50 protein-coding genes (2 of these 50 only partly in view) are annotated in these 57,671 nt (G+C 66.0%); 31 read left to right on the top strand and 19 right to left on the bottom strand.

The features are described 5' to 3' along the window. From E7811_RS08715 to hmgA, 5 genes are all read right to left on the bottom strand, one after another. A protein-coding gene (locus E7811_RS08715) for an FAD-dependent oxidoreductase (RefSeq protein ID WP_136394125.1) crosses the window boundary here: on the bottom strand, positions 1-529 show its beginning. Its footprint begins 1,025 nt before the window's first position; the window shows 529 of its 1,554 coding nt (coding positions 1-529); the start codon lies at positions 527-529; its stop codon lies off the left edge, out of view. A gap of 3 nt (positions 530-532) precedes the next feature. Beyond that, a complete protein-coding gene (locus E7811_RS08710) occupies positions 533-751 on the bottom strand; it encodes a hypothetical protein (protein WP_136394124.1) in 219 nt (72 codons plus the stop codon). Continuing rightward, positions 748-1,698, bottom strand: coding sequence for an MBL fold metallo-hydrolase (locus tag E7811_RS08705; protein WP_136394123.1), 951 nt, complete (start codon positions 1,696-1,698; stop codon positions 748-750). The genes E7811_RS08710 and E7811_RS08705 overlap by 4 nt, the downstream gene beginning before the upstream one ends. A gap of 4 nt (positions 1,699-1,702) precedes the next feature. Then, positions 1,703-2,962 (bottom strand): fumarylacetoacetase, encoded by a 1,260-nt coding sequence (fahA, locus tag E7811_RS08700; protein ID WP_136394122.1) that lies wholly within the window; start codon positions 2,960-2,962, stop codon positions 1,703-1,705. A gap of 68 nt (positions 2,963-3,030) precedes the next feature. Further along, complete coding sequence (gene hmgA / locus E7811_RS08695; protein WP_136394121.1) at positions 3,031-4,392, bottom strand: homogentisate 1,2-dioxygenase; 1,362 nt, start codon at positions 4,390-4,392, stop codon at positions 3,031-3,033. Positions 4,393-4,559: 167 nt separating this feature from the next. Here hmgA and E7811_RS08690 point away from each other — a divergent pair, with 167 nt between their 5' ends. The 3 genes from E7811_RS08690 to bktB are packed head-to-tail and all read left to right on the top strand — an operon-like array spanning position 4,560 to position 6,806. Continuing rightward, positions 4,560-4,997: a MarR family winged helix-turn-helix transcriptional regulator gene (locus E7811_RS08690; protein WP_342773345.1), complete on the top strand. Its 438-nt coding sequence runs from the start codon at positions 4,560-4,562 to the stop codon at positions 4,995-4,997. Further along, the gene (gene maiA / locus E7811_RS08685) at positions 4,994-5,626 is read left to right on the top strand and encodes a maleylacetoacetate isomerase (protein ID WP_136394119.1); all 633 of its coding nucleotides are present in this window, start codon (positions 4,994-4,996) and stop codon (positions 5,624-5,626) included. Before E7811_RS08690 ends, maiA begins: the two co-directional genes overlap by 4 nt. Positions 5,627-5,630: 4 nt before the next feature. Continuing rightward, positions 5,631-6,806 (top strand): beta-ketothiolase BktB, encoded by a 1,176-nt coding sequence (bktB, locus tag E7811_RS08680; RefSeq protein WP_136394118.1) that lies wholly within the window; start codon positions 5,631-5,633, stop codon positions 6,804-6,806. Here bktB and pbpC read toward each other — a convergent pair whose 3' ends face one another. Then, positions 6,807-8,852: a penicillin-binding protein 1C gene (pbpC, locus tag E7811_RS08675; protein WP_136394117.1), complete on the bottom strand. Its 2,046-nt coding sequence runs from the start codon at positions 8,850-8,852 to the stop codon at positions 6,807-6,809. Positions 8,853-8,868: 16 nt separating this feature from the next. Further along, entirely contained in the window at positions 8,869-14,310 is a 5,442-nt protein-coding gene (locus tag E7811_RS08670; RefSeq protein ID WP_136394116.1) for an alpha-2-macroglobulin family protein, read from the bottom strand. A 161-nt stretch (positions 14,311-14,471) separates the two neighbouring features. Between E7811_RS08670 and E7811_RS08665 the strand changes: the two genes are divergently transcribed. Continuing rightward, entirely contained in the window at positions 14,472-17,072 is a 2,601-nt protein-coding gene (locus E7811_RS08665) for a hybrid sensor histidine kinase/response regulator (RefSeq protein ID WP_136394115.1), read from the top strand. A gap of 92 nt (positions 17,073-17,164) precedes the next feature. Further along, complete coding sequence (locus tag E7811_RS08660) at positions 17,165-17,608, top strand: TspO/MBR family protein (RefSeq protein WP_136394114.1); 444 nt, start codon at positions 17,165-17,167, stop codon at positions 17,606-17,608. Here E7811_RS08660 and yaaA read toward each other — a convergent pair. Genes yaaA through E7811_RS08645 form a run of 3 tightly spaced genes read right to left on the bottom strand, consistent with a single transcriptional unit; the run spans position 17,605 to position 20,744 of the window. Further along, positions 17,605-18,396 (bottom strand): peroxide stress protein YaaA, encoded by a 792-nt coding sequence (gene yaaA / locus E7811_RS08655; protein WP_136394113.1) that lies wholly within the window; start codon positions 18,394-18,396, stop codon positions 17,605-17,607. The two genes, E7811_RS08660 and yaaA, sit on opposite strands and share 4 nt — an antisense overlap. A gap of 4 nt (positions 18,397-18,400) precedes the next feature. Next, positions 18,401-20,443, bottom strand: a complete 2,043-nt coding sequence (recQ, locus tag E7811_RS08650; protein ID WP_136394112.1) for a DNA helicase RecQ — start codon at positions 20,441-20,443, stop codon at positions 18,401-18,403. Between the two features lie 16 nt (positions 20,444-20,459). Next, positions 20,460-20,744, bottom strand: a complete 285-nt coding sequence (locus tag E7811_RS08645; RefSeq protein ID WP_136394111.1) for a YggT family protein — start codon at positions 20,742-20,744, stop codon at positions 20,460-20,462. Between the two features lie 171 nt (positions 20,745-20,915). Between E7811_RS08645 and E7811_RS08640 the strand changes: the two genes are divergently transcribed. The 8 genes from E7811_RS08640 to E7811_RS08605 all read left to right on the top strand — a co-directional run bounded on the left by E7811_RS08640 (position 20,916) and on the right by E7811_RS08605 (position 28,584). Beyond that, positions 20,916-21,446, top strand: a complete 531-nt coding sequence (locus E7811_RS08640; protein WP_136394110.1) for an acyl-CoA thioesterase — start codon at positions 20,916-20,918, stop codon at positions 21,444-21,446. Positions 21,447-21,540: 94 nt separating this feature from the next. Next, positions 21,541-22,878: an MFS transporter gene (locus tag E7811_RS08635; protein ID WP_136394109.1), complete on the top strand. Its 1,338-nt coding sequence runs from the start codon at positions 21,541-21,543 to the stop codon at positions 22,876-22,878. Beyond that, positions 22,875-23,771, top strand: coding sequence for a penicillin-insensitive murein endopeptidase (gene mepA / locus E7811_RS08630; RefSeq protein WP_136394108.1), 897 nt, complete (start codon positions 22,875-22,877; stop codon positions 23,769-23,771). The genes E7811_RS08635 and mepA overlap by 4 nt, the downstream gene beginning before the upstream one ends. Beyond that, the gene (locus tag E7811_RS08625; protein ID WP_136394107.1) at positions 23,744-24,643 is read left to right on the top strand and encodes an esterase-like activity of phytase family protein; all 900 of its coding nucleotides are present in this window, start codon (positions 23,744-23,746) and stop codon (positions 24,641-24,643) included. The genes mepA and E7811_RS08625 overlap by 28 nt, the downstream gene beginning before the upstream one ends. Positions 24,644-24,730: 87 nt before the next feature. Further along, on the top strand, positions 24,731-25,354 hold the full coding sequence (locus E7811_RS08620) for a queuosine precursor transporter (protein ID WP_136394106.1): 624 nt from the start codon (positions 24,731-24,733) through the stop codon (positions 25,352-25,354). Positions 25,355-25,631: 277 nt separating this feature from the next. Further along, on the top strand, positions 25,632-26,054 hold the full coding sequence (gene arfB / locus E7811_RS08615; protein WP_136394105.1) for an alternative ribosome rescue aminoacyl-tRNA hydrolase ArfB: 423 nt from the start codon (positions 25,632-25,634) through the stop codon (positions 26,052-26,054). Next, positions 26,051-27,019, top strand: a complete 969-nt coding sequence (locus E7811_RS08610; protein WP_136394104.1) for a phosphotransferase enzyme family protein — start codon at positions 26,051-26,053, stop codon at positions 27,017-27,019. The genes arfB and E7811_RS08610 overlap by 4 nt, the downstream gene beginning before the upstream one ends. A gap of 86 nt (positions 27,020-27,105) precedes the next feature. After that, a complete protein-coding gene (locus tag E7811_RS08605; RefSeq protein WP_136394103.1) occupies positions 27,106-28,584 on the top strand; it encodes an inorganic phosphate transporter in 1,479 nt (492 codons plus the stop codon). Between the two features lie 2 nt (positions 28,585-28,586). Here the strand turns inward: E7811_RS08605 and pncB are convergent, their stop codons facing one another. Beyond that, positions 28,587-29,876 carry a nicotinate phosphoribosyltransferase gene (gene pncB, locus E7811_RS08600; protein ID WP_136394102.1) on the bottom strand — a complete coding sequence of 430 codons (1,290 nt, stop codon included), beginning with the start codon at positions 29,874-29,876 and terminating at the stop codon, positions 28,587-28,589. A gap of 71 nt (positions 29,877-29,947) precedes the next feature. Continuing rightward, positions 29,948-30,553: a bifunctional nicotinamidase/pyrazinamidase gene (pncA, locus tag E7811_RS08595; protein WP_136394101.1), complete on the bottom strand. Its 606-nt coding sequence runs from the start codon at positions 30,551-30,553 to the stop codon at positions 29,948-29,950. A 98-nt stretch (positions 30,554-30,651) separates the two neighbouring features. Here pncA and trhO point away from each other — a divergent pair, with 98 nt between their 5' ends. Continuing rightward, entirely contained in the window at positions 30,652-31,596 is a 945-nt protein-coding gene (trhO, locus tag E7811_RS08590) for an oxygen-dependent tRNA uridine(34) hydroxylase TrhO (RefSeq protein ID WP_136394100.1), read from the top strand. 12 nt (positions 31,597-31,608) lie between these two features. On the opposite strand, the gene E7811_RS08585 is transcribed toward trhO, so the two are convergent. Together E7811_RS08585 and E7811_RS08580 are read right to left on the bottom strand one after the other, a co-directional pair. Beyond that, positions 31,609-32,670, bottom strand: a complete 1,062-nt coding sequence (locus E7811_RS08585; RefSeq protein WP_136394099.1) for an ABC transporter ATP-binding protein — start codon at positions 32,668-32,670, stop codon at positions 31,609-31,611. Between the two features lie 24 nt (positions 32,671-32,694). Next, a complete protein-coding gene (locus E7811_RS08580) occupies positions 32,695-33,486 on the bottom strand; it encodes an IclR family transcriptional regulator (RefSeq protein WP_136394098.1) in 792 nt (263 codons plus the stop codon). Between the two features lie 103 nt (positions 33,487-33,589). Here E7811_RS08580 and E7811_RS08575 point away from each other — a divergent pair, with 103 nt between their 5' ends. From E7811_RS08575 to E7811_RS08535, 9 genes are all read left to right on the top strand, one after another. Further along, the gene (locus E7811_RS08575) at positions 33,590-34,837 is read left to right on the top strand and encodes an ABC transporter substrate-binding protein (protein ID WP_136394097.1); all 1,248 of its coding nucleotides are present in this window, start codon (positions 33,590-33,592) and stop codon (positions 34,835-34,837) included. A 68-nt stretch (positions 34,838-34,905) separates the two neighbouring features. Next, positions 34,906-35,793, top strand: a complete 888-nt coding sequence (locus E7811_RS08570; RefSeq protein ID WP_136394096.1) for a carbohydrate ABC transporter permease — start codon at positions 34,906-34,908, stop codon at positions 35,791-35,793. Positions 35,794-35,797: 4 nt separating this feature from the next. Continuing rightward, complete coding sequence (locus E7811_RS08565) at positions 35,798-36,643, top strand: carbohydrate ABC transporter permease (protein ID WP_136394095.1); 846 nt, start codon at positions 35,798-35,800, stop codon at positions 36,641-36,643. Next, positions 36,643-38,709, top strand: coding sequence for an alpha-galactosidase (locus tag E7811_RS08560; protein ID WP_136394094.1), 2,067 nt, complete (start codon positions 36,643-36,645; stop codon positions 38,707-38,709). Before E7811_RS08565 ends, E7811_RS08560 begins: the two co-directional genes overlap by 1 nt. An 11-nt stretch (positions 38,710-38,720) precedes the next feature. Next, positions 38,721-39,491, top strand: coding sequence for an SDR family NAD(P)-dependent oxidoreductase (locus E7811_RS08555; protein WP_136394289.1), 771 nt, complete (start codon positions 38,721-38,723; stop codon positions 39,489-39,491). Further along, complete coding sequence (locus E7811_RS08550) at positions 39,488-40,387, top strand: 2-dehydro-3-deoxygalactonokinase (protein ID WP_136394093.1); 900 nt, start codon at positions 39,488-39,490, stop codon at positions 40,385-40,387. The genes E7811_RS08555 and E7811_RS08550 overlap by 4 nt, the downstream gene beginning before the upstream one ends. Further along, entirely contained in the window at positions 40,384-41,001 is a 618-nt protein-coding gene (locus E7811_RS08545) for a 2-dehydro-3-deoxy-6-phosphogalactonate aldolase (RefSeq protein WP_136394092.1), read from the top strand. Before E7811_RS08550 ends, E7811_RS08545 begins: the two co-directional genes overlap by 4 nt. After that, positions 40,998-41,843 (top strand): SMP-30/gluconolactonase/LRE family protein, encoded by an 846-nt coding sequence (locus E7811_RS08540; protein WP_136394091.1) that lies wholly within the window; start codon positions 40,998-41,000, stop codon positions 41,841-41,843. The genes E7811_RS08545 and E7811_RS08540 overlap by 4 nt, the downstream gene beginning before the upstream one ends. Positions 41,844-41,845: 2 nt before the next feature. Beyond that, positions 41,846-43,750 carry a beta-galactosidase gene (locus E7811_RS08535; protein WP_136394288.1) on the top strand — a complete coding sequence of 635 codons (1,905 nt, stop codon included), beginning with the start codon at positions 41,846-41,848 and terminating at the stop codon, positions 43,748-43,750. On the opposite strand, the gene E7811_RS08530 is transcribed toward E7811_RS08535, so the two are convergent. Continuing rightward, positions 43,751-45,355: an alpha-amylase family glycosyl hydrolase gene (locus tag E7811_RS08530; RefSeq protein WP_136394090.1), complete on the bottom strand. Its 1,605-nt coding sequence runs from the start codon at positions 45,353-45,355 to the stop codon at positions 43,751-43,753. A gap of 185 nt (positions 45,356-45,540) precedes the next feature. On the opposite strand from E7811_RS08530, the gene E7811_RS08525 reads away from it, so the two are divergent. After that, positions 45,541-46,791 carry an MFS transporter gene (locus E7811_RS08525; RefSeq protein WP_136394089.1) on the top strand — a complete coding sequence of 417 codons (1,251 nt, stop codon included), beginning with the start codon at positions 45,541-45,543 and terminating at the stop codon, positions 46,789-46,791. A gap of 5 nt (positions 46,792-46,796) precedes the next feature. Here E7811_RS08525 and E7811_RS08520 read toward each other — a convergent pair whose 3' ends face one another. Continuing rightward, on the bottom strand, positions 46,797-47,846 hold the full coding sequence (locus E7811_RS08520) for a DUF4424 family protein (RefSeq protein ID WP_136394088.1): 1,050 nt from the start codon (positions 47,844-47,846) through the stop codon (positions 46,797-46,799). Positions 47,847-47,937: 91 nt separating this feature from the next. On the opposite strand from E7811_RS08520, the gene E7811_RS08515 reads away from it, so the two are divergent. From E7811_RS08515 to E7811_RS08505, 3 genes are read left to right on the top strand one after another with little or no spacing between them, the layout of a single operon-like run. Continuing rightward, positions 47,938-49,110 (top strand): MFS transporter, encoded by a 1,173-nt coding sequence (locus E7811_RS08515; RefSeq protein ID WP_136394087.1) that lies wholly within the window; start codon positions 47,938-47,940, stop codon positions 49,108-49,110. A 39-nt stretch (positions 49,111-49,149) separates the two neighbouring features. Next, positions 49,150-50,316: a capsular polysaccharide export protein, LipB/KpsS family gene (locus tag E7811_RS08510; protein WP_136394086.1), complete on the top strand. Its 1,167-nt coding sequence runs from the start codon at positions 49,150-49,152 to the stop codon at positions 50,314-50,316. A gap of 33 nt (positions 50,317-50,349) precedes the next feature. Continuing rightward, positions 50,350-51,372 (top strand): aspartate-semialdehyde dehydrogenase, encoded by a 1,023-nt coding sequence (locus E7811_RS08505; protein WP_136394085.1) that lies wholly within the window; start codon positions 50,350-50,352, stop codon positions 51,370-51,372. Between the two features lie 471 nt (positions 51,373-51,843). On the opposite strand, the gene E7811_RS08500 is transcribed toward E7811_RS08505, so the two are convergent. After that, entirely contained in the window at positions 51,844-52,491 is a 648-nt protein-coding gene (locus E7811_RS08500; RefSeq protein WP_136394084.1) for a carbonic anhydrase, read from the bottom strand. A gap of 155 nt (positions 52,492-52,646) precedes the next feature. Between E7811_RS08500 and E7811_RS08495 the strand changes: the two genes are divergently transcribed. The 3 genes from E7811_RS08495 to E7811_RS08485 all read left to right on the top strand — a co-directional run bounded on the left by E7811_RS08495 (position 52,647) and on the right by E7811_RS08485 (position 55,321). Continuing rightward, positions 52,647-53,018 carry a hypothetical protein gene (locus E7811_RS08495; RefSeq protein WP_246020269.1) on the top strand — a complete coding sequence of 124 codons (372 nt, stop codon included), beginning with the start codon at positions 52,647-52,649 and terminating at the stop codon, positions 53,016-53,018. A 92-nt stretch (positions 53,019-53,110) separates the two neighbouring features. Next, positions 53,111-54,496: a leucyl aminopeptidase family protein gene (locus E7811_RS08490; protein WP_136394082.1), complete on the top strand. Its 1,386-nt coding sequence runs from the start codon at positions 53,111-53,113 to the stop codon at positions 54,494-54,496. 3 nt (positions 54,497-54,499) lie between these two features. Then, on the top strand, positions 54,500-55,321 hold the full coding sequence (locus E7811_RS08485) for a C40 family peptidase (protein ID WP_136394081.1): 822 nt from the start codon (positions 54,500-54,502) through the stop codon (positions 55,319-55,321). 38 nt (positions 55,322-55,359) lie between these two features. Here the strand turns inward: E7811_RS08485 and map are convergent, their stop codons facing one another. Further along, a complete protein-coding gene (gene map / locus E7811_RS08480; RefSeq protein WP_136394080.1) occupies positions 55,360-56,169 on the bottom strand; it encodes a type I methionyl aminopeptidase in 810 nt (269 codons plus the stop codon). Positions 56,170-56,229: 60 nt separating this feature from the next. Continuing rightward, entirely contained in the window at positions 56,230-56,964 is a 735-nt protein-coding gene (sfsA, locus tag E7811_RS08475) for a DNA/RNA nuclease SfsA (protein ID WP_136394079.1), read from the bottom strand. A gap of 52 nt (positions 56,965-57,016) precedes the next feature. On the opposite strand from sfsA, the gene E7811_RS08470 reads away from it, so the two are divergent. After that, positions 57,017-57,671, top strand: partial view of a competence/damage-inducible protein A gene (locus E7811_RS08470; RefSeq protein WP_136394078.1) — the 5' portion only. Its footprint extends 71 nt past the window's final position; the window shows 655 of its 726 coding nt (coding positions 1-655); the start codon lies at positions 57,017-57,019; its stop codon lies beyond the right edge, outside the window.

Below are 57,671 nucleotides of genomic sequence, written 5' to 3'. Positions count from 1 at the left end.
TCAGCCAATCGGCCTCCAGCCGGTAGTCGCCATCCGGCGTCTCGATCACCGCAACGGCATGATCCGCGGCCTGTTCCACCGCCTTGACGCGGTTCCTGAACCGCAGGTCGATCAGCGCGTTCGCCTGCGCCGCCTCGATCAGGTATTCCTCGACATAATACTGCTGAAGGTTCACGAAGGCCGGCATCTTGTGGCCATCCTCGGGAAGCAGATCGAAGGTAAAGACCTCTCGATCCCGGTGCCACGTGCGCCCGACCTTCCAGGTCACGCCCTTTTCCACGCAGCGCGCGCCGATGCCGATCCGGTCCAGGATTTCGAGGCTGCGCTTGGACCAGCAGATCGCCCGGCTGCCCACCGACACCACGTCATTGTCATCGACGATGACCGAGGGCACGCCATGTTGCGCCAGTTCCAGCGCCATCGCCAGGCCGATCGGCCCCGCCCCCACGATCGCCACCTTGTGGCGCGGCTCAGGCGCGGTCAGTCCGGGCGGGCGGTGATAGGCATAGGGCTTGTAGTCATAGGGCATCCGTCACCCCTCCCTCTTCCGGGCGCGATCCCGCCACAACGCCCGGATCGACAGAACCAGCGTTCCGCCGAAGAAGGCCCCGGCCAGCCCAACCACCTCGACCAGCCCCGGACCTTCGGGAAGGCCGCGGATCGCCAGCAGCGCGGACAGAAGCGCAAGCCCCGCGACCGAGAGCGCCAGCCTGAACCACCATTCGCCGCGCGACGGTCCGAACCTGTTCATCCCTGCAGCGCCTCCCACATTTCGCGGTCCCGCTCGGCCGTCCAGATGCGCGGCGTATCGATCCCGCGCGCCTCGTCCCAGGCGCGGGCCACGTTGAAAGGCAGGCAATGCTCATAGATGGCATACTCGCCGAATTTTTGGTCACATTCGGCGCGCGCCGCGTCCCAGGCCTGTTTCAGGCTGCCGCCGCGCGCCGCCACGCGCGCCACCGGGCGATAGGTGCTTTCCACGAAATCCGCGGTGTTGGCGATGGCCTTCGCCACCATCTCGCGCCCGATCAGGGCATCCCCCCGGCCCGGTGCGATGGCCACCGGATCGAAGGCCGCGATGTTGGCCAGCGTCTCGCCCCAGTCGGCGAAATGGCCGTCGCCGCAATAGCAGGCGGAATGGTATTCGACGATATCGCCGGTGAACATCACCTCGGCATCCGGCACCCAGACCACGGCATCGCCCGCCGTATGGGCGCGGCCCAGATGCATGATGTCCACCCGGCGCTTGCCCAGGTAGACCGTCATCGCGTCGCTGAAGGTCGTGGTGGGCCAGGTCAGCCCCGGAATTTCCTCATGCCCCTGGAACAGGCGCGGGAAGCGGCCGAATTCGCTGGCCCAGTCCTCGGCCCCGCGTTCCACCACCATCGCGCGGGCGGCATCCGACATGATGACCTCGCGCGCGCCATAGGCCGAGGCGCCCAGAACCCGAACCGCATGGTAATGCGTCAGCACCAGATGGGTGATCGGCTTGTCCGTCACCTGACGGATGCACTCCACCACCTTGCGGGCAAGGCGCGGGGTCGCCTGCGCCTCGACCACCATCACGCTATCATCGCCGATGATGACGCCGCTGTTCGGGTCGCCCTCGGCGGTAAAGGCGTAAAGCCCGTCACCGACCTCGGTGAAACTGATCTTCTTTTCCGCAAGATCCCCCTGCGAGGCGAACGCCTTTGCCATGTCCCTATCTCCCTGCGTCGACCGGGTCCGCGTGGGCGGCGATCACCCGTCCCGCGCATTCCCCGAAACCGATCCTGTATCCATCGCCCTGCGCCCCGCCACGAAAGACGACGCGGTCGCCGTCCTCCAGGAAGCTGCGCGTCACGCCGCCCACCAGTGCCAGCGGTTCCTTCCCGCCCCAGCTCAGCTCAAGCATCGACCCGCGGCTGTCCTTTTCCGCCCCCGAAATCGTGCCCGACCCCAGAAGATCGCCGACGTTCATCGGGCAGCCGCTGGTGGTGTGGTGGCACAACTGCTGCGCCGCCGAATAATACATCTCGGCATAGGTCGTGCGGGTAATCACGGTTTCCGCCCCCCCGTCCGGCGTCAGCCAGACCTCAAGCGCGATGTCATAAAGCATCGGGCCCGGTTCGGTCAGATGCGGCAACAGAGGCAACTCGCGCGCGGGCGTTGCCACCCGGAAGGGCTCCAGCGCGGCGCGGGTGACGATCCAGGGGCTGATCGTTGTGGCGGTCGCCTTGGCCTGGAAGGGGCCAAGCGGCTGGTATTCCCAGGCCTGCACATCCCGTGCCGACCAGTCGTTCAGCAGGACATAGCCAAAGATCATCTCGTCGGCCCGCGCCACCGAAACCATCCCTTCCGATGCCTGCCCGACGATGGCGCCCATTTCCAGCTCGAAGTCGAACCGCCGCGACGGCGCGAAGATGGGTGCCGGATGATCGGCCCCCTTCAACTGCCCCCAGGGGCGGCGCACATCCGTCCCCGACACCACGACCGAGGACGCCCGCCCGTTATAGCCGATGGGAATATGCAGCCAGTTCGGCGGCAGCGCGTTTTCCGGCCCGCGAAACATCGACCCCACGTTGAACGCATGGTTCCGCCCGGCATAGAAATCGGTGTATTCGGCCACGAGGAACGGCATATGCATCCGCGCCTCGGACAGCGGCCAAAGATGCGGTTCCGCCGCCGCCCGATCGGCCGATCCCTTCGCCAGGATCCCCGTCAGCCGCGACCGCAACGCGGCCCATGTGGCCGGCCCGGCCTCCATCACCTCGTTCCAGAAGGGCACGTCCAGCAACGGCCCGCCCAGGTCGATCAGGCCCTCTGCCTCGAGCGCCGCCACATCAAGGACGAAATCGCCGATCGCCACGCCACAGCGCGGATCATCCCCGTCGATCGAGAACACCCCACAGGGCAGGTTGTTCAGCGGAAAGTCGCAACCTTCACGGTTGGCACTTTCGACCCATGACCGGATCAACCCCATCGCGCCTGTCCTTCATTCTGGAAAAAATATCCTCGGGGGTCCGGGGGGCAGACAGCCCCCCGGCCTTCTCACTTCACGCCGGGCGTGCCGTCGAACTTCTTTTCAAGCCCCAGCCAGCAGTCGATGTAATCGTCCTGCAGCGGCGCTTCCTTCGCGGCAAACTCCGTCAGGTGCTGCGGAAAGCGCGTCTCGAACATGAAACTCATGGTGTTGTCCAGCTTTTCGGGCTTCAGATCGGCGTTCGACGCGCCTTCAAAGGCGTTCCGGTCCGGCCCGTGCGGCAGCATCATGTTGTGCAGGCTCATCCCGCCCGGGACAAAGCCCTGGGGCTTGGCATCGTACTGGCCATAGATGTTGCCCATCAGTTCCGACATGATGTTCTTGTGATACCACGGCGGGCGGAACGTGTTTTCCGCCACCATCCAGCGTTCGCGGAACAGCACGAAGTCGATGTTGGCCGTGCCCGGCACGCCCGAGGGCGCGGTCAGCACGGTAAAGATCGACGGATCGGGGTGATCGAACAGGATCGCGCCCACCGGGCAATAGGTGCGCAGGTCGTATTTCACCGGCGCGTAATTGCCGTGCCAGGCCACAACGTCCAGCGGGCTGTGGCCGATGCGGGTGCGATGAAACTGGCCACACCATTTCACGGTGACGGTCGAAGGCACCTCGCGGTCCTCGAAGGCCGCCACCGGCGTCTTGAAATCGCGCCGGTTCGCCATGCAGTTCGCGCCGATCGGCCCGCGTCCGGGCAGTTCAAACTTCTGCCCGTAGTTCTCGCAGACAAAGCCGCGCGCCGGCCCCTCGATCAGCTCGACCCGATAGACCAGACCGCGCGGTATGATGGCGATCTCCTTCGGCTCAAGGTCGATGATCCCCAGTTCGGTGCAGAACCGCAGCCGCCCTTCCTGCGGCACGATCAGAATCTCGCTGTCGGCCGAAAAGAAATAGTCGTCCACCATGCTTTCGGTCACAAGGTAGATGTGGCTGGCCATGCCAACCTGGGTGTTCACGTCTCCGGCCGTCGTCATGGTGCGCATGCCGGTCAGCCAGGTCAGCGCCGCGTCCGTCCGGGCGACCGGGTCCCAGCGGTACTGGCCCAGGCTGATCACATCGGGCAACACGTTCGGCGCGGATTTCCAGTAGGGCAGCTCGATCTTTTCGAACCGGTGGGTGTGCTTCACGCTGGGGCGGATGCGATAGCACCAGGTGCGTTCGTTCTGATGGCTGGGCGCGGTGAAGGCGGTGCCGGAAAGCTGTTCGCCGTAAAGGCCATAGTTGCATTTCTGCGGGCTGTTCATGCCCTGCGGCAGTGCGCCCGGCAACGCCTCGGTTTCGAAATCGTTGCCGAAACCCGGCATGTAGCCCTCGACCGTTCCGGTTGTGTCCACGGCGCGGACCATGCCGCGCGGGGTGCCTTGCTGATTCATCGCGCCCTCCCCCGACAAGTCGGTGCAATAGATGAGATTTCCTTGCATGATTTATCGTTGCAAATGCAACGAAGTCAAGTCGCCTCGCTTGCGGGTTGTCCGATTCCGTGCTGACATGATGGCCCAGAGCCCCCGCGCCCGCGCCCCGCGCCCCAATCCGACCGAAGGTGTGCCCATTGTCCGGTTTCGATCTTGCCGCCTTCCTGCCCTATCAGCTTGCGGTGGCCTCGGCCCGCGTGAGCCGGGGCTTTGCAGACCTCTACCGGGCCGAATTCGGCATCTCGCTTCCCGAATGGCGGGTTCTGGCGCATCTGGCAGGGTCCGAGGCGGTGTCCGTCCGCGAGATCCACGCGCGCGTGGATATGGACAAATCCAAGGTCAGCCGGGCCGCCGCGCGGCTTGAATCGCAGGGGCTGATCGAAAAGCGGACCCACCCCGAAGACCGGCGCCTTGTCGAAATGCGCCTGACGGACCGGGGCCGCGACCTGATCGAACGGATCGTGCCCGTGGCAAACGCCTATCAGGCCCGCATCCTGGCAGAGCTTGGCCCGGACGCGGCCCCGTTCCGCACCGCCCTGCAAACCCTTCTGGGGGATCGGACATGATCACGCTTTACGATTACTGGCGGTCTTCAGCCTCCTATCGGGTGCGCATCGCGCTTAACCTGCTCGGGCTGCCCTATCGCACCGTTCCGGTGGACCTGCTGGCGGGCGATCACCGCGGTGCGGACAACGTCGCCCGGAATCCGCAGGGTCTGGTTCCGACGCTGGAAATCGACGGCCTGCGGCTCACGCAATCACTGGCGATCATCGAATACCTGGATGAAACCCGCGCAGGCGGGTTCCTTCCGTCCGATGCCGCCGGGCGGGCGCGGGTGCGGGCGCTGGCCCATGCCATCGCGATGGAAATCGCGCCCGTCTGCAACCTGTCCGTCCGCAAGCACGCCGCCGCAATCTCGGGCGGGGCGGTCACGGCGGATGACTGGCAGCGCCATTTCATCGGTCGTGGCTTTGACGCCCTGAACCGGATGCTGGATCACGGGCCTGCCGGGCCCTATTGCCACGGCGACCGTGTCACGCTGGCCGATCTGTGCCTCGTCCCGCAGGTCTACAATGCGACCCGCGTCGGGATCGACGTAACGTCATACTCGAACATCGACCGGGTGATCGGCAATCTGGCGCTGCTGCCGGAAGTTGCCGCAGCCCATCCCGACCGCCACCAACCGAAAGGCTGATCCCATGACCGATATCGTCATCCTCTCAGGCGCGCGCACCGCCATCGGCACCTTCGGGGGGGCGCTTTCGGGCCTGCCGCCGATCGACCTTGCGACCATCGCCGCGCGCGCGGCCATCGACCGCGCGGGCCTGCCTGCCGCTCGGATCGGCGCCTCGGTCTGGGGCCACATCATCAACACCGAACCCCGCGACATGTATCTGAGCCGGGTGGCCGCGATGAATGCAGGTGTGCCCGACACGACCCCGGCGATGAACGTGAACCGGCTTTGCGGATCGGGTGTGCAGGCCATCATCTCGGCCGCACAGTCGATCCTTTTGGATGACGCCGATTTCGCCCTGGCGGGCGGCGCCGAATGCATGAGCCGCGCCCCCCACATCCTGCAATCGGCGCGCTTCGGGCAGAAGATGGGGGATACCCGCGCGATCGACATGATGACGGGGGCGCTGACCTGCCCCTTCGGCACCGGACACATGGGGGTGACGGCGGAAAACGTGGCGGCCGAACTTGGCATCAGCCGCGCCGATCAGGACGCCTTCGCGCTGGACTCGCAGAACCGCGCCGCCCGCGCCATCGCCGAGGGTCGGTTCCGCGACCAGATCGTTCCGGTGGAAATCGCCGGGCGCAAGGGCACGGTCGTCTTCGACACCGACGAACACCCCAAGGCCACCAGCATCGACGCGCTGGCCGGGCTGAAGCCGGCGTTCCAGAAGGACGGAACCGTGACCGCAGGCAATGCAAGCGGCATCAACGATGGCGCTGCGGCGGTTGTCCTTGCCCGCGCGTCGGCGGCGGCGCGGGCGGGGCTGCAACCGCGGGCGCGGATCCTTGGCTATGCCGTGGCCGGGGTGCGCCCGCAGGTGATGGGCATCGGGCCGATCCCCGCCGTCCGTGCGCTGCTGGATCGCACGGGCCTTGGCATCGGCGATTTCGACCTGATCGAATCGAACGAGGCCTTCGCGGCGCAGGCCATCGCCGTAAACCGCGAACTCGGGCTTGATCCGGCGAAGGTCAATCCGAACGGCGGGGCCATCGCGCTTGGCCATCCGGTGGGCGCGACGGGGGCGATCCTTGTGGTCAAGGCGATGCACGAACTGGAACGCGGCGGCGGACGGCGCGCGATCGTCACAATGTGCATCGGCGGCGGCCAGGGCATCGCGCTGGCCATCGAACGGATGTGATCACCGCACCCGGATCCGGACGCGCGATGACCGGCCTTCGGCATCAATGACCGAGAGGGTGACGAACCCCGCACCGGGAAGCGGCAGCAGCGCCTCGCGCGAACGATCCCCGGTGCGCAGCGGAACGCCATCCGCAAGCCAGGTATAGGGCGCCGTTCCCCCCCGGACGCGCACCATCAGCGACCGCTCGATCAGTTCGACTTCGGCCCCGTCCGGGGGAAAGGCCACCTCGGGCGCGCCTTCGGCGGCGTCAAAGGCCGCGGTGCGGCTGCGGAACCGCTGCAACGGCTGCGGCAGCGCCGCGTTCGACACCATCAGCGTCGCGGGCGGAGGGGCCGGTCGCGCCTCCAGCGCGGGTTTCAGCCGGCCGAAGGTCTGGAACAGGATCGGCGCCGTGGTGTCGGCCCCGAACGCCCCCGGCACCGGCGTGCCATCGGCCCGCCCCATCCAGACGCCCGCAACATGCCGCCCGTCGAACCCGATCGCCCAGGCGTCCCGGTGGCCATAGCTTGTGCCCGTCTTGTAGGCCAGCCGGTTCGCGGGCGCGCCCGGCGGCGGGGCAAGGCCCGACAGGACGTCGCCCACCTGCCAGGCAGCAACGTCGGAGACCACCCGGCGGCCCTGCGTGTTCTCCGTTCCTGTTACCCGCAGCGGCAGCGCCACGCCCCCCCGCGCCAGCGCCGCATAAAGCTGCACCATGTCGTGAAGGGTCACGCCGACACCCCCCAGTGCCACCGCCAGCCCCGGCCGCGCCTCGCCCGGCGGCAGGGTGGCCTGTATCCCGGCCGTTTTCATCGCCGACATCAACCTTTCGGGCCCCAGCGCCTCGGTCAGGGCGACGACCGGCAGGTTCAGCGACATCTGCAGCGCCTCGCGCACCCGTACCGTGCCGCGAAAGACCTTGTCGAAATTCTGTGGCGCATAGCTGCCAAAGGTCATCGGCCGGTCGTCGATCAGGGTTTCGGGATGCGCCAGCCCCTGGTCGAACGCCAAGGCATAGACCAGCGGCTTCAGCGTGGAACCGGGGCTGCGCAGCGCCTGCGTCATGTCGACGAATCCCTGCCGCGCATCGGCCTGATAGGCGGCCGATCCCACGCTGGCCAGAACCTCGCCCGAGGCATGGTCGGCCACCACCATCGCCACCTGCACCCGGTCCCCCCGGTCGGCCACCGCCTCGGCCGCGAGGTATTCGAGCCTTGCCTGAAGCCCTGCATCAAGCGTGGTTTCGATTCGCCCCAGGCCGGGGCTTTCCGCGACCAGGCGATCGGCAAGATGCGCCGCCAGACGTGGCACCGCTCGGCGTTGTCCCGGCACCTTTTCGGCCAGCGCCGCGCGCCCTTCGTCCTCTGCCAGAACGCCGTCGCGAACCGCCCGCGCAAGAACCCGGCCGCGCGCGGCTTCGGCCCGGTCCGCCGCACGGTCTGGTCGGCGCGATTCCGGGGCCTGGGGAATGGCCACCAGCAACGCCGCCTCAGCCGGCGTCAGGCGGCGCGGTTCCTTGCCGAACCATGCCAGCGAGGCCGACCGCACCCCTTCCAGATTGCCGCCATAGGGCGCCAGCAGCAGGTAAAGTTGCAGGATCTGGTCCTTGGTCAGGCGTCGTTCCAGCGCCAGGGCCACGCGCATCTGGCGCAGCTTCCCGGCCACCTTGCCGGTGCCGCTTTCCTCAAGCAGCCGTGCGACCTGCATCGTCAGCGTGGACCCGCCCGACACCACCCGCCCGTTCCATACCGCCTGCGCCACGGCCCGCGCCATCGCCTGCGGATCGACCCCGCCATGCGACAGGAACCGCTTGTCCTCATAGGCGATCAGCATCGCGATATAGGCCGGATCGACCTGATCGGGCGTCACCGCCATGCGCCAGCGGCCATCGGCCACCATGTAGGGGCGCAGAAGCGTGCCGTTGCGGTCGACCACTTCGACCGAGGTTTCGATCTGCAGCAGCGGCAGGTCGGTTTCCGCGATGAACCGGTCGAACCCGTCACGCCCCGCAGCCCCCGCCCAGAGGGCGAAGGTCAGGGCGAAAAGGATGCGCGGCCGGATCATCGCCCCCTTGCCATCCTCATTCGGCGATCGTCACGCGACCGGCCTCGGACCGCCCGCGATGATCGGGCCGATACATGTCCTCGACCGTGGCCGCCGGATGATGGAACGTCCCCGGCGACACCGCGCGGATCACATAGGCCAGACGGAACGGTTCGTTTCCGAACCGATCCAGCGCCGCAAGGAACCGGTCCTGCCGGAATTCGGCATGGGTCACGTTCTCTTCGGTCGACAGCCATTCCAGCGCCGATGTATCGCCCCCGCGCAGAAGGTTCGGGTTGTCGATCTCGAACCCGGCGGGAAGCGGATCGGCCACGATCAGCCGCGCCTCGCCCCGCCCGAAGGGCACGATCTCGACCACGGCCACCAGACGCGTGCCCACCTTCACCCCGTCCAGCGATGCGGGCTGCCCATCCATCGTGTAATGGCTGCGGGTGATGGCATAGGCGGTTCCCCCGGCGGCTTCGGGCACCTCGGGCACGCCATAGGTGGTCAGCGTGATCGTTGTCGCCGCAGCGGACCCGTTGACAACCGATTGCGCCGCCCCGCCCGCATCCAGCACCCGCACCAGGGGCCCGGTTGCGGGCGCACCGTCGATGGTGATCCCGTCGGCGCCCGGCCGGTCGATCAGCGCATTCGCCGCCATCAGCGCCCAGGTCGCCTCTTGCGTCGAAAGCTGCCCGCCCTGCGCGGCGATCCGGTCGGTCAGGGACTCGCGGTCCACGGCCTGCGAACCGGACTCCACCGCCAGCGCCAGCACCGCCGCCGCGTCCCGCCAGCGTGTGCCGAAATCGGCGCGGAAGATCTGTTCCCGTTCGGGTCCCGCTTCGGCCTGAAGCCGCCCGGCCGCCCGGCGGAACATCGCATCCGCCCGCGCAGGATCGCCGTAACTGGCCAGCGCGGCACCCAGTTGCGCCTGCGCCAGCGGTGTCGCAAAGGCATCGCCCTTTACATCGGCGTAATACCGCAGGTCGCCCACCGCCGCCGCGCCCTCGCGCGCAAGAACCATCAGCGCATAGGCCAGCGACTCGCCGCCCTCGTCGAAATCTGCGGTGTAGTTGACCTGGTTGCGCAGGTTGTCCAGCGCCTGCCGGAAGGCCCGGTCCGGCACATCGAACCCGCGCGCCCGCGCCCGGCTCAGGAAATCGGTGACGAAGGCATCAAGCCACATGTCGCCCGATGACGGCCCCCAAAGGCCAAAGGCACCTTCGGCGGTCTGGTTCTGCAGGATCTCGGTGATCGCTTCGCGGATGCGACCGTCGATGTCATCGGCCCCCTGCAGGCCCATCACCTGCGCCACCTCGCCGAAATAGAGCAGCGGCAGCGCGCGCGAGGTCATCTGTTCCGTGCAGCCATAGGGATAGCGATCGAGCGCGGCCAGAAGGCCCGGCGCATTCAGCCGCGCCAGCGGGCCGACGGCCATCGTGGCCTTCCCGCTTCCGGCAACCAGACCGTCGAACACCGCCTGATCCAGCGTGAATTCCTGCCCCGGCGCCAGATCGAACCGGCTGACCCGCATCACCTCGGGATCGTTGCGGCGCACCGGAACCACCAGATCCTTGACCAGCTGCCGCCCGTCGGGCGTGGTCAGCGCGACCCGCACCGTGGCATCGCCCGCCGCGCCCGCCATCAGCGGAACGGCGAAGGTGGCTTTCGCCTTCTCGCCCAGATCGAAGCCCGAGGGCACGGCGCCAAGGCTCAGGCCATTCGCCGTGACATCCAGCCCCATCCGCCCGGTCGGGCCGGTGGCATGAACGATTTCAAGCAGCATCCGGCTTTCGTCTCCGGGCGCCATGAATCGCGGCACGCTGGCCGTCACGACCACCGGATCACGCACCAGAACATCGGCTTCGGCCTGACCGACGCCCGTGTCGGACCATGCCACCGCCATCACGCGAACGGTGCCGTTGAACGCGGGCAGGTCGAAACTGGCGCGCGCAAGCCCATCGGCGCCGACCTCGATCGGCCCGCTGAAATAGGCAACCAGCTCTTCGGTCGGCGGGTCGGATTGCAACCGCGCCTGCGCGCCCGCATCCCCGCCCGAGCGCACCACACCCGCGGCCCCGTTCAGCCCGTCGATCAGGCGGCCATAGACGTCGCGCAGCCCCATCCCCAGCTTGCGCTGGCCGAAATAATGCGCCGACGGATCGGGCGAGGCAAAGCGGGTCAGGTTCAGGATGCCCACATCCACCGCCGCCACGGTGACATGCGCGGTTTCGCCTGCGGCCACACCATCGACCCTGACCGCCACTTCAAGCGGGCCACGGGGCGCCGCCTCGGCCGGGGCCTCCACGGCCGCCCGCAACTGGCGCGCGCCGGGATCGATGGCAGCATGGGCCAGACCAAGCGCCCGCGCCGGGTTCCGGCCTGCCGCCACATCCATCGGCCGCAGCACCGATGCCGTGACATAGACCCCCGTTCCCCAGTCCGCCGTCACGGGCAGACCAATGAGGTTCTCTCCCTCGGCCACCTCGACCGTGCGCATGTCGATCAGCCGGTCCGACAGAACCGTGACCAGCGCCACGCCCGCCGCGCGCGGAACGACCCGCAACCGCGCAGTATCCCCCGGCGCATAGGCGGGCTTGTCCAGCGAGACCTCCAGCGTATCGGGCGTGCTGCTGGCATCGGCCACGCCGTACCAGCCCGCGTAGAAGGTGGTGGAGCTTTCGGCGACACCACCGCCCACCCGTTCCACCGCCAGTTCGTATTCGCCCCATGTCACCGGCGCGGCGATTTCCAGCGGCGTGGCGCCCAGATCGGCCTCGCCTTCGGAAACCGGGGTCCGGGTCGTGACCGGTTCCCAGTTCCAGTTTCCATAGCTGCTGTACCACTGGTAATCCGTCTCGATCCGGGTCAGCCGCCATTTCACCTTCATCGGCAGGGGCGCCGCATCCGGGCCGATGCCGATCACCGAGAACCGCGCCTCGGCCCCTTCGGGCACGACGCCGTCGAACATCGGCCTGATCCCGATCATCGCGGTCGCGGGGGCAAGCGCCCGCGTCACCTCGCGTTCGACGGGGCGGCCCGACCCTTCGGCCACGCGCACCCGCACCGCCGCCTCAAGCGGGCGGTCGGGCTGGGCCACATCGGGCAAGGCGGCAGAAAGCGTCGCGCGCCCTTCGGCATCCGTCCGCGCACCACCCTCAAGCGATTGATATTGCGGCGACAGCGGGTTGTCGTGACGACCGAAGACATAGCCGGGAAAGCCCGGCAGTTCTTGCGCCGCACGCAGGATAACCTCGCCCTCGACCGAAAGATCGGCCCCCGGCGCGCCGAACAGATAGCGCGCCTCGACCGTCAGCAGCGCCGCGTCGCCGGGCCGCAAGGGGGTGTCGGGCAGCGTCAGGTCAAAGTCGATGCGCTCGGGCAGGAAATCCTCAACAAGGAAGGTGCGGCTGGCCAGCGGCCTTGCGTCCAGATCGGCGTAAAGCTCGGTCTTCCAGACACCGCGGGGCGCGCTGCCCGCAATCAGGTGCGAATAGACATAGCCGCCGTTCCAGTCGTTCACAGCCGCGCGCGCGTATTCCACGCCGTCGGGCCGCTTGACGATCCAGGTCAGCGGAAGGCCCTTGATCGCCTGACCCTGCCCGTCCCGCGCAAGGGCTGTGACATAGACGGTTTCGCCCGCCCGATAGGCGCCGCGTTCGGTAGTCAGGAACACGTCGACCGGCGGGGCGGCCTCGCGCCCCTCTACCCCTCGGTCGGACAGATCGAACTCCGGTTCGGTCAGCGACAGGAACGCCACATCGGCCTCCCCCTCGCGCGCGATGATCATGCCGGGGGCCGCACCGCCGGTGCCGCGCGTCAGCCCGGCATCGAACCGGGCATAGCCCTGATCGTCGGTCGTGACGGTGCCCAGAACCGCGTTTGCCCGATTCACCAATTCCACCGTGATGCCCGCCTTTGCCTCGGCCGTACCCAACGCGCGGACAAACACGTGCAGCCCGTCATTTCCGCTCATCGCGGTCATCCCCAGATCGGAGACGACGAACCACTGCCATGCAGCGGGCGTCTGATAGGGATCGGCACCCGGAATTGCAGCCCTGAGCGCATAGATCCCGGCGGAGAGCCCGGCCAGCGCCTCGTCCATCGGCAGGCGGGTCGTGGTGTCGCGGTTCACCTCCTGGGGAACCTCGGCCACGCCCTGCCAAAGCCGTTCGCCAACCTGGCTGCGGAACCCGCCCTCTTGCCACTCGGCCATCGGATAGCCGAAATACTCCTCTTGCAGGGACCGCATCAGGTTGCGGTCGGACACGCGGTAAAGCTCAAGCTCAAGCCGCGTCACGTTGACCGTTTCCACCGGCACGCTGGCCGATCCCGTCCGGGGCAGCACATAGCCGCGGCCAGGGAAGCGCACCGCGGGGCTGCGATCGCGGACATAGGCGGTGATCTGCACGGATTTCGCCAGCGTCTGCCCATCGGCCGCGGGCAATCCCTCGCGGAAGGTGACGGCAGGCCGCTGGCCATGCGCGAGGCCCACGATGCAAAGCTGCCGCGTGCCATCCACCTCGACGGCCAGATCGGGTGCGGGCAGTTGCACGAAGGGCGCGTAATCGACGCCCGAGGTTGCCAGATCTTCGGAAAACTGTGCGCAAAGACGCGGCCGGGCGCTGTCGGACTGCACATCGTGCTGGACGATGCGGAACCCGTATTTCCCGATCGCATCCTCAAGCGCGGCGGCCGTGTCGTCGCGCGGTTGCAGGCTTTGCGCCAGTCGCAGCGCGCCCACCGTGTCACGGCCGCGCCCGATCCGTTCCATCGCATCGCCCAAATGCACCAGAAGCGTATGGCGCAAGGCCGGGTTGTCCGCCCTCAGATAGCCGTTGATCGCCGCCGTCGCCGCCCTTTCGTTGTAGGCGCGGCGGTTCTGCTGGTCCCGGTCGGCCAGCAGCAGGAGCCGGCGGGCGTATTCGCCCCACAGATCCGGCGCATCCGCAAGATTGACCGCCGCGCCGGTCAGGGCCATAGCGCGGGCGGCATTGCCCTGCGCCTCGGCCTCTGCCGCGCCTTTCAGAAGATCCTCGGCCGACCAGACGCCGGTGGCATGCAGCTTGCCCAGATCGCGGGCCAGATCATGCGCCTGCCGCAGATCGCCCTGCCCCAGAAACCCAAGGTCGGAGGCGCGCAGTCGGGCGCGGTCCGCATCCCCCGGCGCCGCCGTCAGGACACGCCCCGAGATCGCCCCCTGATAGAACGCCTCGGCCCCCGGATCGGCCTTGGGAAAGCACGATCCGTTCCGCGTGTTGAAGGTGAAGGCCGTGCAGCGCGGATTGGTCAGGCAGGCACGTTCGCAGGCGTCCTGCGTGGTGTCGAAGATGGTGGCGATATCGCCGCCCGGAAGATCGGCATCACGGCTGATCGCGAAACGCCGATCGGGGATCAGGCTGTCCTGCGCCACAAGCAGGCCCGGCACCATGACGGACAAGACCCCCGCAATCAGGGCAATCGACAAGCGGCGCATTCTGAAATCCTCCGGTTCGGAATGGGGAAAGCGTGGCATGTGGTACCCCCGCTTGGCAAGCACGGCGAACCTTACCCCGATGCCCGCGATCCTTAACGTTTGCTTCACTGTGTTGCCGATAGGGTTGCGCCAGGACAGGGGAAAGCACGGGAGCCGACGGGATGGATTTCGCGGAACGTCTGGCCAGGGAACGGCGCGCGCGGCTGGCGGCGGAACGGCTTCTGGAACAGAAAAGCCGCGAACTGTTTGCCGCGAACGAAAAGCTTGCCCTGCATGCGCGCGCCCTATCGGAACAGATCGTGGAACAACGCCACGCCGTGCGCACCGCGCAATCGCAGGCTCAGGAACTCAAGGGGCAGAACCTGCGCTTTGTCGAGGATCTGGAAAAGGCCCACACCGCCGCCGTGATCGCCGAACGGCGGCTGTGGGATTCCATCGACACGATTCGCGACGGGTTCGCCGTGTTCGATTCGAACCGCTGCCTCGTTGCCGCGAACCGGGCCTACCTTGCCACCTTCGAGGGGCACGCCGTGGCGCCCGGCATCGGCTATGCCGAAATCCTGCGTCTGGCCGCCGAAAGCGGGATCGTCGACCTGCAGGGCGAAGACGCGGGCGACTGGCAGAACCGCTTGCTGCACCGATGGGAATCAGACGCGCTCGATGCCGTCACGATACGCCTTTCCAGCGGCAACTGGATCAAGCTGGTGGACAGGCGCACGCGCGATGGCGGGATGGTCACGCTGGCGCTGGACATCACCGATCAGATGAGGATCTGGGCCGCGATCGAGGCGATCCCCGATGGCTTTGTCCTGTTCGACCGCGAAGATCGCCTGATCACCTGCAATCAGCGCTATCGCGAGATCTATCCCGAAAGCGCCCCGGCGATACAGCCCGGCACCCGGTTCGAGGATATCCTGCGGCACGGCCTGTCACAGGGCCAGTATGCCGAGGCCGAAGGACGTGAAGAGGACTGGCTGCGCGAACGGCTCGCGCTTCACGCGGCGCCGTTCAGCCACCTTGAACAGCGATTGGGCGACGGTCGCTGGCTGCGGATCATGGAACAGGAAACGCCCGACGGCGGGCGCGTCGGCCTTCGGGTGGACATCACCGCGCTCAAGGCGCAGCAGGAGGCGCTGGAAGCCGCCCGCGACGCGGCCGAGGCGGCAAACCGCGCCAAATCCGCCTTCCTCGCCAACATGAGCCACGAAATCCGCACGCCAATGAATGGCGTCGTCGGGATGGCGGAACTGTTGTGCGATACCGACCTGACCGAGGAACAGCGCCTGTTTGCCGAAACGATCCGGTCTTCGGGCGAGGCGCTTCTGGTCATCATCAATGACATTCTCGACTATTCCAAGCTTGAAGCCGAACGTGTCAGCCTCCACCCTGAACCCTTCGACCTTGAACGCACCATCCATGAGGTCGCCATGCTGCTGCAGCCCCGTGCGCGGGCCAAGGGCATCGACCTGATGATCGACTTCGACCTGTTCCTGCCCACGCTTTATGTCGGCGATCCGGGGCGCATCCGGCAGGTTCTGACCAACCTGATGGGCAATGCGGTGAAGTTCACCGAACGCGGCCATGTCCTTGTGCGCGTCGTGGGGCTTGAGGCGGAAGACGGCAGCCAGCGGTTGCACATCACGGTCGAGGATACCGGCATCGGGATATCGCCCGACCATCTCGACCACATCTTCGGCGAGTTCAATCAGGTCGAGGAACAGTCGAACCGCAAGTTCGAGGGAACCGGACTTGGCCTTGCGATCACGCGGCGTCTGGTGGAACGCATGGGCGGGGCGGTGTGGGTTGACAGCGAACCGGGGCAGGGGTCGTGCTTTGGGTTCCGCCTGTCGCTGCCGGTGGCCGAGGACCCGGCCCCGGCCCATCTGCCGGTCACGCTGAAACGCGCGCTTGTGGTCGATGACAAGTTCATCAACCGCACCATACTGGAACGCCAGCTGATCACCTGCGGCCTTGCCGTCACGCTGTGCCGGTCGGGGGCCGAGGCGATGGCCAGCCTTGCGGCAGACCCGGCGCCGGATGTGGTGATCACCGATCACGAAATGCCCGACATGGACGGCATCGCCCTGACGGCGGCGATCCGCGCGGCGGGCCACCGGATGCCCGTCATCCTGCTATCGACCCATTCCGCCGAGGCCAGATCCGCCCCCGGCGCCCCGGAACTGGCCGCGATCCTGCAAAAACCGGTTCTGCGGGCCGATCTTTTCCGGCGATTGCAGGAACTGTCGGCCGAGGTTCCCGCCACGGCGCCGGTGCGGCGCCTGTCGCTGGCGGCCTCTGTGCCCCTTCGGCAAATGCGGGTTCTGGCGGCCGAGGACAACCGCACCAACCAGCTTGTCTTCCGCAAGATGGTGCGGGATCTCGACATCGACCTTGCCTTCGCCGGTAACGGACGCGAGGCGGTGGACCTGTTCGGGACATTCCATCCCGACCTGATCTTCATGGATATCTCGATGCCGGAAATGGACGGGCGCGAGGCCGCGATGGCCATCCGCGCGATCGAGACGGGTTCGGGCAGGACGGTGCCGATCGTCGCCCTGACCGCCCATGCGATGGACGGCGACGCCGAAGCCATCCTTGCCGCGGGGATGGACCGATACCTGACCAAACCGCTGCGAAAGACCGCCATCACCGCCGCCATCGCGGAATTTGCGCCATCGACCGTGCGTGCGCCAGTGGGCAACCCGGCGCCTGACGAGGACGCAGGCCTGGGCGACGATACCCGCACGGTGGCGGTAGGGTGACCCCGGTGCCCGTGGGTTTATCAGTGCAGGGTTGATCCGTGCGGCGCTGCGCCCCATGTTCAGGGGCAGGTCGCCAATCAGGAATCCCGCACATGTCCCGCCGGATGGTCCACCTTCTGTTCATCATCGGCACCATGGCGAGTGGCGCGGCGATGGGATTTTTCGTCGTGCCCGGACAGGGATATGCCGATGTCATCCGCCCCTTCTTCGCACCGCCGGACTGGCTGTTCGGCCCGGTCTGGACGGTGCTTTACGTCCTGATCGGCTGGGCCGGGGCGCGCAGCTATCTGGATGGCGGCGCCTTCCGGCTGTGGCTGTTGCAGATGGCCCTGAACCTGACCTGGACCCCGGTCTATTTCGGCCTCGGGGCGCCTTGGTCGGGCCTTGTCGTGATCGTGCTTCTGCTGGTGGCGATCCTGGCCTTCATCCGGGCGGAATGGCCACGCGACAGGTTCACGGCGCTGCTTTTCGCGCCCTATTCGGCCTGGGTTGCCTTCGCGACCGTGCTGAATGCCTCAATTGCGGTGCTGAACTAGGCCGCCGTCGTCTCTTGCGCGGCAAGCGGGCGCAGGAAAACCCAGCTGTCCCCGTCCGAAAGGTCCGGCCGATACCCGTAGCCGCCCGCGGAAAAACCGCGCAGGTCTTCGGGATCGGTCAGCCGGTGTTCGGCCATGAAGCGCGCCATCGCCCCGCGCGCCCGCTTGGCCCAGAAGCTGACCACACGCGCATCGCCCTCGGGCCGTTCATCCAGAAAGACCGGCGTGATCACCCGCAGCCTCAGCGCCGACCGGTCGACCGCGGTGAAGTATTCGACCGAGGCACAGTTCACCAGAACGCCGGTATCGGCCGCCTCGGCCGCGTCGTTCAGGGCCCGCGCGATACGGTCGCCCCAGAAGGCGTAAAGGTCAGCGCCCGCCGGATTGGCCAGACGGCTGCCCATTTCCAGCCGGTGCGGTTCGATCCTGTCGAACGGACGCAAGAGCCCGTAAAGCCCGGACAGAATGCGCAGGTGCGATTGCGCCCAGCGAAGCGCATCGGCATCCATCGTCCGCGCCTCAAGCCCGGTGTAGGTGTCGCCGGCGAAAAGGCTGATTGCTGAGGCGGCGTCCTGCGACCCGAAGGCCGCGAAACGTTCGGCATTCATCCGCGCCAGAGGTTCCGAAATGTGCATCAGCTGGCGCAGTTCCGAAACCGTCAGGCAACGGGCCAGCGACGCAAGATCGCGCGCGCGATCGGCAAAGGCCGGGCGGGTTTCTTCGGGGGCGCCCGGAAGGACACGCGGTTTTGCATCCAGCCGCTTGGCGGGGGAAATCACACAGAGCATTGTCCTACTCCTCGGCAATAACGGCAAGAAAGGCGGGTCCGAACCGTTCCAGTTTTGCGGGCCCAAGGTCGCCCACGCGATCCAGATCGGACAGGGTCGAGGGCCGCGCCTCGGCGATCTTGCGCAGCGCCGATTGCGACAGCGAAAGCGGCTTGCCGGTGCCATCCTCGCCCCGCATCAGGCGCAGCTGCGCCTCGGCCAGGCGGTCGAACAGGGCACCCGCAGGCTTGCCCGCCAGCCGCATCCGCTGCGGATGCAAGGGCGTGGCCGCGCCGGCGATCACCCCAAGGAAGGCCGCGCCATAGCTTTCCAGCTTCTTCGCCCCCACGCCGGACACCTGCGCCATCTCGTCCAGCGTGGCAGGGCGGCGTTCGGCCATCTCGATCAGCGTCCGGTCGGGAAATATCACATAGGCAGGCACGCCCGCTGCTTCGGCCAGGGCGCGCCTCTTGGCCTTGAGCGCGGACAGAAGCGGCGCATCCTCGTCACTGACAAGGGCGCGCACGGCGGGCCGGGGGCCGGCCGCGGCCACACTGTCACGACGGAAGGTCACGCCCTCCTCGCCGCGCAGGACGGGACGGGCGGCATCGGTCATGACCAGCGCGCCGTGGCGTTCCGGATCGGGACGGACGAAATCGCGCCCCATCATCTGCCGGAAGACCGCACCCCATGCGGGTTTCGTCAGCTCGCGCCCGACGCCGAAGGTGGGCAGGGCATCATGGCCGCGCTGGCGCACCTTGTCGGTCGCCTGCCCGGTCAGAATATCGATCAGATGGCCTGCCCCGAAACTTTCCCCGGTGCGCAGGATGGCCGACAGCGCCTTGCGCACCGCTTCGGTTGCATCGAACAGCAGCGCCGGGCGGTCGCACAGATCGCAATTACCGCAAGGCGCAGGGTCCTCGCCGAAATAGCGCAACAGGACCTGCCGTCGGCATCCCGTCGCCTCGGCCAGACCAAGAAGGGCATTGAGCCGGCCGTGATCGGCCTGCTTGCGATCGGGCGGGGCAAGGCCTTCGTCGATCTGCCCCCGGCGCAGGCGGATGTCATCGGGGCCAAACAGCGTAAGGGTTTCCGCGGCCGCGCCATCGCGCCCGGCGCGACCGATCTCCTGGTAATAGCCCTCGATCGACTTGGGCAGGTCGGCATGTGCCACCCAGCGGATGTCGGGCTTGTCGATCCCCATGCCAAAGGCCACGGTCGCCACCACGATCAGCCCGTCTTCCTGCTGAAAGCGCACCTCGACCCGGCGGCGTTCGTCGGCCTCCATCCCGCCATGGTAGTGGCAGGCGGCGTGACCCGCTTCGCACAGCGCCTGCGCCAGCGTTTCGGTCTTGGCGCGCGTGCCGCAATAAACGATGCCCGACTGCCCACGCCGTGCGGCGGCGAAATCAAGGATCTGGCGGCGCGGGTTGTCTTTCACCGCAAAGGCCAGGTGGATGTTCGGCCGGTCGAACCCGCGCAGGAAGGTGGCGGGTTCGCGCCCTTCGAACAGGCGGTTGACGATCTCGGCCCGGGTCTCTTCGTCGGCAGTGGCGGTGAATGCGGCCAGCGGCACGCCTAGCGACCGGCGCAGATCGCCGATGCGCAGGTAATCGGGGCGAAAGTCATGGCCCCACTGGCTGACGCAATGGGCCTCGTCCACGGCAATCAGGCCGCACCCCACGCGGCGCAGCATCTGTGTCGTGGCGCCCGATGCAAGGCGTTCGGGGGCGATATAGAGAAGCTTCAGCCGACGATCATCCAGCGCGCGGAAGACCGCCTCGGTTTCCTCGTCGGTGTTACCCGATGTCAGGGCGCCCGCCTCGACCCCCGCTTCGCGCAGCGATCGGACCTGATCCCGCATCAGCGCAATCAGGGGCGATATGACCACGGTCACGCCCTCGCGGCACAGCGCCGGCAACTGGAAGCAGAGCGACTTTCCCCCGCCGGTGGGCATGATCGCAAGCGTATCGCGCCCTTCCAGGACGGCCTGCACGATCTCTTCCTGCCCCGGCCGGAAGGCATCAAAGCCGAAGACCTGCGCCAGAAGGGAACGGGGATGCTGCATGGCCGGACAGACGGGATCAGAAGGCGTAGAGGTTGTTCACCACCACGATCTTTGCCGCATAGACCGCCAGAAGCACGATCAGCGGCGCGAAATCCAGACCGCCGGTGGCCGGCAGGAACGCCCGGACGCGGTCATAGATCGGGTCCAGAAGCCGGCTCAGCCCGAACCAGATCTGCCCTACAAGCGGCTGGCGGGGGTTCAGCACCTGAAAGTTGATCAGCCAGCTCACGATGATATGCGCCAGAATGATGAACTGCGCGATGTTCAGAACCAGAAGCAGGATCTGCATGAGGGATGTCACGTTCGGGCTCCACTTTGGGGCGGCACAATCTGTTGTGGTCTAGGTAACGCGCCACCCCTATCGAAGCAACCACCAGAACCGGAAATCGCGCCGCCGGGTCAAACTTGCCGCAGCGTCCCGCTTGACCTTCGCCGCGCGCCGGGGCAGGGCGATTGCTGAACGGAGCCTCGCATGTACCCCTATTTCCGCCTCGCCAAGGAAGCCTTGAAGTTCCGCAAGGCGCCCGACCTGCCGATCCTCGGCACACATGTCAGCCACCACATCTGCTGGCCCTGGGATATCGACCCCTGGATGGAACTGAACAACGGCCGGACGCTGACGCTGTTCGACCTGGGGCGCATCCCGCTTGCCATGCGCACCGGGCTTGCCGGGGCGCTGAAGGCGAACGGCTGGGGCATCGCCGTCGCCGGTGCCTCGACGCGGTATCGCAAGCGGGTCAAAGCCTTCCACCGGATCGAGATGCGCAGCCGCTGCATCGGCTGGGACAGGCGGTTCATCTACATGGAACAATCCATGTGGCGCGGCGGCGAATGTACCGGGCACATGCTGTTGCGCGGCGCGGTGACATCCGCCGAAGGGATCGTGGAGCCCGCCCGCGTGCTGCGCGCCATGGGCCTGAGCGAAGAAAGCCCGCCGCTGCCCGACTGGGTGCAGGCCTGGATCGACGCCGACGCGATGCGCCCCTGGCCACCGCAGGCCTGAGCGGGGGCCTGACCGGGGCCGCAGCCTTGCCCTTGCCAGAGCGATGCCTTTCGGGCTTCATCGGCGGCGGCGACAGGGAAGGAAGCGACGCATCATGACAAGTGCCCGAAAGCGCATCTGGGGTTGGTACTTCTTCGACTGGGCCAGCCAGCCCTACAACACACTGCTGCTGACCTTCATCTTCGGCCCCTACATCACCCAAGTGATCGGCGACGGGACCGAGGCGCAGGCGATCTGGGGCTATGGCATCGCGCTGGCCGGTGTGCTGATTGCCATCTTCTCGCCCATCCTTGGGGCCATCGCCGACAATGCGCGCGGGCAGATGCCGTTCATCTGGCTGTTCTCGATCATGTATGTCGTGGGCGCCTGGGGGCTGTGGCTGGCCCACCCCGACGACATGAACATCTGGACGGTGATGATCTTCTTCGGGATTGGCCTGATCGGGATGGAATTCGCCACCAATTTCACCAACGCGCTGATGCCCGATCTTGGTCCGGCCGAGGACATGGGCAGGATCTCGGGTTCGGGCTGGGCCTTCGGTTATATCGGCGGGGTGCTGGCGCTGGTCGTCATGTTGGTGCTGTTCGACGATTCCGCGGGCGGAAAGACCCTGATCGGAATCGACCCGATCCTTGGCCTTGACAGTGCCGAGCGGGAAGGCACGCGGGCGGTCGGGCCGCTGACGGCGATCTGGTATATCGTCTTCATGATCCCGTTCTTCCTGTGGGTGAAGGAACCGAAGCGCCGGGGGATGCCCGTTCTGACGGCGGCCCGGCGGGCGGTGCCCGACCTGATGGGCACGCTGCGCAGCCTGCCCGCGCGCCAGAGCCTTTTTGCCTATCTGATGTCCTCGATGTTCTATCGCGATGCGCTGAACGGGATGTACACATTCGGCGGCATCTATGCGGCGGGGATGCTGGGCTGGCAGCCGATCCAGATGGGGGTGTTCGGTATTCTGGCCGCGCTGACCGGCGCATTGTTCGCCTGGCTTGGCGGCCACGCCGACAGCGCGCGCGGCCCCAAGCCGGTGATCGCCTTCTGCCTGATCGTGCTGACCCTTGTCGCCCTGGGGATCGTCTTTGTCTCGCGCGAGGCGGTGTTCGGCATGCCCGTGGGGCCCGACAGCGCCCTGCCCGATATCGCCTTCTACGTCCTCGGCGGGCTGATCGGTGCGGCCGGCGGCGCGCTGCAATCCTCAAGCCGGACGATGATGATCCGCCAGTCCGACCCGGACCGGATGAACGAGGCGTTCGGGCTTTATGCCCTGACCGGCAAGGCCACGTCCTTCCTTGCACCGCTGCTGATCGCCATCGTCACCGACATCAGCGGATCGCAGCGCATCGGGATCACACCTTTGATAGCCCTGTTCCTTGTCGGACTGTTTCTGCTAGCATGGGTTCATCCGGACGGCACAAGACGAGCAGGTCGATGAATCGAGTTCTTTCCCTGATTGCAGGGGCTGTTATCGCGTTTTCCGCATCGCAGGCTCAGGCCGAAAAGCTGGCCAACCAGTTGTTTGGCTCACACGGTGCAGGCTCGCAGCAACCGGCCATGCCGATCGGGTCCTATGCAAAGGGCTGCGGCGCGGGGCTGGTCGAACTGCCGGAAACCGGCCCCACATGGCAGGCGATGCGCCTGTCGCGCAATCGCAACTGGGGCCACCCCGAGATGATCCAGTATCTTGTCGATCTGTCTGCGGTGGCGCGCCAGATCGGCTGGGCCGGGCTTTACATCGGCGACATCAGCCAGCCGCGCGGGGGGCCGATGACCTCGGGTCATGCCAGCCACCAGATCGGGCTGGATGCCGATATCTGGATGCTTCCGCCCCGGCGGCTGAACCTGACGCGTGCCGAACGGGAAAAGATCAGCTCGATCCCCGTGCGATCCGCCGATCAGCGCAGCGTCACGTCGAACTGGTCGCGCGGGCACCACCTGGTGTTGAAGGCCGCCGCATCCGACCCGCGGGTCGACCGCATCTTCGTCGCAGCCGCCGTGAAGATCGAGATGTGCAAGACCGCCAAGCCCGCAGACAAGGCATGGCTGCAAAAGATCCGGCCCGTTGCCGGCCATGACACGCATTTCCATGTCCGCCTGAAATGCCCCAGAGGCGCCCGCCTTTGCGAAACACAAAAACCCACCGTGGCCGAGCTTTCGAAAGGCGGGAATGGCTGTGACGACACGCTGAATTGGTGGGTGACGGATTACCTGAACCCGCCCAAGACCACCAAGAAACCGAAGGAGCCCGCCCCGCGTGTTCGCCATCCGCGCGAATACACGATGGCCGATCTGCCCAAGCAATGCCGCGACGTTCTCGCTTCGCCCTGACGGGGGCGCTCGCCCTTGTTCTTGCCGTTCATACCAGCGCCGGAGCCGACGACGCCGGCGCTGGTTTCGTTTCTGCCTTCACCTGGCGGTCCTCTGACCCTGGCCTGGGGGGCATGTCGGCGATCGAGGTGGCGGCCGACGGTCGCAACTTTGTCGCGCTGTCCGACCGGGGCCGCTGGACATCGGGGCGGCTTGTCCGTGACGGCAAGGGCGTCATCACCGGTGTCGACGCCAGCCCCCTGCGCCTGCTGTCGGGGCAGGCCAACGCCCCCCTGAAGAAATCGCGCGCCGACAGCGAGGGCCTGGCCATCGGCCCCGATGGCGCGGCGTATGTGTCGTTCGAAGGCGTGGCGCGCGTTCTGCGCTATGCCCGGATCGAGGGATCGGCGGAAAACCTGCCGCGGCCCGAAGCGTTCCGGCGGATGCAAAGCAATTCCTCGCTCGAGGCGCTGGCGATCGACGGCAAGGGCTGGCTTTACACCGTTCCGGAACGGTCCGGTCGCGAGGATCGTCCGTTTCCGGTCTGGCGTTATCGCAACGGAACCTGGGATCAACCCTTTGCCATCCCGCGGCAGGGCGGCTTCCTGCCCGTCGGCGCCGATTTCGGACCCGACGGGCGGTTCTATCTGCTGGAGCGCGAGTTCCGCGGGCTTCTGGGGTTTGCCAGCCGCGTTCGCCGTTTCACGATTGACGGCAACCGCATTGACGCGGGCGAAACGCTGCTGCAAACCCGGCCGGGGCGGCATGACAACCTGGAAGGGCTGTCGGTCTGGCAAGACACCGGTGGCGCGATCCGCCTGACGATGATCTCGGACGACAATTTCCGTTTCTTCCAGCGGACAGAGATCGTGGAATACCGCATCCGCAATTGACAAGCGCCGGGGAAGGTGCGTAATGCGCGCCGTCCTCCGATGACCGGAGGGCCAAGTCTCCGCGACCTTGTCAAAACGGAATCCGACATGACCCGCACCCATCTGCCCGGCATTATTGCCATGGCCGCCATCGTGGTGGCCTCGAACATCCTTGTTCAGTTCCTGTTCGGCCAATGGCTGACCTGGGGCGCCTTCACCTACCCCTTCGCCTTTCTGGTCACCGACGTGATGAACCGCATCTACGGCGTGGCTGCCGCGCGCCGCGTCGTGGTCGTGGGCTTTGTCGTCGGCGTGATCTGTTCGCTGATCGGAACCCAGATCATGGGCGAGTTCGGCCCGCTGGTGACCTTCCGCATTGCCCTGGGATCGGGCCTTGCCTTCCTGTGCGCCCAGCTTCTGGATGTGGCCATCTTCGACCGCATGCGCGAGGGCGCCTGGTGGCGCGCGCCGCTGGTCTCGACGCTGGTCGGATCGACAGCGGACACCGCCATCTTCTTCACCACCGCCTTCTCGGCCGGTTTCGCCTTCCTCGAACCCGGAAACGACGTGGCCTGGGCGAACGAGGCGCTGCCGCTTCTGGGCCTTGGCCCCGTCGCCCCGCTGTGGGTGTCGCTGGCCGTGGCCGACTGGGCCGTCAAACTCTCGCTCGCGTTGGTGGCGCTGGTGCCGTTCAAGGTGATCGTCGAAAGGCTCACCACAAGAGTTGCGTAATTTGTTTTGACAAACACAAAATCTGTGTCACGCTCCTCATATCGGCAACTTTTTGAAAGGAGGTGATCCAGTGTCTAGAGGGATATTGGAGAGAGGTGTCGGGACAGTCAGGAGGCTGGATTTCTGAGGGCAGCCCCTCACAAAACCACCGATTGATTGGGCCACATCCCTAACTGGCCCATCTCCTAGGAACTCGGAAAGGATCGCCGCTCTCCGGCGATCCTTTCTCTTTTGCGGGCCCTTCCCGGCCCGATCCGCACCGCGTAATCTTGCCCCCATGCTGCGCATCAACGATCAGATCACCATCGCCGACTGGGAAATCACGGAAACCTTCTCGCGGTCTTCGGGTCCCGGCGGGCAGAACGTGAACAAGGTCGAAACCGCCGTAGACCTGCGGTTCGAGGCTGATCGCAGCCCCAACCTTTCGCCCGCCATCAAGGCACGGCTCAGGCGGCTGGCCGGGCGGCGCTGGACGACCGACGGTGCGATCGTCATCCGGTCCGAGGAAACCCGCAGCCAGGCGCGCAACCGCGAACTGGCGCTGGAACGTCTGGCCGAATTGATCCGCGCGGCATTGGTGGCGCCCAAGCGCCGTATCCCGACAAAGCCCACGCTTGGCAGCCAGCGCCGCCGCCTTGCCGCCAAGGCGGAACGCGGCACCGTGAAGGCCCTGCGGGGCCGGGTGGAGACCGAGGAATGACCGCTGCCGAAGCCCCTGCCGCCGAAGTCCTTGCCGCCGAAGCCGCCGGACACTGGAAGGCGCAGATCGTCCGGTTGATCGGCCATCGCGAGAATGTGGTGTTCGAAATGGCCCTGCACGGCGGTGAGCGCACGGCACTGCGCCTCCACCGGACGGGCTATCAGGCGCCCGTGGCGATCCGCTCCGAACTATGGTGGTGCGCGGAACTTGCGGCGGCAGGCCTGCCGGTACCCCGCCCGATCGAAACCGATGCCGGGGACCTGCTGGCGGTGCTGTCGAACGGTCAGTGCGCCTCGGCCGTGACCTGGGTGGAGGGGCATCCGATCGGCGAACTGAACGTGCCGCTGGCCTTCCCCGTCGCGCAACAAATCGACCTGCACCACAGGCTTGGCAACCTTCTGGCCTGCATCCACGATGCCACCGATCGGCTGACCCTGCCCGACTGGTTCCTGCGCCACAGGTGGGACCGTGACGGTCTGGTCGGCGAAACGCCCCTCTGGGGCCGGTTCTGGGAACATCCACGCCTCTCGGACACCGACAAGGCCGAGGTGACCGCCGCTCGGGATTTCCTGCGCGACCGGCTGGCAACCGATCCGGCCCTGACCGGCGACATCGGCCTGATCCATGCCGATGTGCTGCGCGAGAACGTATTTGTGAATGGTCATTCGGTATCCCTGATCGATTTTGACGATTCGGGCTTCGGATTTCGCGGCTATGACCTGGGCACGGCGATGATCCAGAACCTGGCAGAGCCGCATCGCGCCGAACTGATGGCGGCGTTGACGTCCGGTTATGCCAGCCGTCGCCCGATGACCGAAGCGACGGTCGCTCTGTTCACCCTCGCCCGCGTGCTGGCCTCGCTGGGATGGGCAATGGGCCGCCTTGCCCCGGACAGCCCGATCCACGCGTCCCACATCCGGCGCGCCGTATCCTGGTGGCAGGCCGTCCGCGAAACGCATTTCTGAAATAAGCGCAGATTCATTCACCAAACGGTTGCCGCCCCGTTTCGTAACGGATATGTGACGAACGCAGAATCCGCCGAGGCTCCGACATGTCGTCGACAGATCCCACCCCGATCAACCGCTTCAAGACACTCGACAAGGACCTGTCGCGCATCGTGCAACTGGAACAGGCGACGCAGTTCGTCGGCCGGCCGATGATCGCCCTGGGAATAGCGATGGTCTTCATCGTGGGCGCAGCCCTCGTCGCGATGATTGCCGCAGGCGGCGCGTCGAACAGCATGATCATCGTCGCCGCAGCCGCCTTCGGTGCCTACATGGCGCTGAACATCGGCGCGAATGACGTGGCCAACAACATGGGCCCGGCCGTCGGCGCGAACGCCCTGACGCTGGGGGGCGCGCTGATCATCGCAGCGGTTTTCGAAACCGCGGGCGCCCTGATCGCCGGGGGCGATGTGGTTTCCACGATCTCGGGCGGCATCGTGTCGCCCGATGCGGTAGCCGAAAGGTCCACCTTCATCTGGGCGATGATGGCTGCCCTGCTGGCAGCCGCCCTCTGGCTGAACCTCGCGACCTGGCTTGGCGCACCGGTGTCGACGACGCATTCGATCGTCGGGGGCGTGATGGGTGCGGGGATCGCCGCCGCCGGGTTCGGCGCGGTGGCCTGGCCCACAATGGGCCAGATCGCGGCAAGCTGGGTCATCTCGCCGTTGCTTGGGGGCGTGATCGCCGCACTGTTCCTTGCGTTCATCAAGGCCCGGATCAACGACGTCGAAGACAAGATCGCCGCGGCCCGTCTGTGGGTTCCGATCCTAATCGGGATCATGGCCGGTGCCTTCGCCGCCTACCTGGCGCTGAAAGGCCTGCGCAAGATCTTTCCGATCGGTCTTGGCACGGCTGTCCTGATCGGCCTGGGTGTCGGAGTCTTCACGTCGTTTGCGATGCGCCCTGTCATTCGCCGACAGTCCGAAGGGATGGAGAACCGCAAGAAATCGCTGAAGAAACTGTTTGGCATCCCGCTGGTGGTTTCGGCGGCACTGCTGTCCTTTGCGCATGGCGCGAACGACGTGGCCAATGCCGTTGGCCCTCTGGCGGCCATCGTTCACGCCGTCGAGGACGGAGAAACCGCGGCGAAGGTATCCATTCCGCTCTGGGTGATGCTGATCGGGGCGGCGGGCATCTCGTTCGGGCTGGTTCTCTACGGGCCCAAGCTGATCCGCATGGTCGGGCAGGAGATCACCAAGCTCAACCCGATGCGCGCCTATTGCGTCGCGTTGTCCGCCGCGATCACGGTGATCGTGGCATCCTGGCTGGGCCTGCCCGTCTCATCCACCCACATCGCCGTGGGGGCGGTCTTTGGCGTCGGGTTCTATCGCGAATGGCACGCGGAACGCCGTGCGCGTCAGCTTGGCCTGCAGAAGGGCAAGCCTGTGGCGCCGGATGAACGCCGCCGCCGCAAACTGGTGCGGCGCGCGCATTTCCTGACCATCGCCGCCGCTTGGGTTGTCACCGTTCCGGCGACCGCGGTACTGGCCGCCGTGGTCTTCTTCGGCCTGAATCTGCTGGGCTGACCTCAGACGGTGACTTCCATCGCGGTCTGCTCTCCGACACCGAAGACACGCTTGTAGCGCGTCACCTCGTCTGCCGGTCCCATCGCCTTGGACGGGTTGTCGGAAAGCTTTACCGTCGGCCGCCCGTTCGCGCTGACCGCCTTGCAGACAAGGCTGAACGGATTGAGCCGGTCGCCCGCCAGCCCGCGGAAATCGTTCGTCAGCATCGTGCCCCAGCCAAAGGACACCCGGACGCGCCCGGCAAAGCGCTTGTGCAGTTCCTCGATCTTGTCCACGTCCAGACCATCGGAAAAGATCACAAGCTTTTTCGTCGGATCCTCGCCGCGATCCTTCCACCAGCGGATCGCGATTTCGGCACCGACCACGGGGTCGCCGCTGTCGATGCGGATGCCCGTCCAGGTGGTCAGCCAGTCGGGCGCGTTCCGCAGGAACCCTTCGGTGCCGTAGGTATCGGGCAGGATGATGCGCAGGTTACCGTCATGTTCCTCATGCCAGTCGGCCAGAACCTGATAGGGCGCCTGTGCCAGCTCTTCGTCGGTATCGGCCAGCGCGGAGTAGACCATCGGCAGTTCATGGGCATTGGTTCCGATCGCCTCGATATCGCGTTTCATCGCGATCCGACAATTGGAGGTGCCGATGAACTTGTCGCCCAGACCCTCCTGAAGCGCCTGGACGCACCAGTCCTGCCAAAGGAAGCCATGCCGCCGCCGGGTGCCGAAATCCGCAAGCTTCAGCGTATCGATTTCGCGCAGGCGTTCGATCTTTTCCCAGACGCGGGTCATCGCGCGGGCGTAGAGCACCTGCAGTTCGAACTTGCCCATGCCCTTCAGGACGGCGCGGCTGCGCAATTCCATCAGCACGGCAAGGGCGGGAATTTCCCACAGCATGACCTCGGGCCACTTGCCCTCGAAGGTCAGTTCGTACTGGCCGTCACGCTTTTCCAGGTGGTAGGGCGGCAGGCGCAGGTTTTCGAACCACTCCATGAAATCCGGGCGGAACATCTGGCGCTTGCCGTAGAAGGTGTTCCCGCGCAGCCAGGTGCTTTCCCCCCGGCTCAGCGACAGGCTGCGCACATGATCCAGTTGTTCGCGCAATTCGCCTTCGTCAATCAGATCAGCCAGCCGAACGGCCTTTGTCCGGTTGATCAGGCTGAATTCGACGGTCGTATCCGGCTTGTTGCGGAAGATCGACTGGCACATCAGCAGCTTGTAGAAATCCGTGTCGATCAGAGACCGGACGATCGGGTCGATCTTCCAGTTGTGATTATGCACACGTGTGGCGATATCGACCATGACGGCCTCCGGCGTTGGATGGTCCTGCTTACGGCGGGAGACGCCGCAGTTGCAAGCCCGAGGGGCGGCGATCAGGCCAGGGTGACGCCTGCCGCAAGCATCTGGTCGCGGGCGGCGGCCAGCGACCCGTCAAGGTCGATGGCGCGGCACAGGTCCATCCGCACCGTCACCGCAAAACCCAGCCGCGCCGCATCCAGCGCCGAATAGGCGACGCAGAAATCCGTAGCCAGCCCGCACAGCACAAGCCGTGTCGCACCCCGCGATTTCAGGTAGCCTTCCAGCCCGGTCGGCGTGACGCGGTCGTTTTCGAAGAAGGCGGAATAGCTGTCGATCCCGGTGCGAAAGCCCTTGCGGATGATCAGGTCGGCCGGATCGGTCCGCAGCCCAGGATGAAAGGCCGCACCGTCGCTGCCCTGCACGCAATGGGTGGGCCACAGGACCTGGGGGCCATAGGGCATGTCGGTCAGGCTGAAGGGCGCGGCGCCGGGGTGATTGGCCGCGAAACTGGCATGATCGGCCGGGTGCCAGTCCTGCGTCAGCACCTTCACCGCGAACTGTCCCATCAGGTCGTTGATGCCGGGAACGATCTGGTCGCCACCGGCCACGGCCAGCGCGCCGCCGGGGCAGAAATCGTTCTGCACGTCGATCATGATCAGGGCTTCGGTTTCTGGCCGCATGGGCAGGCTCCTTTCCGGTTTCTCCCTTGGTAGGCCGGGCGGGCGTGGCGGTCAACGCGCGCCTTGTGCCACGACGGCCCTTGGCCTATGGCACAGCCATGATCACCATCGCCGCGCTATACCACTTCACCCGCCTCGACGATCCCGCCGCGCTGCGCACCGGGTTGCAGGACCTGTGCGATGCGGAAGGGATCCGGGGGTCGCTGCTGCTGGCGCGCGAGGGGATCAACGGCACCATCGCCGGCCCGCGCGCCGGGATCGAAGCGGTGCTGGCGCGCATCCGCGCGCTTCCGGGCTGTTCGGACCTCGAACACAAGGAAAGCCACGCCGACGCCATGCCCTTCGGACGGATGAAGGTGAAGCTGAAGCGCGAGATCGTGACGATGGGCCAGCCCGATATCGACCCGCGCGCCCGTGTCGGCCATTACGTCCCGCCAGCCGAATGGAACGCGCTGATCTCGTCGCCGGATGTGGCCGTGATCGACACCCGGAACGATTACGAGGTCGCCATCGGCACTTTCGAAGGCGCCGTCGATCCCGGAACGCGCAGTTTCCGCGAATTCCCCGCCTGGTGGGAGCAGAACAGGGAACGGTTCCACAACAAGCGGATCGCCATGTTCTGCACCGGCGGCATCCGGTGCGAGAAATCGACGAACTTCCTGCTGCAACAGGGCGTGTCCGAGGTCTATCACCTCAAGGGCGGCATCCTGAAGTATCTTGAGGACGTCCCCGAAACCGGAAGCCTCTGGCACGGTCAGTGCTATGTGTTCGACGGTCGGGTTTCGGTAGGGCACGGGTTGAAGCCGGGCGATTACGGCAGTTGCCACGCCTGCCGCAGGCCGCTTTCGGCCGAAGACCGCGCCCGGCCCGAATACGAGGAAGGCGTGCAATGCCATCGCTGCGCCGGTGAATACAGCGACGCCGATCGCGCGCGGTTCCGCGAACGGATGCGCCAGATGGAACTGGCCGAACGCCGGGGTACCCGGCATCTGGGCGCGAATCCGTCGTCCGCGCCCGGATCGCGACCTGCCGGCGAAGGCTGATCGCCCGCAGGCTCAGCGCAGGCGGCGACCAGCCTCGTCCGCAGCAAAGAACAGCGCATCGGCATCGTCGAAGGCCAGTCCGGTCATCGTTCCGCCCTCGGCCAGCACATCGCCGCGCGCCTCGACGACGATCTTTTCGCCCCCCGGCCCTGTCAGATGCACGAAGGAAACGCCACCCAGTGCCTCGGTCATCTCCACCCGGTGCGTGGCCCCTTCGACCAGCCGCAGGTTCTGCGGGCGTATCCCGGCAACCACCTGCGCCCCGGCGCCGGGAAGCGCCGCCCCGGTGTCGATGCTGCTTGCCAGACCCGGCACCAGGACGCGCCCGGCCTTTTCGACGGTTCCTTCCAGGAAGTTCATCGACGGGCTGCCGATGAACCCGGCAACGAACCGGTTATCGGGATCGCGGTAAAGATCCAGCGGGCGGCCCACCTGTTCCACCCGACCGGATCGCAGCACCACGATCTTGTCGGCAAGCGTCATCGCCTCGACCTGGTCGTGGGTGACGTAGATCATCGTCGCCCCGATTTCCTTGTGCAGCCGTGCGATTTCCACCCGCATCTCGACCCGCAGTTCGGCATCGAGGTTCGACAGGGGTTCGTCGAACAGGAACACCTCGGGGCCGCGCACGATGGCCCGGCCAATGGCGACCCGCTGCCGCTGACCGCCCGACAGTGCCTTGGGCTTGCGCGCCAGAAGCGAATCAAGCCTCAGGATGCGCGCGGCCTCGGCCACCTTGCGGTCGATCTCGGTCTTGGGATGGCCTGTCATCTTCAGGCCAAAGCCCATGTTTTCGGCCACGGTCATGTGCGGGTAAAGCGCGTAGGTCTGGAACACCATCGCCACCCCCCGTTCCGACGGATCGACCTGCGTGACATCGCGCGCCCCGATGCGGATCGTGCCGTCCGATGTTTCCTCAAGCCCCGCGACCATCCGCAGAAGCGTGGACTTGCCGCAGCCCGAAGGCCCGACAAAAACGCAGAATTCCCCATGCTCGATCGTCAGGTCGACCCCGTGGATCACCTGCGCCTCGCCGAATCTCTTTGTCACCCGGTCAAGCGTCACGCCCGACATGGCCAATCCTCCCCTGAGTCGTCGTTATGTCTTGTCCTGTTCGGGAAACCGCCAGCTTTCCGCCTCGGCGGCGATGGCGACCGCCGTTTCCCGGATTCGCGGCACCAGTCGGTCAAGGCCCTCAAGGCTTGTCCGGTTGACCGTCGAGGTGACCGAAAGCGCCCCGATCACCCGCCCCGACCGGGTCAGGATCGGCAGCGCCACGCAGATGATTCCCGGTTCGTGTTCCTCGCGGTCATAGGCGTGGCCGCGCAGCCGGATCGCCTGCAATTCGTCCAGCAGCGCATCCCGGCTGGCAAGCGTATGCGCCGTGAAGCGGTGGAACGACTGGCGTTGCAGCGCCTGTTCAAGCGCATCCTGCTCCATGAAGGCCAGCATCGCCTTGCCCACGCCGGTGCAATAGGCCGGGCCGACCTTGCCCGCCTGGCTGAACATCTCGACCGGGCGGGCGGCGTTGCGCTTGTCAACATAAAGGACCTGCCCCTGATCCATCTGTGCAAGGTGGATCGTTTCGCCGATTTCGGCGGAAAGCGCATCAATCCAGGGCCTTGCAATCGGCGCCAGGGAGGATTGCGACCATGCCGCATGGGCCAGACGGACCAGCCGCACACCCAGCGAATAGGCCTGCCGGTCGGCGTCATAGGCCAGCATGCCCTGATTGGTCAGGGTCTGCAGAAAGCGGTAGAGCGTCGCCTTCGGATAGGGCGACGAGGCCAGAAGTTCGGTGAAACGCACCGGCCGCCCGGACATGGCGACCATGTCCAGAACATCCAGCGCCTTGCCCACCGTGCCGTCGCCCGGCCCCTGTTCGGTCATGCATCCGCCCCCTTGCGCGCCTGTTGACAGAATAATCATTAGCCGACATAGTTTTCAATATTCAAGACTAAGTTTCAAATAATGGAACCTAAGGGAGGAAACCATGGTCCATAAGAAAGCGGGCGCGCTGGCCCTGGGGGCGGCGCTTCTTCTGTCGACCTCGGCCTTGGCGCAGGAAAAGCGCACGCTGACCTACAATGCCGATTACGACCCGATTCCGCTGGCCGCGATGGAGGCGCTGATCGCCGATTTCGAAGCAGCGAATCCCGACATCGACGTCGTGCTGAACAACTTCGACCACGAAGGCTACAAGACGGCGATCCGCAACTTCCTGACTGCGGATGCGCCCGATCTTGCCAACTGGTACGCGGGCAACCGCATGGCGCCCTTCGTCAATGCCGGGCAGTTCATGGACGTTTCGGATGTCTGGGAAGCCAACGGGCTGTCTGACAGCCTGGCTTCGGCCAAGGCCTCGATGACGATCGACGGCAAGCAGTGGGGCATCCCCTACACCTACTATCAGTGGGGCATCTACTATAACCGCGATGCCTATGCGGCCGCGGGCGTGGACCTGCCCGCCGACGGCATGACCTATGACCAATTCGTGGCCAACTGCGAAAAATTCGCCGCCGCCGGGATCGACTGCCTGACCACCGGGACCAAGGCGCTTTGGCCTGGGGCGGGGATCTTCGACTATATGTCGCTGCGCACCAACGGCTATGAGTGGCACATGGACCTGACCGCCGGAAAGGTGGAATGGACCGACCAGAAGGTGCGCGACGTGTTTGCGCAGTGGGCACGCATCCAGCCCTTCATCACCAAGAACCATGCCGCGATCGACTGGCAGGATGCGGCGGCGCTTCTGGTGCAGGGCAAGGCCGCAAACTATGTGATGGGCAACTTCGCCGTCGGCGTCTTCAAGGAAGGCGGGATGACGAACGACAACCTCGGCTTCATGGTGTTCCCGGAAATCACCCCGGGCATTCCGCGCGCCGAAGAGGCGCCGACCGACACGATCCACATCCCGGCCGGTGCCAAGAACGTCGACGACGCCAAGAAGTTCCTGGCCTTCATGGCATCGCCCGAAGCGCAGACCAAGTGGAACGCGGCGCAGGGCCAGCTTCCGGTGAACAAGAACGCCTCGGTGAACACCGAAGATCCGTTCCTCGTCGCGGGCTTCCAGATGCTGTCGACCGCCGAAGGCGGCATCGCGCAGTTCTTCGACCGCGACGCCCCGGCCGAAATGGCCAAGGCCGGCATGGAAGGGTTCCAGGAGTTCATGGTTAAGCCGGAAAACCTGGACGCGATCCTCGAGCGGCTCGAAAAGGTCCGCCAGCGGGTCTATCAGTGATCTGACAGCGGGGCGGCCGGATCAGGCCGCCCCTTTCCACCCAAGCGCGCCAGCCCCAGGGACATCCCATGACCGCCTTCTGGAAAGCGAACCAGCGCAAGCTGGCCCCCTGGCTTTTCCTCGCCCCCGGACTGCTGATGTTCGCGGTCTATGTGATCGGGCCGATTTTCGAAAGCATGTGGATCTCGCTCTATGACTGGGACGGTCTGGGCGAGGCGCGCTGGATCGGAACCGCGAATTATGTCGAACTGTTCGACGACGATGCCTTCTACACATCGCTGAAGAACAACGTCATCTGGCTTGTCCTGTACATGCTGGCCGTGCCCGCCGGATTGCTGATCGCGATCTTCCTCAACCAGACGATTACCGGCATCCGCATCTACAAATCGCTGTTCTTCTTTCCCTTCGTCATCAGCCAGGTCGTCGTGGGGCTGATGTTCTCGTGGTTCTATGCGCCGGATTTCGGCCTGTTCTACAAACTGATCGAAGTTTTCACCGGTCAGGGCATCGCGATCCTGGCTGAAGACCGCTTTGTCACCTATGGCATCATCGCCGCGGGCCTCTGGCCGCAGATCGCCTATGTGATGATCCTCTATCTGACCGGCCTGAACAACGTCGCCCCCGACCAGGTCGAGGCCGCCCGGCTGGATGGCGCAAAGGGCTGGCGGATGCTGTGGTATGTCATCCTTCCGCAACTGCGTCCGGCCACCTTTATCGCCGTCGTCGTCACCGTGATCGGCGCGCTACGGTCGTTCGACCTTGTGTCGATCATGACCGACGGCGGGCCTTTCGGATCGTCGCGGGTGCTGTCCTTTTACATGTACGAACAGGCGCTGTCGGAATACGGCTATCGCATGGGCTATGGCGCGGCGATCGCGGTGGTTCTGTTCGCGATCATGATGGTCTTCATCTCGGGCTTCATCTGGAAGATGTGGCGCGACGAGACCGAGAGGTAAGCCGATGTTCCCCAGACCGATCCAGCAGACATCGCCCGCCGCCCAGACCCTGTACAAGGTGGCCGTGCCGGTTGCCCTTATCCTGTGGCTCTTGCCGCTTCTGGGGGTCGCGCTGACGTCGGTGCGCCCGGCGTCGGATCTGGCGCAGGGCAACTATTTCGGCTGGCCCTCGTCGGTGGCCTTCTCGAACTATGCCGAGGTCTTCACCAAATCCCCCATCGCGGGCTACATGCTGAATTCCTTCAAGGTCACGATCCCCACGGTGATCGGCGCGGTGGCGCTGTCCTGCATGACGGGCTTTGCGCTGGCGGTCTACCGGTTCCGTTCGAACCTTCTGGTGTTCTTCATGTTCGTGGCGGGCAACTTCGTGCCCTTCCAGATCCTGATGGTACCTGTCCGCGACCTGACGCTGAACCTTGGGATGTACAATACCTGGTACGGGCTTGCCCTGTTCCACATCGCCTTCCAGACCGGGTTCTGCACGCTCTTCATGCGCAATTTCATCAAGGCGCTTCCCTTCGAGTTGATCGAGGCCGCGCGCGTCGAAGGCGTGTCGGAATGGCGGATCTTCTGGTTCGTGGTGCTGCCCCTGATGCGGCCCGCCATCGCCGCCCTTTCGGTGCTGATCTTCACCTTCATCTGGAACGATTTCTTCTGGGCGACGGTGCTGACCACCAGCGCCGAGACACAGCCGATCACGGCGGGCCTGTCCTCACTCAACGGGCAGTGGATCGCGCAGTGGCACCTGGTCTCGGCAGGCTCGATCCTGGCCGCGTTGCCGCCCGTCCTGATGTTCTTCCTGATGCAGCGGCATTTCATCGCCGGGCTGACGCTGGGGGCCGTCAAGTGATGGAATGGCGCGCGGACGCGGGGGGCCAGACGATGGTTCTGGCATCGGAGGGCGGCATCCCTTCGGTCGTCTACTGGGGGCCGCGCCTGCCAGAGGCCGAGGATCTGGCGCAGATCGCCGCTGCCAGCCTGAACGACCTGACCGGAGGGATGATCGACCGGCTTCCCGCGCTGTCGCTTTGCCCGGAATCAGGTCGGGCCTTTCAGGGGCAGCCGGGGCTGGTGCTTTCGGCGGCAGATGGCAGCCCGCTGCACCCCGCCTTCACCCTGACCCACGCCGAAGAGGCAGGCCACGCGATCAGCTTCATTTCCACCGCGCCGGGCCTGCGCCTGATCCACCGGATCGAAGCGGCGGGCGACGTGTTCCTGCTGATGGCCCGACTGGAAAGCGAGGCGCCCGTGCGCGTGGCATGGCTCGCCGCCCCCGTGCTGCCCGCCCCGCAATCCGCGGACGAGATGATCGACCTTTCGGGCCGCTGGATCGGCGAGTTCCGGTTGAACCGCGTAAGCTGGACACCCGGCATCCGCCTGCGCGAGGCGCGCACTGGCCGGTCCGGCCACGAACACCCACCCTATGCGATCTTTCCCGAACGGGGCTGCCTGAACACGCGGGGCACGGCCCACGCGCTGCATTACGCATGGTCCGGCGGGCATCGGATGGTGGCCGAGGAATTGCCGGACGGCCGCCGCCAGATCCAGTTCGGCCATGCGGCGGGGGCCGAAACCCGACCCGGCACCCGGTTTGAAACCGCCCCCCTGATCGCGGCCTTTTCCGATGCGGGACTGAACGGAATCGGCACCGCGTTTCAGCGCGACATCCTTGACCGCGTGATCGGGTGGCCCGATCCCACACGCCCGCGCCCGGTGCATTACAACTGCTGGGAGGCGATCTATTTCGATCACAACCTTGCCAACCTTGCCGCCATCGCCGACCGGGCCGCAGAGATCGGGGCCGAGAGGTTCGTTCTGGATGACGGATGGTTCGGGCGGCGCGACGATGACACGTCCTCGTTGGGCGACTGGGTCGTCGATCGGCGGAAATGGCCCGACGGGCTGCACCCGCTGATCACCCATGTGCATCGGCTGGGCATGACATTCGGCCTTTGGTTCGAACCCGAAATGGTGAACCCCGACAGCGACCTGATGCGCGCCCACCCCGACTGGATGCTTGGCCCCGCCGATCAGGTGACGGGGCGCAACCAGATGGTGCTGGACATGGCCAATTCGGCAGTGCGCGACCATCTTTTCGCGGCCACCTCGGCGATCCTGACGGAATACCCGATCGACTACATCAAATGGGATCACAACCGGCTTTTGCCGGTGGTGGATGCCGCCCAGACCCGTGGCACCTATGACCTGCTGGACAGGCTGCGTGCCGCCCATCCGGCGGTCGAGATCGAAAGCTGCGCATCGGGCGGCGGACGGATCGACGCGGGCATCCTCGCGCGGACGCATCGCGTCTGGCTGTCGGATTCGAACGACGCGCTGGAGCGGCTCAGGATGCAGCACGACGCTGCCCTGTTCCTGCCCGCCGCCGTCACCGGAAGCCACGTCGGACCCCGGAAATCCCACACATCCGGCAGGGTCCTGCCGATGTCGTTCCGCGCCCGCGTCGCCGCACAGCGGCACATGGGGTTCGAGATGGACCTGCGCGAACTGACCGAGGACGAGGCCGCGACACTGCACGCGGTCACCGCCTGGTGGAAGGACAACCGCGCCTGGCTGATGACGGCCGATATCCTGCGGTTGGACAGCGATGACCCGGCGGTGATCGCCGAAATGCAACTGGCCCGCGATGGCGCGCGCTTCGTCGTGACGGCGGGCCAGGCCGAGGCGGGCGCGCAGATCCTGCCCCGCCCGCTGCGGCTGACCGGGCTGGAACCCGATGCGCGCTATCGCGTTGAACTCAGCAATCCGGCGGATGCCCCGCCGCAATCGCGCGGGCCGAACGCCCTGAAATCCGCTATGCTGACCCTGACCGGTCGGGCACTGATGGCGCAGGGGCTGTTGCTGCCCGTGGCCTGGCCCGGAACGCTCTGGGTCGTCGAAGGAACCCGCCTGCCATGACGAAGGACAGAATGACCGAACTTCCCACCTTTCCCGATCTGAAGGGCGCCTCTGTCTTCATCACCGGCGGCGGCTCGGGCATCGGCGCGGCGCTGACCGAAGGTTTCCTGCGGCAGGGGGCGAAGGTGGCCTTTGTCCAGCGGTCGGATGGCAGCGCCTTCTGTGACGCCATGGAAAAGGCCACCGGAAACCGGCCCCTGTTCCTGCCATGCGACATCACCGACATCGGGGCGCTGGAAGGGGCCATCGCCGCTGCGGCCAAGGCCCACGGCCCGGTGACGGTTCTGGTCAACAACGCCGCCAACGACCAGCGGCACAAGACGCTTGAGACCGACGAATCCTTCTGGGACTGGTCGATCGCGATCAACCTCAAGGCCTATTTCTTTGCCGCCAAGGCGGCGATCCCCGGAATGCAGGCCGCGGGCGGGGGAAGCATCGTCAACTTCTCGTCGATCAGCTACATGATGGGGAACGCAGGCTATCCCGTCTATACGACCGCCAATTCCGGGATCAACGGCATGACGCGCAGCCTTGCGCGCGAATTCGGACCGAACCGGATCCGCGTCAACGCCCTCGCCCCCGGCTGGGTGCTGACGCAAAAGCAGAAGGACAAATGGGTGACCCCCGAAGGCCTGAAGGCGCATCTGGATCGCCAATGCATCCCCGACCCGCTGGAACCCGCGGATATCGTCGGCGGCTGCCTGTTCCTTGCCTCGAACGCGTCGCGCGCGATGACGGGGCAGGCGCTGGTGATCGACGGTGGCGTGGTGGTGACAGGATGACCCGACCCGACTGGATCGCCGTAGACTGGGGCACATCGCACCTGCGGGCCTATGCAATGGGCCCCGAAGGCATCCTTGCCGAAGTGACCTCGGATGACGGGATGGGCAGCCTTGCGCGCGAAGCGTATGAGCCCGCCCTCTTGCGGCTGGTCGAGGGCTGGCTGGAAGACGGGCGCCGCACCCCTGTCATCGCCTGCGGGATGGTGGGCAGCCGTCAGGGCTGGATGGAGGCGCCCTATCGCGCCGTGCCCTGCGCGCCGATGGACCCGGCCGCGCTTGTCGCCGTACCCACACGGGACGGGCGGCTTGATGTCCGGCTTGTCCCGGGACTGAAACAGGCGAAACCGGCGGATGTGATGCGCGGCGAGGAAACCCAGATCGCCGGGGCCCTGACACTCTGGCCGCAGTTCGACGGCGTCCTGTGCCTGCCCGGAACCCATTCCAAATGGGTGCGGGTTTCGGCGGGCGAGGTCGTCGGCTTTCAGACCTTCATGACCGGGGAGCTGTTCGCGCTCTTGTCGGAATCGTCTGTCCTGCGCCACGCGATGACCGGTGGCGGATGGGACCCGGCGGCTTTCGCCGAGGCGGTTTCCGATGCGCTGTCGCGGCCCGAACGCATTGCCGCACGGCTGTTCACAATCCGCGCCGAAAGCCTGATCGCCGGTCTGGGCGGCGATGCGGCGCGCGCCCGCCTGTCGGGCCTGCTGATCGGGATCGAGCTTGCCGCATCCCGGCCCTATTGGCTGGGGCAGGAAGTGGCGCTGATCGGGGCTGATCCGCTGACATCGGCCTATGCCGAGGCGCTGGCCATGCAGGGGGTTCCGGCCCGCCATCTGGCCGGATCGGCGGCTGTGGTCGCCGGGCTTGCCGCAGCCGCAGGAAAGGTGCCCGCATGAAACACCGCCCGCTGATCGCGATCCTTCGCGGCATCACCCCGCCCGACGCCGCCGCCGTGGCCGAGGCGCTGATCGACGCCGGGATCACGATGATCGAGGTTCCGCTGAATTCACCCCATCCGATGCATTCGATCCAGGCGATGGCGAACCGGCTTGGCGACCATGCGCTGATCGGGGCCGGAACCGTCCTGACCGAAAGGGACGTGGCCGAGGTGGCCGATGCCGGGGGCCGGCTCATCGTGTCGCCGAACTGCGACCCCGCCGTGATCGCGGCCACGAAGGCGCGCGGCCTGCAAAGCTGGCCGGGCGTGATGACGCCGACGGAATGTTTCACCGCGCTGAATGCAGGCGCCGACGGGCTGAAGCTGTTTCCCGGCAGCCTGATCGGACCCGAGGGGTTGAAGGCGATCCGCGCCGTTCTACCGAAAGGAACGCGCGTCTTTGCCGTGGGTGGCGCGGGGCCTGCAAATTTCGGCGCCTGGATCAAGGCCGGGGCGGACGGCTTCGGCATCGGCACGGCGCTTTACCTTCCGGGACAAAACGTCACTGAAACCGCCGAAAAGGCGCGTGCGATCGTCGCCGCCCATGATGCGGCCCTCGGGGCATCGACATGATCTTTGACGACCGGCCCTGCACGCTTGGCGAAGGCCCGCTGTGGCATCCCGGACGGGATGCCCTGTTCTGGTTCGACATCGTGAACCGCAGGATGCTGTCGCGCGGGCCGGACGGGACCGGGCAGTGGGACTTTGCCGAAATGGTCTCGGCCGCCGGATGGGTCGATGACGAAAGCCTGCTGATCGCGTCGGAAACGTCTCTGTTCCACTTCGATCCGGCCACAGCTGCGCGGCGCGACCTCTGCGCGCTGGACGCCGAAGACAGACGGACGCGGTCGAACGACGGGCGCGCCGATCCGCAGGGCGGATTCTGGATCGGGACGATGGGCAAGAACGCCGAGCCTGGTCTTGGCGCGATCTGGCGCTGGTATCGGGGCACGCTGCGGCGGCTTTATCCGGGCATCACCATCTCGAACGCGATCTGTTTCGCACCCGATGGCAGGACGGCGCATTTCACCGATACCGTCACGGCCCGCGTGATGCGCGTGCCGCTGGATGCCGAGGGCTGGCCCGCGGGTCAACCGCAGGTCTTTCTGGACCTGTCCGGCGAAGGGCTGAACCCGGATGGTGCGGTCGTCGATGCCGATGGCCTGATCTGGATCGCCGAATGGGGCGCGGCGCGGGTGGCCGCCTATGCACCCGACGGGTCCCGCGTGCGCAGCGTTTCCTTCGACGCGCCGCATACCTCGTGCCCGGCTTTCGGGCCGGACGGCACGCTTTTCTGCACCACGGCCCTTCAGGGGATGGGCGCCGGGGACCGCGCCCGTTTCCCCGACGCGGGCAAGACCTTTGCCGCCGCTGCCGTGGCGCGCGGCCAGACCGAACACCGGGTGATCCTGTGAGCCTGAAACGAACGCTTGGCGTCTGTTACTATCCCGAACACTGGCCCGAGACGCAATGGGCCGAAGATGCCGCCCGGATGGCCGATATCGGCCTGACATGGGTGCGGGTCGGCGAATTCGCCTGGTCACGGATGGAGCCGGAACCGGGCCGGATGGAATGGGATTGGCTGGACCGGGCGATCGGAACACTGGGCGCGGCGGGCCTGAAGGTGGTTCTGGGCACCCCCACTGCGACGCCCCCGCGCTGGATGCTGGCGCGCCACCCCGACATGTTGGCCGTCGATGTGCACGGGCGCACGCGCGGCTTCGGTTCGCGCCGCCACTACTGCTTTTCACATGACGGCTACAACGCCGAAAGCGCAAGAATAGTGACGCTTCTGGCGGAACGCTATGGCCGCAGCCCGCATGTCGCCGCCTGGCAGACGGACAATGAATACGCCTGCCACGATACCGTTCTGTCCTATTCCGATGCCGCGCGCCGCGCCTTCCGTGACTGGCTCGCGCAGCGCTATCAAAGCCCCGAAGCGCTGAACCGCGCCTGGGGCAATGTGTTCTGGTCGATGGACTATGCCAGTTTCGACGAGATTGACCTGCCCAACTTGACCGTGACCGAGGCGAACCCCGCCCACTGGATGGATTTCCGCCGGTTCAGTTCCGATCAGGTCGCGCGTTTCAACCGCGTGCAGACCGACATCATCCGCCGCCATTCCGATGCGCCGATCGCGCACAACTACATGGGCCGGATCACCGATTTCGATCATTTCGCGGTGGGGGCCGATCTCGACATCGCGTCATGGGATGCCTATCCGCTGGGGTTCCTGTCCGACAGGCTGGAAGCCCCGGCAGAACACAAGCGCCGCTTTGCCCGTCAGGGCGATCCGGATTTTCAGGCCTTTCATCACGATCTTTACCGCGCCGTCGGTCGTGGCCGCTGGTGGATCATGGAACAGCAGCCCGGCCCGGTGAACTGGGCGCCGCACAACCCCGATCCATTGCCGGGGATGGCGCGACTTTGGGCGTGGGAGGCCTTTGCCCACGGGGCCGAGGCGGTCTGCTATTTCCGCTGGCGTCAGGCCCCCTTCGCGCAGGAACAGATGCACGCGGGCCTTTTGCGCCCCGACAGCGCCCCCGCCCCCGCCTTTCATGAGGCAGCCCAGGTCGCGGGCGAACTGGCCGGAATGGACGATGTGGAACCGGCAGCAGCACCGGTGGCGCTGGTGTTCGACTATGCCAGCGCATGGGCATGGGCCACACAGCCGCAGGGGCGTGACTTCGACTATTTCCGCCTTGTGTTCCACCTCTACAAGGGGCTGCGCCGCCTTGGCCTGAACATTGACATCATCCGCCCGGACACGGCGGATCTGTCGCCCTGGCGGATGGTTCTGGCGCCCGGTACCGCGACCCTGTCAAAGCCGTTTCTGGCGGCATTGGAGACGTATAAGGGCGTTTCCCTGATCGGCCCGCGCAGCAATTCCAAGACAGAAACCCTCGCCATTCCGGTACCGCTGCCGCCGAACCTGCCGGGTCTGGCCTGCACGGTCGCCCGGGTGGAAAGCCTGCCGCCCGACCTGCCGGTGCCGCTGACCGGGGGCGGGGCCTTCACCTTCTGGCGCGAGAAATGCGAGGCAGCGGATGTGGCCGAAACAACGGCCGATGGCTGGCCTGCGCTGATCGGGACGGGCGGGATGCGGTATCTGGCGGGCTGGCCAGACGATGCCGCGCTTGACCGGATGCTGTCGGACCTTTGCGGGCGGGCGGGTATCCCTGTCGAACCCCTGCCCGAAGGGTTGCGCCGCCGTGACACGGCCACCACCCGGTTCTGGTTCAACTACAACCCCGAACCCGTCACTTTTGCGGGGCGCACCCTGCCTGCGGCGGGTGTCCTGTGGGAACCGCTGGAACCATAGTCAGACCGTCACAACCTGCGCGCCTTCCAGAAAGGCAAAGCCGTTCGGGCCAAGCGCGATGCGCCCATCCCCCGGCGTTGCGGCCTGTGACGGGCCCGTCATCGCCCCTGAGGCGCTGACCACGACCGGCGCGGCGGACAGGTTGAAGATGCAGGTGATCGCCCCCGCGCCCTCGCCCCGCACGAAGGCCAGCAGAGGTTCGGGCAGGTCTGCAAACCGGCTGCCGCCCCCCCGCAACGCCGTCTGCGCCCGGCGGAACGCCAGCATCCCGCGATAGAACTCCAGCACCGAACCGGCCCGCCCTTCCTGCCCGGCCACATGGCGCGCGGCCTGCAGCGGCTTGACCGGCAGCCAAGGTTTTCCCGTGGTGAACCCGCCGTGCCCCGTCTCATCCCAGACCATCGGCGTCCGGCAGCCATCGCGGCCCTTGTAATCGGGCCAGAAGCGGATGCCGGGTGGATCGGTCAGTTCGTGAAACTCCATCTCGGTTTCCGTCTGGCCCAGTTCCTCGGCCTGATACAGACAGACGGACCCCTGCAGCGACAACAGAAGGGCTGCGGCCTGCCTTGCCACCGCATCGGGCGCGCCGTGATCGGCCCATCGGGTAACGTGGCGGATCACGTCATGGTTGGAAAAGGCCCACATCGGCCAGCCTTCGGGCGCGGCGGTAAAGAACCCCTCGATCCGGCTGCGGAAATGGGCGGGGGTGAACTTCGGCCCCAGCATGTCAAAGCTGTAGGCCGTGTGAAGCCGCCCCGGCGCGGTGTAATCCGCCATCACGCGGAGCGCGCGCGATGGGCCTTCGCCCACCTCGCCCACCAGCATCCGGCCTTCGTATTCGTCGGTCAGCGCCCGCATCCGTTCCAGAAACCCGATGTTCTCGGGCCGGGTCTTGGAAAAGGCGTGGTCCTGCATGTCATAGGGATTGACGGCAGGGATGTTTTCCTCGCGGTCTTCCGGGCCATTGTCGCGCAACAGCCTGTCGTGGAAATAGAAGTTCACCGTATCAAGGCGGAAGCCGTCCACGCCGCGATCCAGCCAGAACCGCATGACGCCCAGAAGCCAGTCCTGCACATCGGGGTTGTGAAAGTTGAAATCCGGCTGGCTGGGCAGGAAGTTGTGCAGATAGTACTGCCGGCGGCGGCTGTCCCATTCCCAGGCCGACCCGCCAAAGACCGAAAGCCAGTTGTTCGGCGGGCTGCCATCGGGGCGCGGATCGGCCCAGACGTACCAGTCGGCCTTCGGGTTGGTGCGGCTTCGCCGGCTTTCGGCAAAGAACGGATGCTGGCTGGACGAATGGCTCAGGACCTGGTCGATGATGACCTTCAGGCCCAGATCATGCGCCGCCGCGACAAGCGCGTCAAAATCCTCCAGCGTGCCGAACAGCGGATCAATGTCGGTGTAATCCGACACGTCATAGCCCATGTCCTCCATCGGGCTTTTGAACACCGGCGACAGCCAGATCGCATCGGCCCCAAGCGCGGACACATGCGGCAGACGGGAGATGATGCCCTTCAGGTCGCCGATGCCGTCGCCATCGCTGTCCTGAAAACTGCGCGGATAGATCTGATAGACCACTGCACCGCGCCACCATTCCCCTGCCATGTCCGCCCCCTGATCCCGTTAGCGCCACCATAGCGCCGCGGCGCAGCGTGGGGAAGGGCGCTGCTACCGGGGCTCTATGCAAGACGACTGAACTCGCACCAAGCCGGGGTTGCCAGCGATCGCGGCACCACCTTGACCATTCCGCGCCACAGGATCACCTTGCGCCGACCCGAAGGAACGCGCGCATGTCCCCTGCAGACTCCAGATCCGCCCTGATCACCCCCGTCCTCGTCGCGGGCTGCGTCATCCTGATGCTGTCCTTTGCCGTCCGCGCCTCGTTCGGAGTGTTCCAGATCCCGGTGGCCGAGGAATTCGGCTGGCCCCGCGCGGAATTCTCGCTGGCGATCGCGATCCAGAACCTTGCCTGGGGCATCGGCCAACCCCTGTTCGGGGCTCTGGCGGAAAAGTTCGGCGACCGGCGGGCCATCGTGGCGGGCGCCTTCACCTATGCCGCGGGTCTGATCCTGACGGCCATGTCGGCCACACCCCTTGGGCATCAGGTCTGGGCGGTGCTGGTGGGCTTTGGCATCGCGGGCACCGGCTTTGGCGTGGTTCTGGCGGTGGTGGGGCGTGCGGCAAGCGCCGAAAACCGTTCGATGGCGCTTGGCATCGCCACGGCGGCCGGGTCTGCGGGCCAAGTGTTCGGTGCACCGCTGGCCGAATGGCTGCTGCAATCGAACAGCTGGCAGGGCGTGTTCTGGATCTTTGCGGGCATCGTCATCGCCTCGCTGGCGGCCCTGCCCTTCCTGCGGTCCCCCGGCATGGCCAGCAAGGCCGAGCTTGAGGAAAGCCTGGGCACCGTCCTGATCCGCGCCTTCAAGGATCCGTCCTATACGCTGATCTTCCTGGGCTTCTTTTCCTGCGGCTATCAGCTTGCCTTCATCACCGCCCATTTCCCCGCCTTCGTGACCGAGTTGTGCGGCCCGATCGAGGCGGGCAGCATCCTTGCCGGGCTTGGCATCACCACAACTTCGGCACTTGGCGCGATCTCGATCTCGCTTGTGGGGCTGTTCAACATCGCGGGCACGATCACGGCGGGCTGGCTGGGCAAAAGATACACCAAGAAATACCTGCTGGCGCTGATCTACACCGGGCGCACCATCGCGGCGGCGGTCTTCATCCTGATGCCGATCACGCCTGCGTCCGTTCTGATCTTTTCCGCCGTCATGGGGGCGCTGTGGCTTGCCACCGTGCCGCTGACCTCGGGCCTTGTCGCGCATATCTACGGGCTGCGCTACATGGGAACGCTTTACGGCTTTGTCTTCCTCAGCCACCAGATCGGCGGCTTCCTCGGCGTCTGGCTGGGCGGCAAGATGTATGACATCACCGGGGATTACACGCTGGTCTGGTGGATCGGCGTGGGGGTCGGCGCGTTTTCGGCCATCGTTCACCTGCCGGTGCGCGAACGGCCCTGGGGCACACCGGCGACCGCCTGACCCGGTCAGTTTTCCAAAGGCGAGACGATCAGGATCTGAAGATCGCGGTCGGGCACGAAATCGCGCTTGTCGATGACAAAGGTTGTCGGCCCCGTCTTTTCGATCCCCGTGGCGCAGAGCGAGATGATGTTGCGTTCCGAACCCTTGTCCAGCGTCAGGCGGAACCGCCCGATCGGCCCGGCCCAGCTGTTCGCGGTGCGCAGTACATAGTCGATGTTCCAAGCCATGCCGGTGAAATAGCCATCGCCGCTCGACCCGCCCGCCAGACGCCGGGCTATCCCGCGCGAGGTCGAGGCATCGACGCAGTAGCGATCCGCGATCTGGCGCAGATAGTCATCCTTTGGCGGGTCCTGCCAGACGAAGATGCCCCCCGGCGGCAGGTGATCGTAGGAATGGCTGATCCGCAGGTCGGCCCCGGCTGGAAAGGTCTGCGTCCAGTGATAGCGCAGCACGATGGACCAGGCAGGATAGATCTCATCCGGGTTTTCGGCCGAGGGGTAGAATTCGGCCAGACCCTCGGCAGCGATCCGGGCGCGTGTGGCCGAAGGCATCGCCTTCAGCGCGGCAACGGCCACCGTCGGCTCCACCGTCAGCGGCACGCCCAGGCGTTGCAGATCGGCCGTCACGTCGCGGCCGGGCGCATCATAGGCGGCAGAGGCCGGTCCGCGTTCTTCCCAAGGCGGCTCGATCACGGCCTGCCGGTCGACCGAAACCCTGACCGGCGCGCCGTCCACCGTCGCCGTGAATCCCACAAGATTCTCGCCGAGCAGATCATCGGGCAGGTTCCAATCCGACAGCATCAGGCCGCCGACATGGATCGGAGGCAGCGGAAAGATGATCTCGCCGGTGATGTCGCTGCCGGTGATGTTGCGGAACAGGTAATCGACGCGCACGGCATCAAGCCCGATGAATAGATCCTCCTCGACCATCGCGATGGCGTCCGTCTGCCCGAAGGTCAGCCCGGTGGAGGACAGGCCCCCGAAGCCGTCATTCGCAACAGCCGGCCCGGAAAGGCCAAGGCAAGTGGCCAGCACCAAGGGAATCGGGTTCCGCATCTTGCACCTCCACACGGGTTTTTCCCATCAGGCCTTGAAATCCCCCGGCGTGCAATGTCTGGATGCGGCACCTTTCGCGAAAGGATGACCCATGCGCCTTGGCATTGCCGCCTTGATCCTGGCCTATGTCCTGTCCCAGTTCTACCGCGCGTTTCTTGCGGTGATGGTGCCTGTCCTTCAGGCTGAACTGGGCGTGACGGCCGAGGAACTGGCCGATGCCTCGGGAATGTGGTTCCTGACCTTCGCCGCGATGCAGATCCCCGTCGGCTGGGCACTCGACAGGATCGGCCCGCGACGAACGGCGGTGACGCTGTTCGCCATCGGTGGCGCAGGGGGTGCTGCCCTGTTCGCGATGGCCACCGGCGCGTTTCACATCAAGGTTGCCATGGGGCTGATCGGCATCGGCTGTTCACCGATCCTGATGGCAAGCTACTACATCTTTGCCCGGCAGTTTTCACCCGCCGTCTTCGGGACGCTGGCGGGCGCCACGATCGGCATAGGATCGCTTGGCAACATCGCCGGATCTCTGCCGCTGGCCTGGACGGTCGAGGCCTTCGGCTGGCGCGCCACGATGGTCGGCCTTGCGGTGACGACACTGATCGTGGCCGGCGTGATCGGCCTTCTGGTGCGCGACCCGGAACGCGTGGCCGTCAAGGGCGAGGGCAGCCTGATCGACATCCTGAAGATGCCCGCGATCTGGCCGATCCTTGCGATGATGACGGTCAACTACATGCCCTCGGCGGGTCTGCGGGGGCTGTGGGCCGGGCCGTATTACGCCGATGTCTATGGGGCGGCGACCAGCCAGATCGGGCAGGTGACGCTTATCATGGGGATGGCGATGGTTGTCGGGAACTTCGCCTACGGACCGCTTGACCGGGTTCTCGGCACCCGGAAATGGCTGATCTTCTGGGGCAACGCTCTGTGCGCGACGGCGATTCTTGCGATGTGGGCCTTCCCGACGCCGGGGCCGTGGGTTTCGGCCGCGATGCTGGCGGCGGTGGGGCTGTTCGGCGCGTCCTTCCCGATGATCATGGCGCATGGCCGGGCTTTCTTTCCGCCGCATCTGGTGGGGCGGGGGGTCACGCTTCTGAACTTGTTCGGAATCGGCTCCATCGGCGTGGCGCAGGTCATCACGGGGCGGATTCATGCGGCAACAGAGCCTGTTCCGCCCGAGGCGCCCTATCAAGCGCTTTTCCTGTTCTTCGGTCTTTCGATGCTGGTGGGATGCCTGATCTACCTGCTTTCTCGGGACCGGACGGATTGATCCTTCCGCTTGAACGGGCCGCCGCGTAATCTGCCGGGCATGATCGTTTACCCCGCCGAATGGAACGCCCGGAAAGAGGCACTGTTCGCCGCGCTGGCCGAGGTGGCCGGTGGCGGAAAGCGGCTGGCGCTGCCGCGTCTTTCGTTCCGCGACTGGCCTGAAACCTCCGCGCGTGTCGATGCCGCGTTGGCGCGGGCCAAACGGCAGCCGAAGGGCGCGCCTGTCCGCTGGCTGAAACGTCAGTTGATCCGCGGGCAATACAACTGGGCGCGGGCGCATTTCACGCGGCATCCCGACCGGATCGCCGTGGCCTGGAACGGGCTAACCGGCAGCCGGATGGCCTTTCTTGCCGGGGCGCGGGATGCGGGGGCGGCAACGTTGCATGCCGAACTCGCGCCCTTGCCCGGACGCATCACGCTCGATCCCGCCGGGGTGAACGCAGAAGGCAGCGTGCCGCAGGACCCTGCGTTTTTCCGTGCCTGGGCCGCCGCCGATCCGGACCGCCGCGGCGAAGGATGGCGCACGCTAGGCGAGAACCTGACCGCCCGCACCTCGCGCCGTTCGGACGTCGGACAGGGAAAAGGCGAATTGCCCGAGACTCCGTTCCTGTTCTGTCCATTGCAGGTGCCCGATGACAGTCAGGTCACGCTTTTTTCCGGATGGTGCGGCGGTATGGCCGGATTTCTGGCTGCACTGCATGAGGCGGCAGGGCAGCTTCCGGAGGGCTGGCACCTGCGCCTTAAGGAACATCCCAGTGCCAAGGCGTCGCTTGCCGCGATGATCGCCCCCCTGCTGGCCACCGGGCGTGTTCAGCTTGACAACGCGTCCGACAGTTTCGCCCAGATCGCCGCGGCGCGGGGGGTGGTCACGCTGAATTCCTCGATGGGACTGCAAAGCTTCTTTCACGACAAGCCCGTGATCACCCTGGGCCGTGCCTTCTTTGCCCTTCCGGGGCTGGTTCATCCGGCCGAAAGCCAGGTGAAGCTGAACCGCCTTTTCGCCGCACCCGACTCGCTTGGCTTCGATCCTGGCCTGCGGGCGGCCTTCATGACCTGGCTCGATCGTGCCTACTACCCGCGATTCCGGCACGATTCCGCCGGAAAGCCCGATTTCGACCGTGGCGCATTCGCCGCAAAGCTGAATGAAGCGCGTGCGCTTGCCGCATCGCGGCGCATGCCTCTTCCCCCGCCAACCGCCTTGCGTTAAACGGCGGCGTCTTTCGACACAATGGAGGGTCCGATGGGCTACAGGGTCGCCGTGGTTGGTGCCACGGGCAACGTGGGCAAGGAAATGCTCAACATTCTCGCCGAACGCGAGTTTCCGGTGGATGAGATCGTGGCGCTGGCGTCGCGCAAATCGCTGGGCACCGAGGTCAGCTTCGGTGACAAGACCCTGAAGACCAAAGACCTTGAAACCTTCGATTTCACTGGCTGGGACATCGCGTTCTTTGCCATCGGTTCGGACGCAACCAAGGTCTATGCGCCCAAGGCGGCATCGCAGGGCTGTGTCGTGATCGACAACTCGTCGCTTTACCGCTACGACCCGGACATCCCGCTGATCGTTCCGGAAGTGAACGCCGACGCGGTCGTGAACTACAAGAACAAGAACATCATCGCGAACCCGAACTGCTCGACCGCGCAGATGGTGGTGGCGTTGAAGCCGCTGCATGACCGCGCCCGGATCAAGCGCGTGGTCGTGGCCACCTATCAATCCGTGTCCGGCACCGGCAAAGAGGCGATGGACGAACTTTGGAACCAGACCAAGGGCCTGTTCGTTCCCGGCCAAGAGGTTGAACCCAAGGTTTACCCAAAGCAGATCGCCTTCAACGTGATCCCGCATATCGACGTCTTCCTTGACGATGGATCGACCAAGGAAGAATGGAAGATGGTGGCCGAGACGAAAAAGATCCTCGACCCTGCGATCAAGGTCACCGCCACCTGCGTGCGCGTGCCCGTGTTCGTCGGCCATTCCGAAGCGATCAACATCGAATTCGAGGAACCGCTCGACTGGCAGGAGGCGCAGGACATCCTGCGCGAGGCGCCGGGCGTTCTGGTCGTCGACAAGCGCGAGGCCGGCGGCTACATCACCCCGGTCGAATGCGTGGGTGACTATGCCACCTACATCAGCCGCATCCGTCAGGATTCGACGGTCGACAACGGCATCTCTCTGTGGTGCGTTTCCGACAACCTCCGCAAGGGCGCCGCGCTGAACGCCGTGCAGATCGCCGAGGTCCTGGGAAGCCGCTGCCTGAAGAAGGGCTGACGCGCCCGGATCATCCGCAAGACTACGGAAAACCCCGCCCGTGCGACCGGGCGGGGTTTTTTCGTGCAACTTTCCAAAGCCCGGAATCCCGTCAGGCACCGCACCCTATCCCAAAGGGAGGGGTCCCCCTCGACCGCACCCGTCAGCCACCCTTCGGCAGGCGCGACAGCAAGGAGCGCAGGGGTTACACATGACCCATCAAGCGATGGATACGAAACCATGGCCGGCCGGTTTCTTGACGCATTCGTCAAGATGATCAATCCCGGTCCGGCCTCGGCGCATCTTTAGCTTGGTCCTCTGATCGCACGGGGGCTCGTTCCCTTGTTTCGTCGCGCCTGATACTGCGTACGACACCGCAGCTCATCCAGCTACATCAGGTGCGCGAGAAAGGCCAGCCCCACGACAGTCCCGGGGCAGGCCTTTTTCCGTTCCGGGGGGGATGGACGGAACGGGCGGCTTCCCGCCCGCAGGTCAAAGCGCGACGAACCCGCCCTGCGCAGGGTCGAACTGTTCCAGCCCGCCTTCGCCAGTATCGGTCCACAGCCCGTGCAGCGTCAGCCGGTCATCCTCGACAGCCGATCGCACGAAGGGAAAGGTCATCAGGTTTTCAAGGCTGATCACCACGGCCTGTTTTTCCAGCGCCCTGGGCTGTTCGGCCTCGGGAAGGTCGCTGATGCGCTTCACGCCAGGGCGCAGGATATCCATCCAGCGGCCGACAAAGCTCGATTTCTCTTCCAGCGCGGGGGCGCGCCCGTTGCACATGTCGTGGCACCCCTTGACCCCGCCGCAGTTGGAATGGCCCAGCACCACGATATGCGCCACGCCAAGCGCGGTGACGGCATATTCCACCGCCGCCGAAGTCCCGTGGTATTCGCCGTCCGGATTGTAGGGCGGGACCAGGTTGGCGATGTTGCGATGGATGAAGAATTCGCCCTCGTCCGCGCCGAAGATCGAGGTGACATGCACGCGGCTGTCACAGCACGAGATCACCATCGCCCGCGGATGCTGCCCGCTTTCGGCCAGACGCCGGTACCACGCCTTGTTGCCCTGATAGGTCGTCGCCTTCCACCCATGATAGCGCTGGATCAGGTAAGACGGCAGGGGGCGTGCAAAATCCATCTTCGGCTCCGTCGGCAGGGGTTGCGCCTTCCTAAGTCGAAGACCCGGAAAATTCGAGAGGTTTCTTTGCCGACGCGAAACCTTTTGTTCAGCCCGCCGCGCGAGAAATGTTGCCGGGTGTGAACGGATTTTACGGGTGTGACATGGGCATTCAGGTGGCGGTCCTTCGACCGCATGACAGCATCGTGCAGGATGCCGGGCCGGTTGCCGCGATCTATCGCGACATGGGAACGCAGGCCGCCGAACGGCTGGTGACGCGGGTGCTTGGCGAACTCGCGCTGTTGATGTCAGGCATCCGCGCAAAGGTGCGCGGGCATGATCTGGCCGATCTGCCGCGCCAGTTCAGGCGACTTCAGACGATGGCCGAACAGCTTGGCCTCGTCAGCCTTGGAAGCGTCGCGGCCGATGCGCGTTCCTGCCTTGAGACAGGTGATCCGACCGCCTTTGCGGCGGTCTGGGCACGGCTCGTACGGGTGGCGGAACGGTCGCTGGCACCGGGCCACGACCTGTTGGGCCAGTCGCTTTAGTCTGTCCGCTTTTCCCCTCGATGCGCCGGGGTTGCGGGCGCCTGCGGAAAGGTTAGGGTCTGGCCAGACACGTTCAAAAGGAACGACACGCCATGACCCCCGCCTTTGCAGAACCCGATGCCCCCTCGCGCCCGATCCATGTGGTCGAGGCCAGTGCGCTTGACGCCTGGCTGAACGCCCATCCGGTCGCCACGCAGACATGGTTGCAGGACAGCGGGTTCAAGGCGAACCTCGGGGACTTGCGCCTGGTGCCCGACGGCGATGGACGGGTGGCGGGCGCCGTTCTGGGGCTTGGCACGGCCGACGCGCGCCGCCGCACGCGCTTTGGCGCGGTCAAGGGGCTGTCCGCCCTCCCGGCGGGCGACTGGCAGCTTGAAGGGCCGATCGACCCGGCACAGCGCGACGAGATCGCGCTTGGCTGGCTCTTGTCGACCTACCGCTTCGATCGCTACCGCCCCGCGAAGACGCCGCAGGCCGTTCGCCTGAAAGCGCCGGAAGGGTGCGATCCCGTCCGGCTGACCGTCATGGCCGAAGCCGAATTCCTGACCCGCGACCTGATCAACACCCCGGCCTCGGACCTTGGACCGGACGAACTCGAATCAGCCTTCATGGCGCTGGCGGCGCGGTTCGGGGCGGCCACCCAGGCCATTCGCGGGGATGACCTGATCGCGCAGGGGTTTCCGATGGTCCATGCCGTCGGACGTGCCTCGGCCCGCGCGCCGCGCATCCTGTCGATGCGCTGGGGCACGTCGGGACCAAGCCTGACGCTTGTCGGAAAAGGCGTCTGCTTCGACACCGGCGGGCTGGACCTGAAACCTTCCAGCGGCATGCTCTTGATGAAGAAGGACATGGGCGGGGCCGCCACGGTGATGGGCCTTGCCCAGATGATCATGGCGCTTGGCCTGCCGGTCCGGCTGCGCGTGATCGTTCCGGCGGTCGAAAACGCGGTGTCGGGCAATGCGATGCGCCCGCGCGACATCCTCACCAGCCGCAAGGGCCTGACGGTCGAGGTGAACAACACCGATGCCGAAGGTCGCCTGATCCTGGCCGACGCGCTGGCCTGGGCCGACGAGGAAAACCCCGAGCTTCTGATTTCCATGGCAACCCTGACAGGGGCCGCGCGGGTGGCCGTGGGGCCAGATCTGGCCCCGTTCTACACCGACGACGATGATCTTGCCGAGGCGCTGTCGGCCGCCGCCGCCCCGGCCTGCGATCCGGTCTGGCGGATGCCCTTCTGGGACCCCTACGAACCCATGATCGAACCCGGCATCGCTGATCTGGACAACGCGCCATCGGGCGGGATGGCCGGGTCGATCACGGCGGCGCTGTTCCTGCGCCGCTTCGTCGATGCGCCGCGCTACATGCATTTCGACATTTACGGCCATACGCCCGCGGATGCGCCCGCGCGTCTGAAGGGGGGCGTGGGACAGGGCGCGCGCGCGATCCTGACGGGATTGCCCGCCATGCTGGGGCTCTGACCGATGGACAGACGCCTGACCCCCGCCAATGCCCGCGCCGCCCATGTCTCGCTTCGCGGCCAGGTCGATGCACCGCACTTTACCGAAGGCGACCCCGCGCAGGTGATCCTGCCGCTGGCCGATCTGATGACCGCCCCCGATGGCGCGCGCGACCGGCAACGACTGATGGGCGACCTCTTCACGGTGATCCACCGGGATGGCGGATGGGCCTTCGGCCAGTCCGGGAAGGATGGACATTGCGGATACATCCGCGAAACCGCCCTGGGCCCGGTCGAGGAGGCCACGCACTGGCTTTCTGCGCCCGCCAGCCATCTTTACCCCGAACCGCGCGTTCAGGCGCCCGAGCTTGGCCCGCTGTACCTTGGCAGCCGGTTGCGGGTACTGGGCGAGGCCGGCAAGTTCCTTGAAACCACGCGCGGTTATGTTCCGGCCAGCCACCTGAAGCCTCTGGGCGACTGGCACAAGGACCCGGTCGCCGTGGCGCAAAGCCTGCTTGGCACGCCCTATCTGTGGGGCGGCAACACCCGCGCCGGGATCGACTGTTCGGGCCTTGCGCAACTTGCCTACGCCGCCTGCGGGATCGACATTCCGTCTGACAGCGACCTGCAACAGGCCGCCGGAAAACCGGTATCGGAAAAGGCCGCGCTGAAACGCGGCGACCTGATCTTCTGGAAGGGTCACGTGGCCCTTGCGATGAACGCCGATTACCTGATCCACGCCACCGGGCATTTCATGTCGGTCGTGGCCGAGGCGACCGGCGCCACGATCAAGCGGATCAAGGAACAGGGCAACGGCCCGGTCATCGCCCGCCGCCGCGTCCTTTAGGTTCATCCTGGCAAAGTGACCCCGTGGGTCCGGGCGCCTCAGCCCCAGGTCGGGTGGAATTTACCCGCGGGCGAAAGGGTGAAGATCTCGCATCCCGTGGCCGTCACGCCGACCGAATGTTCGAACTGCGCCGACAGCGACTTGTCCCGCGTCACGGCCGTCCAGTCATCGGCGAGCACCTTGGTTTCCGGGCGTCCGAGGTTCACCATCGGCTCGATGGTAAAGAACATTCCCTCTTCCAGAACCGGACCCGCGCCGGGACGCCCGTAATGCAGCACGTTCGGCGGGGCATGGAACACCCGGCCAAGGCCATGGCCGCAGAAATCGCGCACCACGCTCATCCGATGGCTTTCCACATAGGTCTGGATCGCATGGCCGATATCGCCAAAGGTGTTTCCGGGCCGCACGGCCTCGATCCCCTTCATCAGGCTGTCATGCGTGACCTGGATCAGGCGTTCGGCCTTGCGGCCCAGTGCGCCGGCCACATACATCCGGCTTGTGTCGCCGTACCAGCCATCAACGATCACGGTGACGTCGATGTTGAGAATGTCACCATCCTTCAGGACCTTCGCGCCGGGGATGCCGTGGCAGACCACATGGTTCACGCTGATGCAGGACGCGTGGCGATACCCCTTGTAGCCGATCGTCGCCGAAACCACGCCGCGCCGTTCCACCTCGTCGGTGATGAAACGGTCCAGCGCCTCGGTCGTGACGCCCGGCTGCACCAGGGGCGCGACCGCATCCAGAATCTCGGCAGCGACCCGGCCGGCGGCATGCATGCCCGCGAAATCCGCGTCTTCATAGATGCGGATGCCATCCTTGGTAATGCGGCCTCTGGTCTCGTCCACGGGGTCTTCCTTTTCGACTTTGGCCCTAGATAGCCAATGAAACGGGACTTTGCCAGACCATCAGCCCCCCTGCGGCCGCGGATCGACCGGCAGGACCGCGTCCACCGCCACAGCCTGGGACGAGATCGCGCAGGACAGGGCCAGAACCTCGACCCCGGCGGCGCGGGCAGCATCGAAGGCCGCGGCATAGGCCGGATCGATATCGGCGGCGATGCGCACGCGCGACTGCCCCTGCCGCGCCACTAGGAACAGAAGAACCGCCCGGTCCCCGTCCCTGCCGCCGGCCGTCGCGATCCTGGCAAGTTCGCGCAAGTGGCGGGTCCCGCGCGCGGTCACGCTGTCGGGGAATTCGGCCCAGCCGTCCCGCGCCATCGTGACGGCCTTCACCTCGATGAAACTGCGGCGCGGCCCGTCCAGCAGGAAATCCACCCGACTGCCCTCGGTGCCAAAGGCCACCTCGGCGCGGATCGTGTCATGGTCCGCCAGCCCCGGAACGGCGCGCGCGGCCAGCGCCTCGGCCACCACGCGATTGGCCAATGCGGTATCGACAACCGCAAGGCCCGTGCCGGTTTCGACCAGCTTCCAGGACCAGCGCAATTTCTTGCGGGGATCGTCATTGCCCTCGATCCAGACCCGCGCGCCACTATCGCACCCCGGATCGCACATCGTCCGCATGCTGCCGGGATTGGCGCAATGGGCGGTCACGACCGTCCCGTCCGCCAGTTCGATATCGGCCAGAAACCGCTTGTACCGCCGCAGAAGGCGGCCTTCGGTCAGAAGGGTTTGAAAGCGCATGGGTCCGGCCCTATACCCGCCTTTGAAGGCTTGCAAGAGACAGGGGAAGGTCATGGCGAACCCGACGGCCGCGATGCTGGTGATCGGCGATGAAATCCTTTCGGGTCGCACCCGCGACGGCAACACCCACTATCTGGCCGGGCAGCTGACCCAGCACGGCATCCGCCTGATGGAAGCGCGCGTCGTGGCCGATGACCAGCCCGCCATCGTCGAGGCGCTGAACGCCTTACGCACGCGGTGGGATCATGTGTTCACCTCGGGCGGGATCGGCCCGACCCATGACGACATCACCGCCGATGCGATCGCCGCGGCCTTCGGCGTGGGCATCTCGCACCGGGCGGATGCGATGGCGCTGCTTCAGGCCCATTACGATCGTGCGGGGCTGGAATTCAACGAGGCCCGCCAGCGGATGGCTCGCATCCCCGACGGCGCCACGCTGATCGACAATCCGGTATCGACCGCACCGGGCTTCACCATCGGCAATGTTCATGTGATGGCTGGCGTGCCGAACATCTTTCAGGCCATGGTCGCCAGCGTCCTGCCGCAACTGACCGGGGGCGACCCGCTTCTGTCGCAGTCCCTGCGGGTGAACCGCGGCGAGGGCGATATCGCCACCCTCTTCGGCGCGCTGGCGGCCGAATTTCCCGATCTCTCGATGGGGTCTTACCCGTTCATCCAGAACGGCGCGCATGGCACCAATCTGGTGA

It is taken from the genome of Aliigemmobacter aestuarii (assembly GCF_004799285.1).
Lineage (GTDB): Bacteria > Pseudomonadota > Alphaproteobacteria > Rhodobacterales > Rhodobacteraceae > Aliigemmobacter > Aliigemmobacter aestuarii.
This window is presented reverse-complemented; position numbering and strand designations above follow the sequence as displayed.

Bases quoted from the DNA above. Each gene is read 5' to 3' on its own strand.
- E7811_RS08710 (WP_136394124.1), bottom strand. From the start codon at position 751: ATGAACAGGTTCGGACCGTCGCGCGGCGAATGGTGGTTCAGGCTGGCG.
- E7811_RS08705 (WP_136394123.1), bottom strand. From the start codon at position 1,698: ATGGCAAAGGCGTTCGCCTCGCAGGGGGATCTTGCGGAAAAGAAGATC.
- fahA (WP_136394122.1), bottom strand. From the start codon at position 2,962: ATGGGGTTGATCCGGTCATGGGTCGAAAGTGCCAACCGTGAAGGTTGC.
- hmgA (WP_136394121.1), bottom strand. From the start codon at position 4,392: ATGAATCAGCAAGGCACCCCGCGCGGCATGGTCCGCGCCGTGGACACA.
- maiA (WP_136394119.1), top strand. From the start codon at position 4,994: ATGATCACGCTTTACGATTACTGGCGGTCTTCAGCCTCCTATCGGGTG.
- bktB (WP_136394118.1), top strand. From the start codon at position 5,631: ATGACCGATATCGTCATCCTCTCAGGCGCGCGCACCGCCATCGGCACC.
- pbpC (WP_136394117.1), bottom strand. From the start codon at position 8,852: ATGATCCGGCCGCGCATCCTTTTCGCCCTGACCTTCGCCCTCTGGGCG.
- E7811_RS08670 (WP_136394116.1), bottom strand. From the start codon at position 14,310: ATGCGCCGCTTGTCGATTGCCCTGATTGCGGGGGTCTTGTCCGTCATG.
- E7811_RS08665 (WP_136394115.1), top strand. From the start codon at position 14,472: ATGGATTTCGCGGAACGTCTGGCCAGGGAACGGCGCGCGCGGCTGGCG.
- E7811_RS08660 (WP_136394114.1), top strand. From the start codon at position 17,165: ATGTCCCGCCGGATGGTCCACCTTCTGTTCATCATCGGCACCATGGCG.
- yaaA (WP_136394113.1), bottom strand. From the start codon at position 18,396: ATGCTCTGTGTGATTTCCCCCGCCAAGCGGCTGGATGCAAAACCGCGT.
- recQ (WP_136394112.1), bottom strand. From the start codon at position 20,443: ATGCAGCATCCCCGTTCCCTTCTGGCGCAGGTCTTCGGCTTTGATGCC.
- E7811_RS08640 (WP_136394110.1), top strand. From the start codon at position 20,916: ATGTACCCCTATTTCCGCCTCGCCAAGGAAGCCTTGAAGTTCCGCAAG.
- E7811_RS08635 (WP_136394109.1), top strand. From the start codon at position 21,541: ATGACAAGTGCCCGAAAGCGCATCTGGGGTTGGTACTTCTTCGACTGG.
- mepA (WP_136394108.1), top strand. From the start codon at position 22,875: ATGAATCGAGTTCTTTCCCTGATTGCAGGGGCTGTTATCGCGTTTTCC.
- E7811_RS08625 (WP_136394107.1), top strand. From the start codon at position 23,744: ATGCCGCGACGTTCTCGCTTCGCCCTGACGGGGGCGCTCGCCCTTGTT.
- E7811_RS08620 (WP_136394106.1), top strand. From the start codon at position 24,731: ATGACCCGCACCCATCTGCCCGGCATTATTGCCATGGCCGCCATCGTG.
- arfB (WP_136394105.1), top strand. From the start codon at position 25,632: ATGCTGCGCATCAACGATCAGATCACCATCGCCGACTGGGAAATCACG.
- E7811_RS08610 (WP_136394104.1), top strand. From the start codon at position 26,051: ATGACCGCTGCCGAAGCCCCTGCCGCCGAAGTCCTTGCCGCCGAAGCC.
- E7811_RS08605 (WP_136394103.1), top strand. From the start codon at position 27,106: ATGTCGTCGACAGATCCCACCCCGATCAACCGCTTCAAGACACTCGAC.
- pncB (WP_136394102.1), bottom strand. From the start codon at position 29,876: ATGGTCGATATCGCCACACGTGTGCATAATCACAACTGGAAGATCGAC.
- pncA (WP_136394101.1), bottom strand. From the start codon at position 30,553: ATGCGGCCAGAAACCGAAGCCCTGATCATGATCGACGTGCAGAACGAT.
- trhO (WP_136394100.1), top strand. From the start codon at position 30,652: ATGATCACCATCGCCGCGCTATACCACTTCACCCGCCTCGACGATCCC.
- E7811_RS08585 (WP_136394099.1), bottom strand. From the start codon at position 32,670: ATGTCGGGCGTGACGCTTGACCGGGTGACAAAGAGATTCGGCGAGGCG.
- E7811_RS08580 (WP_136394098.1), bottom strand. From the start codon at position 33,486: ATGACCGAACAGGGGCCGGGCGACGGCACGGTGGGCAAGGCGCTGGAT.
- E7811_RS08575 (WP_136394097.1), top strand. From the start codon at position 33,590: ATGGTCCATAAGAAAGCGGGCGCGCTGGCCCTGGGGGCGGCGCTTCTT.
- E7811_RS08570 (WP_136394096.1), top strand. From the start codon at position 34,906: ATGACCGCCTTCTGGAAAGCGAACCAGCGCAAGCTGGCCCCCTGGCTT.
- E7811_RS08565 (WP_136394095.1), top strand. From the start codon at position 35,798: ATGTTCCCCAGACCGATCCAGCAGACATCGCCCGCCGCCCAGACCCTG.
- E7811_RS08560 (WP_136394094.1), top strand. From the start codon at position 36,643: ATGGAATGGCGCGCGGACGCGGGGGGCCAGACGATGGTTCTGGCATCG.
- E7811_RS08555 (WP_136394289.1), top strand. From the start codon at position 38,721: ATGACCGAACTTCCCACCTTTCCCGATCTGAAGGGCGCCTCTGTCTTC.
- E7811_RS08550 (WP_136394093.1), top strand. From the start codon at position 39,488: ATGACCCGACCCGACTGGATCGCCGTAGACTGGGGCACATCGCACCTG.
- E7811_RS08545 (WP_136394092.1), top strand. From the start codon at position 40,384: ATGAAACACCGCCCGCTGATCGCGATCCTTCGCGGCATCACCCCGCCC.
- E7811_RS08540 (WP_136394091.1), top strand. From the start codon at position 40,998: ATGATCTTTGACGACCGGCCCTGCACGCTTGGCGAAGGCCCGCTGTGG.
- E7811_RS08530 (WP_136394090.1), bottom strand. From the start codon at position 45,355: ATGGCAGGGGAATGGTGGCGCGGTGCAGTGGTCTATCAGATCTATCCG.
- E7811_RS08525 (WP_136394089.1), top strand. From the start codon at position 45,541: ATGTCCCCTGCAGACTCCAGATCCGCCCTGATCACCCCCGTCCTCGTC.
- E7811_RS08520 (WP_136394088.1), bottom strand. From the start codon at position 47,846: ATGCGGAACCCGATTCCCTTGGTGCTGGCCACTTGCCTTGGCCTTTCC.
- E7811_RS08515 (WP_136394087.1), top strand. From the start codon at position 47,938: ATGCGCCTTGGCATTGCCGCCTTGATCCTGGCCTATGTCCTGTCCCAG.
- E7811_RS08510 (WP_136394086.1), top strand. From the start codon at position 49,150: ATGATCGTTTACCCCGCCGAATGGAACGCCCGGAAAGAGGCACTGTTC.
- E7811_RS08505 (WP_136394085.1), top strand. From the start codon at position 50,350: ATGGGCTACAGGGTCGCCGTGGTTGGTGCCACGGGCAACGTGGGCAAG.
- E7811_RS08500 (WP_136394084.1), bottom strand. From the start codon at position 52,491: ATGGATTTTGCACGCCCCCTGCCGTCTTACCTGATCCAGCGCTATCAT.
- E7811_RS08490 (WP_136394082.1), top strand. From the start codon at position 53,111: ATGACCCCCGCCTTTGCAGAACCCGATGCCCCCTCGCGCCCGATCCAT.
- E7811_RS08485 (WP_136394081.1), top strand. From the start codon at position 54,500: ATGGACAGACGCCTGACCCCCGCCAATGCCCGCGCCGCCCATGTCTCG.
- sfsA (WP_136394079.1), bottom strand. From the start codon at position 56,964: ATGCGCTTTCAAACCCTTCTGACCGAAGGCCGCCTTCTGCGGCGGTAC.